51 protein-coding genes and 2 pseudogenes (2 of these 53 cut by a window edge) are annotated in these 55,949 nt (G+C 73.3%); 13 read left to right on the top strand and 40 right to left on the bottom strand.

The window, feature by feature from the left end; genetic code table 11:
* On the bottom strand, positions 1-793 hold the 5' portion of the coding sequence (locus ACTWPW_RS20270) for an SDR family NAD(P)-dependent oxidoreductase (RefSeq protein ID WP_375114418.1). The gene continues 53 nt to the left of window position 1, outside the view; only the first 793 of its 846 coding nucleotides appear in the window; its start codon is at positions 791-793; its stop codon lies off the left edge, out of view.
* A 187-nt stretch (positions 794-980) separates the two neighbouring features.
* On the opposite strand from ACTWPW_RS20270, the gene ACTWPW_RS20275 reads away from it, so the two are divergent.
* Positions 981-1,910: a LysR family transcriptional regulator gene (locus tag ACTWPW_RS20275; protein ID WP_443169582.1), complete on the top strand. Its 930-nt coding sequence runs from the start codon at positions 981-983 to the stop codon at positions 1,908-1,910.
* Positions 1,911-1,949: 39 nt separating this feature from the next.
* Here ACTWPW_RS20275 and ACTWPW_RS20280 read toward each other — a convergent pair whose 3' ends face one another.
* From ACTWPW_RS20280 to ACTWPW_RS20375, 20 genes are all read right to left on the bottom strand, one after another.
* A complete protein-coding gene (locus tag ACTWPW_RS20280) occupies positions 1,950-2,552 on the bottom strand; it encodes a GTP-binding protein (RefSeq protein ID WP_375114416.1) in 603 nt (200 codons plus the stop codon).
* A complete protein-coding gene (locus tag ACTWPW_RS20285; protein WP_364113917.1) occupies positions 2,533-2,883 on the bottom strand; it encodes a DUF742 domain-containing protein in 351 nt (116 codons plus the stop codon). The genes ACTWPW_RS20280 and ACTWPW_RS20285 overlap by 20 nt, the downstream gene beginning before the upstream one ends.
* Positions 2,880-3,305 carry a roadblock/LC7 domain-containing protein gene (locus ACTWPW_RS20290; RefSeq protein ID WP_364113919.1) on the bottom strand — a complete coding sequence of 142 codons (426 nt, stop codon included), beginning with the start codon at positions 3,303-3,305 and terminating at the stop codon, positions 2,880-2,882. The genes ACTWPW_RS20285 and ACTWPW_RS20290 overlap by 4 nt, the downstream gene beginning before the upstream one ends.
* Positions 3,298-5,787, bottom strand: a complete 2,490-nt coding sequence (locus tag ACTWPW_RS20295) for a sensor histidine kinase (RefSeq protein WP_443169583.1) — start codon at positions 5,785-5,787, stop codon at positions 3,298-3,300. Before ACTWPW_RS20295 ends, ACTWPW_RS20290 begins: the two co-directional genes overlap by 8 nt.
* 382 nt (positions 5,788-6,169) lie before the next feature.
* Complete coding sequence (locus ACTWPW_RS20300) at positions 6,170-7,831, bottom strand: hypothetical protein (protein WP_443169584.1); 1,662 nt, start codon at positions 7,829-7,831, stop codon at positions 6,170-6,172.
* The gene (locus ACTWPW_RS20305) at positions 7,831-8,835 is read right to left on the bottom strand and encodes a hypothetical protein (protein ID WP_375114413.1); all 1,005 of its coding nucleotides are present in this window, start codon (positions 8,833-8,835) and stop codon (positions 7,831-7,833) included. The genes ACTWPW_RS20300 and ACTWPW_RS20305 overlap by 1 nt, the downstream gene beginning before the upstream one ends.
* Positions 8,832-9,113 (bottom strand): hypothetical protein, encoded by a 282-nt coding sequence (locus tag ACTWPW_RS20310; RefSeq protein ID WP_443169585.1) that lies wholly within the window; start codon positions 9,111-9,113, stop codon positions 8,832-8,834. Before ACTWPW_RS20310 ends, ACTWPW_RS20305 begins: the two co-directional genes overlap by 4 nt.
* Positions 9,114-9,839 carry a hypothetical protein gene (locus tag ACTWPW_RS20315; RefSeq protein ID WP_443169586.1) on the bottom strand — a complete coding sequence of 242 codons (726 nt, stop codon included), beginning with the start codon at positions 9,837-9,839 and terminating at the stop codon, positions 9,114-9,116.
* Positions 9,829-11,664: a hypothetical protein gene (locus tag ACTWPW_RS20320; RefSeq protein WP_375114411.1), complete on the bottom strand. Its 1,836-nt coding sequence runs from the start codon at positions 11,662-11,664 to the stop codon at positions 9,829-9,831. Before ACTWPW_RS20320 ends, ACTWPW_RS20315 begins: the two co-directional genes overlap by 11 nt.
* Positions 11,665-11,666: 2 nt before the next feature.
* Positions 11,667-14,792 (bottom strand): tubulin-like doman-containing protein, encoded by a 3,126-nt coding sequence (locus tag ACTWPW_RS20325; RefSeq protein ID WP_443169587.1) that lies wholly within the window; start codon positions 14,790-14,792, stop codon positions 11,667-11,669.
* Between the two features lie 7 nt (positions 14,793-14,799).
* The gene (locus tag ACTWPW_RS20330; protein ID WP_443169588.1) at positions 14,800-17,031 is read right to left on the bottom strand and encodes a VWA domain-containing protein; all 2,232 of its coding nucleotides are present in this window, start codon (positions 17,029-17,031) and stop codon (positions 14,800-14,802) included.
* A 425-nt stretch (positions 17,032-17,456) separates the two neighbouring features.
* Positions 17,457-20,114: an MGH1-like glycoside hydrolase domain-containing protein gene (locus ACTWPW_RS20335; protein ID WP_443169589.1), complete on the bottom strand. Its 2,658-nt coding sequence runs from the start codon at positions 20,112-20,114 to the stop codon at positions 17,457-17,459.
* A 68-nt stretch (positions 20,115-20,182) separates the two neighbouring features.
* Entirely contained in the window at positions 20,183-20,815 is a 633-nt protein-coding gene (locus ACTWPW_RS20340; RefSeq protein ID WP_443169590.1) for a YoaK family protein, read from the bottom strand.
* Positions 20,816-20,866: 51 nt separating this feature from the next.
* Positions 20,867-21,637 (bottom strand): SDR family NAD(P)-dependent oxidoreductase, encoded by a 771-nt coding sequence (locus ACTWPW_RS20345; protein ID WP_443169591.1) that lies wholly within the window; start codon positions 21,635-21,637, stop codon positions 20,867-20,869.
* Positions 21,637-22,284 carry a TetR family transcriptional regulator gene (locus ACTWPW_RS20350; protein ID WP_375114405.1) on the bottom strand — a complete coding sequence of 216 codons (648 nt, stop codon included), beginning with the start codon at positions 22,282-22,284 and terminating at the stop codon, positions 21,637-21,639. The genes ACTWPW_RS20345 and ACTWPW_RS20350 overlap by 1 nt, the downstream gene beginning before the upstream one ends.
* A 2-nt stretch (positions 22,285-22,286) precedes the next feature.
* A complete protein-coding gene (locus ACTWPW_RS20355; protein WP_443169592.1) occupies positions 22,287-23,483 on the bottom strand; it encodes a cytochrome P450 in 1,197 nt (398 codons plus the stop codon).
* A gap of 131 nt (positions 23,484-23,614) precedes the next feature.
* The gene (locus ACTWPW_RS20360) at positions 23,615-24,559 is read right to left on the bottom strand and encodes a pectate lyase family protein (protein WP_364113947.1); all 945 of its coding nucleotides are present in this window, start codon (positions 24,557-24,559) and stop codon (positions 23,615-23,617) included.
* Between the two features lie 253 nt (positions 24,560-24,812).
* Positions 24,813-25,007 carry a ferredoxin gene (locus ACTWPW_RS20365; RefSeq protein WP_443169593.1) on the bottom strand — a complete coding sequence of 65 codons (195 nt, stop codon included), beginning with the start codon at positions 25,005-25,007 and terminating at the stop codon, positions 24,813-24,815.
* A gap of 25 nt (positions 25,008-25,032) precedes the next feature.
* Entirely contained in the window at positions 25,033-26,244 is a 1,212-nt protein-coding gene (locus tag ACTWPW_RS20370; RefSeq protein ID WP_375114402.1) for a cytochrome P450, read from the bottom strand.
* A 43-nt stretch (positions 26,245-26,287) separates the two neighbouring features.
* On the bottom strand, positions 26,288-27,469 hold the full coding sequence (locus tag ACTWPW_RS20375) for an NAD(P)/FAD-dependent oxidoreductase (RefSeq protein WP_443169594.1): 1,182 nt from the start codon (positions 27,467-27,469) through the stop codon (positions 26,288-26,290).
* 144 nt (positions 27,470-27,613) lie between these two features.
* On the opposite strand from ACTWPW_RS20375, the gene ACTWPW_RS20380 reads away from it, so the two are divergent.
* Complete coding sequence (locus ACTWPW_RS20380) at positions 27,614-28,252, top strand: TetR/AcrR family transcriptional regulator (RefSeq protein ID WP_443169595.1); 639 nt, start codon at positions 27,614-27,616, stop codon at positions 28,250-28,252.
* A gap of 124 nt (positions 28,253-28,376) precedes the next feature.
* On the opposite strand, the gene ACTWPW_RS20385 is transcribed toward ACTWPW_RS20380, so the two are convergent.
* The gene (locus ACTWPW_RS20385; RefSeq protein WP_443169596.1) at positions 28,377-29,078 is read right to left on the bottom strand and encodes a helix-turn-helix domain-containing protein; all 702 of its coding nucleotides are present in this window, start codon (positions 29,076-29,078) and stop codon (positions 28,377-28,379) included.
* A gap of 70 nt (positions 29,079-29,148) precedes the next feature.
* Positions 29,149-29,985: a hypothetical protein gene (locus ACTWPW_RS20390; protein WP_443169597.1), complete on the bottom strand. Its 837-nt coding sequence runs from the start codon at positions 29,983-29,985 to the stop codon at positions 29,149-29,151.
* 139 nt (positions 29,986-30,124) lie between these two features.
* Here ACTWPW_RS20390 and ACTWPW_RS20395 point away from each other — a divergent pair, with 139 nt between their 5' ends.
* Positions 30,125-31,006, top strand: coding sequence for a hypothetical protein (locus tag ACTWPW_RS20395; RefSeq protein ID WP_443169598.1), 882 nt, complete (start codon positions 30,125-30,127; stop codon positions 31,004-31,006).
* Here ACTWPW_RS20395 and ACTWPW_RS20400 read toward each other — a convergent pair.
* The 3 genes from ACTWPW_RS20400 to ACTWPW_RS20410 form a co-directional block, all read right to left on the bottom strand.
* On the bottom strand, positions 30,927-31,406 hold the full coding sequence (locus ACTWPW_RS20400) for a TIGR03618 family F420-dependent PPOX class oxidoreductase (RefSeq protein WP_443169599.1): 480 nt from the start codon (positions 31,404-31,406) through the stop codon (positions 30,927-30,929). The genes ACTWPW_RS20395 and ACTWPW_RS20400 overlap by 80 nt on opposite strands.
* Before the next feature lie 15 nt (positions 31,407-31,421).
* Positions 31,422-32,867 (bottom strand): DHA2 family efflux MFS transporter permease subunit, encoded by a 1,446-nt coding sequence (locus tag ACTWPW_RS20405; protein WP_443169600.1) that lies wholly within the window; start codon positions 32,865-32,867, stop codon positions 31,422-31,424.
* 75 nt (positions 32,868-32,942) lie between these two features.
* Positions 32,943-33,431: a MarR family winged helix-turn-helix transcriptional regulator gene (locus ACTWPW_RS20410; protein WP_375114394.1), complete on the bottom strand. Its 489-nt coding sequence runs from the start codon at positions 33,429-33,431 to the stop codon at positions 32,943-32,945.
* Positions 33,432-33,632: 201 nt separating this feature from the next.
* Here ACTWPW_RS20410 and aroQ point away from each other — a divergent pair, with 201 nt between their 5' ends.
* On the top strand, positions 33,633-34,313 hold the full coding sequence (gene aroQ / locus ACTWPW_RS20415; RefSeq protein WP_443169601.1) for a gamma subclass chorismate mutase AroQ: 681 nt from the start codon (positions 33,633-33,635) through the stop codon (positions 34,311-34,313).
* Between the two features lie 775 nt (positions 34,314-35,088).
* On the top strand, positions 35,089-35,430 hold the full coding sequence (locus ACTWPW_RS20420; RefSeq protein WP_364113969.1) for a histone-like nucleoid-structuring protein Lsr2: 342 nt from the start codon (positions 35,089-35,091) through the stop codon (positions 35,428-35,430).
* 50 nt (positions 35,431-35,480) lie between these two features.
* Here the strand turns inward: ACTWPW_RS20420 and ACTWPW_RS20425 are convergent, their stop codons facing one another.
* The 4 genes from ACTWPW_RS20425 to ACTWPW_RS20440 all read right to left on the bottom strand — a co-directional run bounded on the left by ACTWPW_RS20425 (position 35,481) and on the right by ACTWPW_RS20440 (position 39,433).
* On the bottom strand, positions 35,481-36,377 hold the full coding sequence (locus ACTWPW_RS20425) for an SDR family NAD(P)-dependent oxidoreductase (protein WP_375114392.1): 897 nt from the start codon (positions 36,375-36,377) through the stop codon (positions 35,481-35,483).
* A gap of 119 nt (positions 36,378-36,496) precedes the next feature.
* Positions 36,497-37,507, bottom strand: coding sequence for an alcohol dehydrogenase catalytic domain-containing protein (locus ACTWPW_RS20430; protein WP_443169602.1), 1,011 nt, complete (start codon positions 37,505-37,507; stop codon positions 36,497-36,499).
* 113 nt (positions 37,508-37,620) lie between these two features.
* Positions 37,621-38,490, bottom strand: a complete 870-nt coding sequence (locus ACTWPW_RS20435) for a helix-turn-helix transcriptional regulator (RefSeq protein ID WP_443169603.1) — start codon at positions 38,488-38,490, stop codon at positions 37,621-37,623.
* Entirely contained in the window at positions 38,477-39,433 is a 957-nt protein-coding gene (locus ACTWPW_RS20440; RefSeq protein ID WP_375114389.1) for a LysR family transcriptional regulator, read from the bottom strand. Before ACTWPW_RS20440 ends, ACTWPW_RS20435 begins: the two co-directional genes overlap by 14 nt.
* Positions 39,434-39,540: 107 nt before the next feature.
* Between ACTWPW_RS20440 and ACTWPW_RS20445 the strand changes: the two genes are divergently transcribed.
* On the top strand, positions 39,541-40,977 hold the full coding sequence (locus ACTWPW_RS20445; RefSeq protein WP_443169604.1) for a GNAT family N-acetyltransferase: 1,437 nt from the start codon (positions 39,541-39,543) through the stop codon (positions 40,975-40,977).
* Positions 40,978-41,020: 43 nt separating this feature from the next.
* On the opposite strand, the gene ACTWPW_RS20450 is transcribed toward ACTWPW_RS20445, so the two are convergent.
* The 4 genes from ACTWPW_RS20450 to ACTWPW_RS20465 all read right to left on the bottom strand — a co-directional run bounded on the left by ACTWPW_RS20450 (position 41,021) and on the right by ACTWPW_RS20465 (position 42,582).
* Positions 41,021-41,713 (bottom strand): CBS domain-containing protein, encoded by a 693-nt coding sequence (locus tag ACTWPW_RS20450; RefSeq protein WP_443169605.1) that lies wholly within the window; start codon positions 41,711-41,713, stop codon positions 41,021-41,023.
* Between the two features lie 71 nt (positions 41,714-41,784).
* Positions 41,785-42,048: a BON domain-containing protein gene (locus tag ACTWPW_RS20455; RefSeq protein WP_443169606.1), complete on the bottom strand. Its 264-nt coding sequence runs from the start codon at positions 42,046-42,048 to the stop codon at positions 41,785-41,787.
* On the bottom strand, positions 42,045-42,218 hold the full coding sequence (locus ACTWPW_RS20460) for a CBS domain-containing protein (RefSeq protein WP_375114385.1): 174 nt from the start codon (positions 42,216-42,218) through the stop codon (positions 42,045-42,047). Before ACTWPW_RS20460 ends, ACTWPW_RS20455 begins: the two co-directional genes overlap by 4 nt.
* A gap of 106 nt (positions 42,219-42,324) precedes the next feature.
* Positions 42,325-42,582 carry a hypothetical protein gene (locus ACTWPW_RS20465; protein ID WP_443169607.1) on the bottom strand — a complete coding sequence of 86 codons (258 nt, stop codon included), beginning with the start codon at positions 42,580-42,582 and terminating at the stop codon, positions 42,325-42,327.
* A 171-nt stretch (positions 42,583-42,753) separates the two neighbouring features.
* Here ACTWPW_RS20465 and ACTWPW_RS20470 point away from each other — a divergent pair.
* Positions 42,754-42,858: pseudogene (locus ACTWPW_RS20470) on the top strand (cation-transporting P-type ATPase); the annotation flags it as partial.
* 195 nt (positions 42,859-43,053) lie between these two features.
* Positions 43,054-45,203: pseudogene (locus ACTWPW_RS20475) on the top strand (cation-translocating P-type ATPase).
* 288 nt (positions 45,204-45,491) lie between these two features.
* Here ACTWPW_RS20475 and ACTWPW_RS20480 read toward each other — a convergent pair.
* The gene (locus ACTWPW_RS20480; protein ID WP_443169608.1) at positions 45,492-46,148 is read right to left on the bottom strand and encodes a helix-turn-helix domain-containing protein; all 657 of its coding nucleotides are present in this window, start codon (positions 46,146-46,148) and stop codon (positions 45,492-45,494) included.
* A 93-nt stretch (positions 46,149-46,241) separates the two neighbouring features.
* The gene (locus ACTWPW_RS20485; protein WP_443169609.1) at positions 46,242-47,096 is read right to left on the bottom strand and encodes an Acg family FMN-binding oxidoreductase; all 855 of its coding nucleotides are present in this window, start codon (positions 47,094-47,096) and stop codon (positions 46,242-46,244) included.
* A 317-nt stretch (positions 47,097-47,413) separates the two neighbouring features.
* On the opposite strand from ACTWPW_RS20485, the gene ACTWPW_RS20490 reads away from it, so the two are divergent.
* The 3 genes from ACTWPW_RS20490 (at position 47,414) to ACTWPW_RS20500 (ending at position 49,384) form a co-directional block, all read left to right on the top strand.
* Positions 47,414-47,941 carry a hypothetical protein gene (locus ACTWPW_RS20490; RefSeq protein ID WP_443169610.1) on the top strand — a complete coding sequence of 176 codons (528 nt, stop codon included), beginning with the start codon at positions 47,414-47,416 and terminating at the stop codon, positions 47,939-47,941.
* 101 nt (positions 47,942-48,042) lie between these two features.
* Positions 48,043-48,870: a universal stress protein gene (locus ACTWPW_RS20495; protein ID WP_443169611.1), complete on the top strand. Its 828-nt coding sequence runs from the start codon at positions 48,043-48,045 to the stop codon at positions 48,868-48,870.
* Positions 48,871-48,976: 106 nt separating this feature from the next.
* The gene (locus tag ACTWPW_RS20500; protein ID WP_443169612.1) at positions 48,977-49,384 is read left to right on the top strand and encodes a pyridoxamine 5'-phosphate oxidase family protein; all 408 of its coding nucleotides are present in this window, start codon (positions 48,977-48,979) and stop codon (positions 49,382-49,384) included.
* A 17-nt stretch (positions 49,385-49,401) separates the two neighbouring features.
* On the opposite strand, the gene ACTWPW_RS20505 is transcribed toward ACTWPW_RS20500, so the two are convergent.
* The 3 genes from ACTWPW_RS20505 to ACTWPW_RS20515 all read right to left on the bottom strand — a co-directional run bounded on the left by ACTWPW_RS20505 (position 49,402) and on the right by ACTWPW_RS20515 (position 51,203).
* Positions 49,402-49,851 carry a PPC domain-containing DNA-binding protein gene (locus ACTWPW_RS20505; RefSeq protein WP_375114377.1) on the bottom strand — a complete coding sequence of 150 codons (450 nt, stop codon included), beginning with the start codon at positions 49,849-49,851 and terminating at the stop codon, positions 49,402-49,404.
* Between the two features lie 99 nt (positions 49,852-49,950).
* Entirely contained in the window at positions 49,951-50,337 is a 387-nt protein-coding gene (locus ACTWPW_RS20510) for a DoxX family protein (protein WP_443169613.1), read from the bottom strand.
* 8 nt (positions 50,338-50,345) lie between these two features.
* Positions 50,346-51,203, bottom strand: a complete 858-nt coding sequence (locus tag ACTWPW_RS20515; protein WP_375114375.1) for an NAD(P)H-binding protein — start codon at positions 51,201-51,203, stop codon at positions 50,346-50,348.
* Between the two features lie 273 nt (positions 51,204-51,476).
* Here ACTWPW_RS20515 and ACTWPW_RS20520 point away from each other — a divergent pair, with 273 nt between their 5' ends.
* Entirely contained in the window at positions 51,477-52,946 is a 1,470-nt protein-coding gene (locus ACTWPW_RS20520) for a BNR repeat-containing protein (RefSeq protein ID WP_443169614.1), read from the top strand.
* A 128-nt stretch (positions 52,947-53,074) separates the two neighbouring features.
* Entirely contained in the window at positions 53,075-54,289 is a 1,215-nt protein-coding gene (locus ACTWPW_RS20525) for a hypothetical protein (RefSeq protein ID WP_443169615.1), read from the top strand.
* Between the two features lie 388 nt (positions 54,290-54,677).
* On the opposite strand, the gene ACTWPW_RS20530 is transcribed toward ACTWPW_RS20525, so the two are convergent.
* On the bottom strand, positions 54,678-55,949 hold the 3' portion of the coding sequence (locus ACTWPW_RS20530) for a fibronectin type III domain-containing protein (protein WP_443169616.1). Its footprint extends 897 nt past the window's final position; only the last 1,272 of its 2,169 coding nucleotides appear in the window; its start codon lies off the right edge, out of view; the stop codon is at positions 54,678-54,680.

Raw genomic sequence — 55,949 nt, forward strand, 5'->3', positions numbered from 1 at the left:
AGTGGGCCGGGTCGACGGGGTTCTGGACGAGGTCGAGGAGGGGTTCGGCGGCCTGGGCGGGGCTGGGGGCGTCGGCGACGTTCCACCACAGGGCCGAGGTCGGTGTGTTGATCATGCCGGGGCAGACGGCGGCGAGCAGGATGCCGCGGCGGGCGTCCGCGGCCCGGCGCTGCCCGGCGAGCGCGCGTACGGCGGCGACCTGGGCGATCTTGGACGGGATGTTGACGAAGCCGGGCCACGCCCCGGCGCGGGCGCTGCCGTCCTTGACGGCGTCGCGCCAGGCCGCCACCTGCTTGTCCACCTCCTCCAGCGACGTCAAGCCGTCGAAGCGGTCATGCAGTACGGGCGCCAGATGGTGCAGCGTGCCCAGCGTGCTGGCGACCACGACGAGCCGCCCGCCATCGCGCACCAGCGGCCCGAAGGCCCGCAGCAGCCGGGTGGTGCCGAAGTTGTTGACCTCGGTGTAGGCGTCCATCAGCGTGCGCGGGTCGTCGTCGGGGCCGATGCGCATCACGGCGTTGCCGAAGACGACGTCCACGCCGCCGTGCCGGTCCTGGAGCAGGCCGGCGAACCGGGCGGCGGCGTCGGGGTCGGCGACGTCGAAGAGCTCGCCCCGTACCCGGGCGCCGGTTCGCGGCATCGCGTCGGCGGCCCGCGCCACGCGGCCGGCGTCACGGCCGGTGAGGTAGACGGTGTCGGCCGGGTTCAGGCGCCGGGCCAGACCCTCGACGAGGGCCAGGCCGAGGCCCTGCGTCGCGCCGGTCACCAGGGCGACTCGGGGTGGGGTTGTCATTCGGGCTCCTTGTGATGGGAAGTGCCACGCGGAGTGCGGCAGCGTCCGGTCCGGGGTGCGATTCGCGCCCCGGGCACGCGGTTCTGCCCGCGGACGCGGGTTCGAGAGCTGGGGTCGCACCCAGGTTAGGCAGGCCGGAGGGGATGCGGCCAGCGAAAGTTTCTCAACCGTGGTATGCGTAATCGTCATGGCCTTCACCGACGCCTCGCTCACCGCCCTGCGGGTCTTCCGGGAGGTGGCCGAGCGCGGGACGCTCACCGCGGCGGCCACCGCACTCGGCTACACGCAGTCCGCCGTCTCCCGCCAGATCGCCTCGCTCGAACGCGCGGCGGGCGCCCCGCTCCTGGAGCGGCGCCACGACGGCGTGCGGCTCACCTCGGCGGGACGGATCGTGCTGCGCCGCGCCGCCGCCGTCGTGGACCAGGTCGACGCGGGTGCGCGGGAGCTCGCCGGGCTCCCCGACGAGCCCAGCACGGTACGCCTCGGCTGGTTCCCCAGCGCGGGCGCCGCCCTGGTGCCCCGCGCGCTGGCCGCCCTGCGCGTCACGCACCCGGCCATCACCGTCGACTCCAGGGAGGGCCGGACGCCGGCCCTGGTCCGCGCCCTGCGCGCCGGTACGGTCGATTTCGCCGTCCTGGCCTCCGTCCCGCCCTTCCGGCCGCCCGACACCGAGACGCCGGCGCTGGAGCTCCAGACCTTGACGGAGCGCAGCCTGCACGTGGCCGTCCCGGCCGGCCACCCCCTCGCCCGCGGCGACTACATCGACGTCGCCGACCTGCACGGGCAGAGCTGGATCGCCGGCCCCGGCAGCGCGGCGGCGGGTGGCGCGGGTGACAGCACGGGGATGGGCGCCTGGCCCGGCCTGGACGAGCGCCCCCGGATCGCCCATTCCGCCCGCGACTGGCTGGCCAAGCTCGGCCTCGTGGCCGCCGGCTGCGGCCTGACGACCGTCCCGGCCTCGCTCGCCCCCGCCGTGCCGCCCGGCGTGCGCGTCCTCCCGGTACGCGGCGGACCCCAGGAACGGCGCCGCCTGCTCCTGGCCCGGCTGCCGGGCCCGCTGCCGGAACCCGTCGCCCGCCTCGCGCAGGTGCTGCGCGAGGCCGCGCTCACCCCGTAGCGACCGGCAGGCGCCGCACACCGCCGTGGCGAGGGGGAGTCACGCGCCCGTCCCGTAGGGCTGGAGGCCCTCCACCGCGTACGTGACGAGCGTGGTCAGCACCTCCTTGACCGACCTCCGCTCACGCACGTCGCACAGCACGATCGGGATGCCCTCGTTCAGCCCGAGCGCCCGCCGTACCTTCGCCGGGTCGTACCGGCGGGCGCCGTCGAAGCAGTTCACCCCGACCACGAACGGGATCCCGCGCTGCTCGAAGTAGTCCACCGCCGGGAAGCAGTCCTGCAGGCGGCGGGTGTCGGCGAGCACGACGGCGCCGAGCGCGCCCAGGGCCAGCTCGTCCCACATGAACCAGAACCGGTCCTGCCCCGGCGTGCCGAACAGGTACAGCCACAGCCCTTCCCGGATGGTGATCCGGCCGAAGTCCAGCGCCACAGTGGTGGTGATCTTGGACTCCACGCCCGAGGTGTCGTCCACCCCGATGCCGCGATCGCTCAGCAACTCCTCCGTGTGCAGCGGCCGGATCTCGCTGATCGTGCCGACCATGGTCGTCTTGCCGACGCCGAAGCCGCCCGCGACCAGGATCTTGATGGCCAAGGCCGAGGCGACCGCGGTCGCCCCCGGCTCAGAGGCTGCGTAGTCCATGCAGCACTTCCCTGTAGATGCGTTCGTCGATCGTCTGCGCCACGGGACGCGGGCGCTCGATGGTGACCAGGCCCTCGCGCCGCAGGTCGCCCAGGATCACCCGGGTGATGTTGAGCGGCAGCCTGAGGTGCGCCGCGACGTCCGCCACCGGCGTGGGCCGGCGGCACAGGGCGAGCACGGCACGGTGCTCGGGGATCAGGTCCACGGGCTCGTGGGTGTCGCCGGCCGTCGTGACGATGGCCACCAGGTCGAACGCCTCGCCCTGCGGCCGCGCCCGGCCCCCGGTCAGCCCGTACAGCCGGATCAGCGGCCCGGGATCCTCTCCGGTCACGGTCTCGCGCCGTTCCAGGCGGGTGCCGGTGCCGCTCCCCTCGGATGCGCGGCGAGGTGCTCGCCGACCCGCTTGACCATCAGGGCCATCTCGTACGTGACCATGCCCAGCTCGGCGTCGGCCGTGGCGATGACGGCCAGCCGGGCGCCCTGACCGGCCGCGGTGACGAACAGGAAGCCCTCGTCCATCTCGATGATCGTCTGCCGTACACCGCCCATGGCGAAGTGCCGCCCCGCCCCCATGGCGAGGCTGTGGCTGCCGGCGGAGATGGCGGACAGGTGCTCCGCGTCCTCCCTGGTCAGCTCGCGGGAGTTGCCCATGGACAGCCCGTCCGCGGACAGCACGATGGCGTGCCGGATGCCCGGGACGCGCTGGATGAGGTCGTCGAGCAGCCAGCTCAGTTCACTTCTGGGGTCAGGCATCGGGTTGGTCGTCCTTTCCGTTCCACATGTCTCGCTCCTGCCTCGCTTGCTGGCGACCCTGCTGCCAGCCGCGTTGCATGGACGACATGAGCTGTGCGAGCTCCTCCGGCGAGCGGGCCGGGGTCGAGCGACGCTCCGCGCGCCCGTCCGTACGGAGCTGGGGAGCCAGGCTGGCCTGCGGGATCCGCATCGGCAGCCCGTCGAGGTCGTCGTCCGCCTCCTGGGCGGGCACCGTGACGCTCCAGCCGGCCGGCGGGCCGGGGGGCGGGCCGGTGGGCACGGTGGGGCCGGCCTCGTACGCCGGGCCGGGCCTCCGCACCGCATCGGGCTCACGAACGGGCTCGGGCGCGGGGCCCGGAGGGCGTACGTGGTCCTGGGTGCGGATCGCGTCCTGGGCGCCTACCGGGTCGGCGGGCCTGCGTGCCGGGCCGGCCTCGAACCAGGTCGCGCGCTCCGGCTCGGGAGCGATGGCCACCCCGCGCGGCCGCACGTCCGGGGCCGCCATGCCGAGCGCCCGCACGGGCCGGGCCACGCGGGTGGCGGCGTCCTGGCCTGGCTGGCCCATGGAGTGGGCGGCGGCCGTGAGGGCCGGGGGTTCGGCGCCGGCGAGCAGCGTGGCGGGCAGGAGCACGATCGCGGTGGTCCCGTCGTACGGCGAGCGGCGCAGCACGATCTTGATCCCGTGCCGGGCCGCCAGCCTGGCCACCACGAACAGCCCGAGCCGGTCGGTGTCGGCCAGGTCGAACTCCGGCAGGTCGGCCAGCCGGGCGTTGAGCTCGTCGAGGGTGGTCTGCGACAGCCCCAGCCCCCGGTCCTCCACCTCCAGGGCCAGGCCGTTGGCCGCCGTCACCCCGCGTACGCTCACGGTCGTGTCGGGCGGGGAGAAGACGGTGGCGTTCTCCACCAGCTCGGCGACCAGGTGGATCACGTCGGTGACGGCGGCGCCGACCAGCAGCGGGGCGTCCGGCATGGGCGCGACGGTGACGCGCGTGTAGTCCTCGACCTCCAGCACCGCCGCGCGTACGACGTCGAACAGCGGCACCGGGTCCCGCCAGCGGCGCGCGGGGGAGGAGTCGGACAGGATGATCAGGTTCTCGGCGTGCCGCCGCATGCGGGTGGTCAGGTGGTCGAGCTTGAACAGGTCCTCCAGGACCTCGGGCTCGTCCGCCCGGCGCTCCATGGTGTCGAGCAGCGCGAGCTGGCGGTGCAGCAGCGCCTGGTTGCGCCGGGCCAGGTTGAGGAAGACCTGCCCGACGCCCTTGCGCAGGGCCGCCTGGCCGACCGCGGCCTCGACCGCCGTGCGGCGTACCGCGGCGAACGCGTCCACCACGCGATCGACCTCGGCCGTGTCGGCCCGGTCGAGCCCGGGGGCCTCGGTGGCCGGGTCCACGTCGTCGCCGCGCCGCAGCCGCTCGACCAGCCGGGGCAGCCGCTCCTCGGCCAGCTCCACCGCCGAGCCCTGCAGCCGCTTGAGCTCGTCGACCAGCGAGCGCCCGAACCGGTACGACAGCGCCACCGACACGACCACCGCGGCCAGCCCCAGGAGCAGGACCATCCCGATCCGCCAGTACGCCCCGCTCTTCAGCGCCTCGGCCTCCGCGGCGGCGCGGGCCAGCTCCGTCTGCGTGTCCCGGTTGATCCCACCGATGATCGCCTCGGCGTCGCGGCGCCACTCGGCGGGGTCCACCGGCGGCGCCCCGTCGGTGTCCCAGGTGAACAGCTCGTCCTCGACCGAGATCAGCCGCCGGTACGGTTCGCTGGCCACCAGCCGGTCGTAGTCGGCGCGCAGCTCGGGCCCGGCGTCGCGCTCGGCGTTGGCGAAGACGAGGCGGCGGCTGGCCATCGCGGCCACGAACGCGCCCCGGTCGGCCGGGGTCATGCGGCGGTTCACGATCGTGGCGGTGAGCACGGCGTGCTCGCGGCCGAGATATTCCGCCGTGGCGCTGAAGGCCGCCATGCCGCGCACCCCGCGGAAGGACGACACGTCGCTCAGCGCGTCGCGGTCGCCGAACTGCCGGTTGGCCACGGCGATCAGGTTGTCGTACGCCTGGATGATCGTCAGCGGCGGCGCCAGCACGCCTCCGTCGGCGGAGGCCCGCAGCGCCTGCAGCCCGTCCAGCGCCTGCACCATCGTGCGCACCTGGGCCGGCGTCCCGCCGCCCGCCGCCTCGACGTCAACGGATCCGATGATCTCGCGCAGGCGCTTGGCCTGCGCGTCGGTGACCTCCCGCTGATCGGCCAGCGGCTTGTACGTCGCGGTGCTGCCCGGCGCCTCCGCCGAGAGCTGCCGCTCCTTCTGTAACTCCACGATCAGCTGTAACACGGGTGCGCCGATGGCCTCCCACCGGTCCTGTGCCTGCGAGACCGTGACGATCTCTTCCACACTGGAATAGGCGATGAACCCCCAGAGGGCAACCATGGAGACCAGCGGAAGCAGGAGGATCCTGAGCAGCTTGGTACGGATCGGCGGGGGCGAGCTCATCCATCTAGTCCAATTCCGCGCGTGGTGGTGCGTTTCTGTGGGCAGTCGTGAACTTGCTACCGGCCCCCGAGGATGCCCAGCCACGACTGGTTACGCCTGTGGTCCGTCCACTATGCCGATGGGGCAGATGTACTTCAAGGTACGGATGCGAAGAAACACCCGGAATGGCGGGTTGACTCTTTGTCAGCACACCGATCGTGACGGTGATCGTTGGCGGCTCACGTACAGTGACGAATTCAGACGAATGCGCTCAGGCCGGTGATCGCGCGCCCAGCTGACCACCTGGCGCATCTGCGTCGTGCGGTACGCCTTGGCCCTGCACGCGGACGCCCAGCTCGACCGGATCGCCACCGCCTTCGCCGCCGCCGGACGCCGCCTGGGCTCATCGGAGGATGAGCGTGACGACCTGGAGGACGATGACGAGCGACAGCGCCACGACGAGGACGAGCCAGCGGTGGTCGAGCCGGCCGGACCGGTCCCGGGTGGCGGGGGCGGCGTCCGGGTCCAGCAGGTCGCGCAGGACCGGGTTGATCTGGCTGTCCGGCAGCACCCGCTCCAGCTCGGGGACCAGGGCCGGCAGCCGGGAGCGCACCTCGGACGGCTGGCGCGTGGCCGCCCAGGCCCGCACGTCCTTCAGGATCTCCTTGACCTCCTTGGCGCTGGTCGCGGCGGCCAGGTCGGCCCGGAACTCCTCGAAGACGTCCCGCATCGCGTAGGTCCGCGCGGCCCCCTCGCCCTGCGCACCGCCCCCGGCCCGCACACCAGGCGCGGCCCCCTCGTCCTGCGCACCGCCCCCGGCCCGCGCGCCCTGGGCGGCCGCCTGCGCGTGCGCGGCCGGCGTGCCGGCGAGCGGCTCCCGGTGCCCCGCCTGCGGCTCCCGCCCGCCGGGCGCACGCCCTCGATCGGCCTGCCCCGCTCCCGCTCCCGCACCCGACTGCGCCGCCGAGGGGGACGGGGCCGCCTGCGCCCGGGCCGCCAGCGTTCGCGCGGCCTGAGTCCGCGGTTCCGGGGGCTGCGGTGGCCCGGGTTGCGACGCCTGGGCCGCCGGATACGGCGAGGCGGAGGCGGCACGCGGGGCCGGGGCGGGCGGCTGCCCGGCCTCGCCCGATGCGCGCGCCGCCGCCGACGGCGGCCCGGCCTGGCCGGACGCGCGGGCCGGCGGGCGCGGGGCCCAGGAATCCTCCGACGGCGCGGCGGCCCAGCCCACGGGCTCGGGCGGGGTGGTCGCGAGGAGCCGGATCCGCTCCTCCGGCGGCGTACCGTCCGTGAACCTCAGCCGCCTGACCAGCTCCACCAGCTCGTCCCGCGCGTACGCGTCCACCACCCGCGCCGCGATCTCCCCGTACTCGTCCTCCTGGTACGGCGCCCGCAGATCCACCCGCGCCCGGTGCGAGGCCCGCGACGACGGCCCCGGCCACTGCTGCAGGAAGACGACCTCCGCCCCCTGCGTCAGGTCGTCGCTCTCGTACGTGGAGAACGTCTCCGGATGCCGCCCCAGCACCAGGTCCAGGATGTCCACCAGCCCCCAGAGCTGCGCGACGGCGTCCCCGTGGGACGCCACGGACAGCTCCTTCCCGGGCCGGCGCAGCGCCTCCGCGACGATCGGCGCGAGCGTCCCGGCCCCGGCCCGCGCCCGCCGGTCGAGGGCCGTGCTGGACCGGGTGTAGGAATCGAGCAGCCGGGCCAGGTCGAGCGGCTGGTCGTCGGCGGGCAGCTGCTCGGCCCAGCCGGGGGCCAGGGCGAGCGCCTGGCGCACGTTCGGCATCGCGGGGGACCGGTCGGCGGAGCCGCCCAGGTACGCCTGGACGCGGATGGTCCGCCTGCTGTCCGAACCCCCGGTCCGGGTCCGCGCGAGCACCACCACCCGCCCGTCCACCAGGAGCCGGCAGACGCTCACCCCCGCCGCCGGCCCGGGGTCGAGCCAGGGCCCGAGCTGGTGGTACCAGCCCCGGGTGTCCTCCAGCGAGGAGCGCACGGGCCCGAGACCGGTGCGCCGCTCGTCCCACTCGAACTGGATCCAGTCGACGCTGGCGTAACGTCCCATCACAGCCCCACCTCCGGATAGCCGCGCAGCACGCCGGTCATGGCGAAGAGCGAGATCAGGGGCGCCAGGACCCGCCGGGGCCGGACACCCCGCCGGAAGCGCCCCTCGGTGGCGGTGGCGCCCGTCGCCGAGACGAAGTGCAGGGTGCACCTGCGGCACTTGTCGTACGGGCTCAGCCACGCCTGCGCGCCCCGCCGGTGCAGGAAGGCGTAGACGTCGCGGCTCTCCTCCAGCACCGCCTCCGGGTCCAGCCGGTCGGGCTCGCCGTACAGCCACGTGTCGACCGGCGCCTGGAAGCGCACCGCGTCGCTCTTGGTGACCGCGATGGCGGCGGGGATGTCCAGCCGCCCGCCGGTCTTGGGCAGCCGGTCGAGCACGGCGCGGAAGGACTCGTCGCCCATCCTGGCCGGCCGGGTGTCGGCGTCGATCACGAAGAGCAGCCCGCCGACGGCCGGCACGAACCTGGTCGCCTCGTGCGTGCTGCTGCGCAGCAGCTCGCCGGCGATGTCGAAGAAGGCCACCGCGGTGGTGTGCCGGCCGTCGTTGACCAGCAGCGCGTCGGCCGGTTCTGCGGTGGCCCGGTGGGTGGTGCGCGACAGGGCGACCCGCTCCACCATCAGCGGATGCACGTACGTGTCGACGTACTCGGCGTGCCGCTCGATGTCCACCGCGTCCGTGGTCAGCCCGTACGGCCGCAGCCCGCCCTGCTCGATGGCCCCGATCATGGCGGCCAGCAGGTGCGTCTTGCCCGTCTCCGGCCCGCCGACCAGGCCGATCACCAGCGGCCGGCCGTGCCGTACGTAGGTGTAGGGCAGGTGGTGCTCCTGGCTCGCGTCGGCCACCGGGGCCGGGCAGCGCACGTGGGCGGCACGCAGGAGGTCCTCGCGGCGGGCCCCGGTCACGTCGTCCAGGGACAGCGGCCGGTACTGGCCGGCCGGGGTGCGCTCGTAGAGCTCGTCCTCGCTCCAGGCGAACTCGTGCAGGCAGATCGGGCAGAGGATCACCGGGTCACCAACCAGAGGACGACGAGCAGGACGAGCAGCACGGCCAGCGGGAGCCAGCGGGCCCACCAGGGGCGCGGCGCCTCCTCCGGCGGCTCGGGCACCGGATGGACCCGGGTCACGGGCTCCTCGGTGGCGGACCCCGCGGAGGACGGCGCGGGGGCCGCCTCGGTCCTGGCCTCCCGCGCCCGGTCGAAGGCGGCGCGCCCCTCCTCCAGCCCGAGGTCCTGCTCGACGGGGACGGCCTGCATCGGGTCCGGTACGCGCAGCCGGGCCAGCACCTACCGCGCCGACGGCGGCTCGCCGGAGAACACGTCGTGGATGGGTTGCAGCGCCGGGGCGGCGGTGAGGTCGGGCAGGTCGGCGATGTCGCGGCCGGTGACCGTACGGTAGATCACCATGCCCGCGCTCCACAGGTCGTCGGCGGTGGCGGCCAGGCCCGTGCCCGCGCGCTGCGCCGGGCAGGCGTAGGGCGCCTCGCCCAGCCGCAGCCGCCGGCTGCCGATCAGCGTGGCCCGGCTGAGGTCGGTGAGCTGCACGTGGGAGCCGTCCCAGCGCACGGTCTCCGGCTCGATGCGCCGGTGCACGATCCCGCAGGCCGACAGGATGCGCACCGCGCGGAAGAGGCTCGCCTGCAGGGCCCGCTGCTCGGCGATCAGCAGCGCGCCGGACCTGCGGGTGACCGGCTCGCCCCGCCGGTCGGACAGCAGCACGAACGGCTCCTCCTCGTCGAGGCTGTAGCCCATCAGCCGGGGCAGCTCGACGGGGTAGGCCCGGCTCAGCCGGGTGAGCAGCCGGGCGCCCATGCGGGCCTCGTTCTCCAGCAGGTCGTAGAGGTATTCGCGGTCGCGGCCCTCGGCGCGGGGGACCCGCCGCTGCACGAGCCTGGTGCCCTGGACGACGAGGGTGAGCCGGCGCTCGAAGGGGTCGTGCCACGGCTCCGCCTCCACCTCCCAGGTCACCGGGTCGCCCTCGGGGGAGGTGAAGGTCAGCGGCTCAGGTTCCATCCCCACTCCAGTTCTCCTCCACCGTTCCGGGGCGAAGCGGCACCAGGCGCAGGGTCCCGGCGTACTGGCCCGACCGGGTCCACACCACGCCGGGCGGGTTGCCCTGTCCCCGTACGGCCCTGGGCGCGAACCGGACCGCGTACGCCTGCCGCAGCAGCACCGACAGGTCCCGGTCGCCGCACAGCTGCAACATCTGCCCGCCCGCCTGGGCGCTCAGAGCCCGCACGACCTGCTGGGACTGCCGCCACACCGCGTCCACGAGCTCCTGGCGGCCGGTGTCGCCGGTGCCGAAGTCGGGCTGTTCCTGCACGCCCCGGTGGGCCAGGTGGTAGCGGTACTGCCGGAGCGTCTCGTCCACCCGGCGTTCCAGCCCCGTCTGGACGTCCCGGTAGCCGCCGTGTTCGAGGGAGACCCAGCCGGGCTCCAGCCAGCCCGTCACCGCGTCGAGCAGGTCGCCGGTGATGACCTCGCGCAGCTGCCCGCCGCGGTCGCGCAGGCGTACGGTGACCTCCTCGTCCAGCGCCGGGGCGGCGGCGGCCTGGCCGGCCTCGGCCCTGCTCCAGTCCCGCAGCGTCCCGGCCACCTGCGCGCAGACCTCGCCCAGCGCGGCCGCCAGCGTGCGGGCCGCGTCGGAGGTGTGCGTGCGCGCCGCGCCGAGCGTCCACTCGCTGGCCGCGACCCGTTCCAGCCGCGCGCGCAGCTCGTCGAGCGCGGTCCTGGCCGGGCCGAGCGAGAGCTGCTCGCGCCACCACGCCCGCGAGCGCCGCCAGAAGACGAAGCGGTCGAGCAGCCCGGGAGGGAACTCGGCGGGCGCGTGCAGCGCGTTGAGCAGCTCGTCGGGGCAGATCCGCCAGAGGTCGCCGACGAAGGCGGCGCTGCCGATGGGCGCGCTGTGGTCGGCCAGCAGGCGCAGCCGCGAGGCCAGCCGCGCCAGGCTCTTGCGCTCGGCCAGGGCCGCCTCGACGTCGGCGCGCAGCTCGCCGACGATCTCGGCGTGCCCCATGAGCGCGGGGGTGGCGAACTTGACCCCGTTCGCGGCCAGCGTCTCGGCGGTGTCCTCGTCGGCGTGGTCGATCTCGGAGAACAGCCGCGCGACGGTGTCGCGGAACTCGGCCAGCGCCTTGCCCGCCGCGATCACCTCGTCGGCGATCGTGTTCCGGACCGGGGCGGCGTGGAAGTAGCCCAGGTCGTCCAGGGCGCGGGCGGCCCGGTCGAGCTGCTCGGCGGCCCGGCGGTGCAGCCGGTCCAGCGGGCCGTCATCGACGAGCGCGTCGAGGAGGTCGGCGGGCAGGTCCACGGTGCCGCTGAGCACCGGCAGCGCGGTGGCCAGCGGCGAGCTGAAGGTGGCGGTGTCCTGCTGGACGGGCCCGTCGAAGCGCTCGGCGACCTCCTGGAAGGCCTGGGCGAGCACCTCGGGGTCGATCCGGCCGGCCACGATGCGCCAGCCGGGCGAGGCGGTGCCGTATGGGATGTCGCCCAGGCTGTTGACCACCTCGTCGAAGACCTCCGGCTGGCTGAGCAGGTCGATCAGGATGGACTCCGAGCTCACCCCCGGCCCGTGCGCGGCCTCGCCGGTGTCGGCGTCCCACAGGATGCCGCAGGGGTCGCCCACCCACAGCACCCTGCGGCTCTCCCCGTCGAGCGCCGGGGGCAGGCGCAGCTCCGGCCCCAGCGCGACCACGAGCACCGACCTGACCAGGCGCGAGCTGAACACCTGCTGCAGGGCCTGCTGCCCGTTCGCCAGGCGCTCCGTGTCGGCGACCACCAGCACCCGGGGGCCGAGCCGGGCCGGCTCACCCTCGCGCAGGTCGAGCACCACGACCATGGTCACTCCCCGACGAGCGCGTCCAGGTCGCGCAGGTTGTAGGCGACCGCCTCGGCGACCCGCTCGAAGGGCAGGTCCAGCGCGGCGGGCAGGGTGTGCGCCCAGAAGGCGACGAGCTGGTCGGCCCGGTTGCGCGCGCCGGAGGGCAGCTTGGGCGCCATGATCTCCAGCAGGCCGAGCTGGTCGGCGGCCATGCCGGTGACCTGGTGGTAGAGCGGGTCCGGCACGCTGAGGGTGCCCGCCAGGCCCGCCGGGGTGGCGTTCATCAGCTGCTCGCTGACCAGGCTGCGGAACTCCTCGTCGCCGCCGATCACCCACTGCTCGTAGGCGCGCAGCATGCTCGGCCACGAGGACGCCTTGCCGTACCCGGTCAGCGGGAGCGTCATCGAGCCGCCCTCGACGTCGATCCGGATCCGCGACGGCGAGCTCGGCTCGCCCTCCACCACGCTGACCCGCCCGTTCCACAGCAGGCAGAGCAGCCGGTGCAGGATGCGGACCCGGTGCTCCTCCGTCGTGGCCAGGTAGCCGAAGTCGTAGCCGAGCCGCTGGCGCCACTTCAGGTGGTCCTGCGGCCGCTCGCCGTGCAGCGCGTCGGCCCAGCTGGCCAGCACCTCGCGCAGCTCGCGGACCTGGGTGACGCTCATCGAGGTGCGCAGCTGCACGACGGTCACCGAGTCCGCGTCGATGTTGCAGAAGTCGGGCACGCCCGGCAGGTCGATCCGGTCCTTCAGGAAGCGCTCCAGGTCGGGGTCCTTGGCCGGCGCCGGGTAGGAGACCAGCACCTTCAGGTCGCCCGTGCCGTCGGGGGTGAAGCCGCCCGGCACCAGGTCGGCCAGCTTGAGCCGGAACTGCCGCACGTGCGGGTCGTCACCCCCGCCCGAGGCGGTCCCGGAGGCAGACTGGGCCAGGATGTCGGCCAGCGAGGGCAGCAGCGGCCGCTCGCCCAGCGCGGCGGCCTCGTCCTGGTCCTTGAAGAGCTTCTTCACCTCCAGCTTGAGCCGCTCCCGCACCCAGTTGAGCGCCTCGGCCGGCTTGCCCGTGCGCCAGGCCAGGTCGTACGCGTGCCGCCAGCCGTCCGGGCCCACCAGCGCGTTGACCACGCCGGCCTCTCCGTCGGTCGGGCGGAGCAGCTGCCGGGCGACGAAGACGTCGACGAAGCGGCGCACGACCGCGTCGTAGAAGGCGTCCGCCCCGGTGGGCGGCAGCAGGTGGTAGACGCCCACGCGGGTCTCGTAGAGCTCGCCCGCCCGGCGCGCGAACCGCTCGGGGTCGGCCTCGGCGTGCTCGGCGAAGACCTGGGTGAACTCGCGCACCTCGCGGATGAGCTGCTTGCGGCGCGGCTCCCAGCGGGGCATCTGGTCGGCCCACGCCTTGTGCCAGAGCGACTGGCTGCGCCACAGGTACCAGGCCTCCTGGTCGGCCAGCGACGCCTGGACGGCGGGGTCGGCCCACTGCACCTTGCGGAACACCCGGTCACGCATCGGCCGGGGCTGCGGGGGAGCCTCGTTCATGTTGTCGTACGGCTTGCGCGGCTGTGCCCTGCGGTGGTCGAGCAGCCCGGCGAAGCCCAGCCGGTCGGCCTCGTGCACGTCGCCCGGCAGGCCGACCACCACCCGCCGCAGCCGGAACGGGTCCACCTGGCCGAGCCCTTCGAGCGCGCCGCGCCGCACGTCCATCTCCTGCGCCATGGCCGGCACGCTGCGGGTGAGCTGGCGCTCCAGCGAGGCGAGGTTGTCCTCCATCGCGCGCATCCGGTTGGCCAGCGACTTCAGGATGTCGGCCGCGCCGGTCGCGGTGCGGGCCTCGGGCAGCGGCAGCGGCTCGCGGGTGTTGAGCGGTTCGAGGTTGGTGGTGGTGAACATGCGCCGGATCTCGTCGACGTTGCTCTCGGCGGCGCCCGGCGGCACGGCTTCGAGCTGCGTCACCGCGCGGGCCAGCAGCCGCGAGCTGACCAGGTCGGCCAGCTCCTCCACGGGCACGGTCATGGACGACACGAACGCCGTCGAGACGCCCCGGTTGCCGATCCCGGAGGCCGCCGCCACCTCGCGCTCCACGGCCCGGTTGATGAAGTCGTCGGCGAACGAGGACTCCCCGCGATCCTCCATGCCGCCGGCCGCCTCGCCCGAGGTGCGCGGCTGGGTGCCGGCCAGCGAGACGATCAGCGAGGCGATCGAGCGGTGCAGGTCGTCCCGCTCGACCCCGGGCGGCATCGTGAACAGGAACGCGGTCTGTACGGTGCCGGTGGCCAGGCGGACCTCGCCCCTGGCCGGGTAGCGCACGCCGAGCTCGCCGACGATGCCCTGCTCGTCGACCTGCGTGCCCGCGGCCGGCGCGTTCTGGTCGTCGACCAGCCGGAACAGGTCGAGCAGGCTGGAGCCGGCGTTCAGCCGGGCGCGGCGGCCGCCGCCCTTGCCCTCGGCGAACGCCGACGGCATGACGACCAGCGGGTAGATCCGCGCCCGGATGCCGTTGCGGGCGAAGGCGTCGCCGATCAGGTGCAGGTAGTCGTAGAAGATGCCGCTGCCGGTGCCGCCCGCCACCGAGAAGGCCACGAAGACGTCGCAGCTGCGCCGCAACCGGCCGCCCAGCGCGGCCAGCTCGCTGCCGGAGTTGCTGATCGCGCCGATGGCGTCGTCGATGCCCTGCACCACCGGCCCGGTGCCGTGGCGCATCCGTTCGAACAGCGCCGCCCTGGCCACCGTGGGCAGCTGCCCCGCGCCCCGCATGAGGGGTGCGACCAGCGGTTCCTGCTCGCGTGGCGGCAGCCAGTCCTTGACGTGGTCGCCCAGCGTGGCCCGCAGGCTGCGGGCCACCTCCGGGTAGGAGTCGAACTTCGGCACCACGTCGTGGATCAGGTGGGCGGTCCGGCTCGCCGCCGGGAACTCCTTCTCCGTCGGCACCACCCGGCGCCGCGTGCGGTTGAGCTCGGCCTCGTTGAGGTCCACGTAGACGAACTGCAGGCAGGAGGGCAGCTCGTACGGCTGGTAGTTCTGCCAGCTGAAGTTCCTGATCAGGTCCATGCCGTCGGGACCGCACAGCTCGTCCCGCAGCCAGCGCTCCAGCTCCACGCCCACGCGGCAACCGGTGCCGCCGAGCCCTACGAACATCATCGGATCGAAGATCCTCATGCGCTCCTCACAACAGGTCGTCGCCCGGCATCGGTCTGTGGGTCCTGCTCTGGTGCGGCTCCCGCCCGCCGTACGCGGGCTGCCCGGCTGCCGAGCCGCGCGCCCGCCCGTCGTCCACGCCGAGGTACAGGCCGCCCGGCAGGGCGATCGGCCGCCCGGGGAGCAGCGGGTCCAGCTCCTGCCCGGACGGGTCGCGGACCAGGACGGCCTGGCCGGCGCCCCGGCGTACGGTGTAGCCGGTGCCGTACGTGCGGACCAGGCGGCCGCCGCTGACCTCGAAGGTGAACTCGGGGCCCTCGCCCAGCGGCGCCTGCAGCCGGCTGATGTACGGCTCGCCCGGCTGGTCGAACAGGTGCAGCGTCAGCTCGCTGGGATCGGCCGCCCGGCGCCGGGCCCGCCTCCTGACCAGCAGGAACGGCAGCGCCACCGCCACGATCGCGAGCAGGATCAGCAGGGCCTGGAGCAGCCGCTGCCACAGCGGGGTGGGCGGCCGCACGTCCACGTCCACGAACTCCTCGGCCACCACCTGCCCGGTCGCGTCCACGACCTGGACCACGCCGCCGATCCGGCCCTCGGGCGCGCCGGCGCCGACCCGGAGCGCGAAGGCGTGCTCGGAGGCCCCCGCCGGCGCCTGCAGCTGCTGGGCCGACAGGCTCACCGTGCCCGGGACGTCGACGAGCCGCAGCCCGAGCTGGGCCGGCCCGGCGTCGTTGGTCACGCGCACGGCGCCGGAGACCTCCGCGCCCGGCTCGACCGTGGCCGCGTCCAGTTGCACCTGGGCGCGGAGCCGGTCGGCGGGCCCGGCGACGCGGGTCGCGTAGGGGCGCTCGTCACCGGCCACGCCGGGCCCGGTCACCCTGCCCAGGAAGGACAGCGCGCCGGTGGCCGAGGCGGGGATGGCGACCTGGCCGGAGAACTCGCCGTCGCCCTCGCCCCGGTCCGCGCCGTCGCCCGTGTCGCTCAGGTCGATCGGGAGCTCCTGGAAGCCCTCGCCGGACATCCTGGCGGTGAAGCGCAGGCCCTCCAGCGCGGCCGGGTCGGTGATCGTGCCCGTCCTGGTCTGGAGCCGCAGCCGCACGGCCACCTGCTCGCCGGGGCGCGGGCGGGGGTTGCTCAGGGAGATCGAGGCGCGCAGCGCGCCCTGCCAGACGACGGTCGCGCTGACGTCCTGGCGCTCGACGCCCGGCGGCGACTTGAGCTGGATGCGCCACTTGCCGGGCAGCGGGTTGCGGATGCGCAGCGACTCCACCGGGCCGGACTCGCCGGCGGCCTGGAAGGTCGAGTCGTTCTGCTCGCCCTGCTTGGGCACCTGCGCGCCGGCCGGGTCGAAGTAGGTGACCTGGATGCGCCGGTCGCGCTTGACCACCACGATCGAGCCGTCGGTCGCGATGATCGGGATGTTGACATGAAGATCGACGGTGGCGCCCGCGTCGAGTGAATCGGTCACCGACTCCTCGATGCCCGCGCACCTGGCGTAGGCGAACGCCTCCAGCAGGGAGCGCTCGACGTCGGCGGAGTTCGCGACGACCCGCGCCCGCGGGGTGGCCGACTCCTGGCCGCCGCAGGGCTGCCGCCAGCCGCCGGCGGCGAAGGCGTCGAGGCTGGTCTTGTCGGCGGAGCCGAAGCCGAGCGGCCAGATCTGCACCCGAGCCCGCTCGGCGTCCTTCAGGCCGCTGCCGATCTGCGCCTGGGCGTTGCGGTTGCGGGCCTGGGCGTCGGCGCCGTACTGCGGGCTGTTCCTGACGTCGAGGACGCCGTCGGTCAGCAGGAACACGATCTTCGCGCGCTGCTGGTCGTCGGGCTTGTTCATGATGTCGAGCGCCTGCTCGAGCGCGGCGGCGTGGTCGGTGTCGTTGCCCTCGTCGGTGCCGCGGCGGTGCAGCCGCTCCACGCACCGGCTCAGCGACTCGCGGTCCTGTGCCGTCTCCACCCCGGTCAGCGGGCAGACGATGTCCACGGCCGACTGGCCGGGACCGTTGGAGCTGCCGAAGCCCACCACGGACACCTGCGACTGCGGCGAGAGCTCGCTGAGGGCGATGAGCTGCGCGGCGGCCCGCTCACGGGCGACGTCCTGCCCGCTCAGGCTGCCCGACTCGTCGACCAGGATGACGACGCGCACGGGCTTGACGTCGGACGGGGCCCGGCGGGGTAGGCCGGCCTGCGCGGCCGTCGGGAAAAGCACCACAGCAGCGGTCACGGTCAGCGCGAAAAGGGACGTGAAGGATGAAGTGACGCGCACATTTCCTCACAGTTGCCGTTTTTCCTAACCGCTGAACGGAGAAAGGCCCCGAGAAGTTTCTGCCGTAGTTATGGACGCAACGACCGCCAATTTGAGCATGTCCGAAATTGGACACGGATGCAATGCATATCGCGATCCTAAAGGGAGACGCGCGGATGTGACGGAGAGAGATGCCTGGATAACAGGCTGGTTGGTAACGGAGGAAAGTTGGCGACCAGATCGCCCGGCTCGGTGCGACCTCATCTGGATCGCGGTGCGCTCCGGGGCCGCCTCCTTACGACGAGGGTGACCAGGCCGGGAACCACCCGCCGAAGCGGTGCCAATGTCGGAAAAAGGCGAATCCGTCGGTGTAAAGGCGGCAGTAAATGTCGTCCGCGGCCCCGGAGGATCGTCCGCCGGGGCCGGGGATGCTCAGCCGGGGATGCTCAGCCGAGGTGCTCGTCGGGCCGGAAGTCGGCGGGGGAGAGCCGGCCGTAGATGATCATGAGGACGGCCACGAGCGCGGTCCACCCGGTCTGGTGCCCGGCGCCCAGACCGGCGCCGTCGTCGCCGTGGAAGTACTCGTGGAACTGGATGAGGTCGCGCCAGTGCGGGTCCTCCTGGAAGATCCGCTGCCCTCCGTACACCGGCCGCCGCCCGTCGGGGCCGCGCAGGAACAGCCGGACGAGCCGGTCGGAGATCTCCTGGCCGACCTCGTACAGCGTCATCCGGTTGCCCGAGCCCGTCGGGCACTCGACGGTGAAGTCGTCGCCGTAGAAGGCGTACAGGTGCAGCAGCGCCCGGATGATCAGCGCGTTGACCGGGAACCACACCGGCCCCCGCCAGTTGGAGTTGCCGCCGAACATCCGGCTGTCGGACTCGGCCGGCAGGTACGCCACGCGGTACTCGCGGCCCGCCACCCGGAACGAGTACGGATGCTCGGCGTGGTGGCGCGACAGCGACCGGATCCCGTACGGGCTCAGGAACTCGTTCTCGTCGAGCATCCGGGCCAGCACCCGCCGCAGCTTCCGCTCGTCCAGCAGCGACAGCATCCGCTGCCCGCCCACCCCCGGCCGGTCGGCGGCCGACATGCCCTCGGCCACCGACGGGTGCCTGCGGGCGAACTCCCTGATCCGGTTGTACAGCCGGGCGTCCCGCTCGTCGGGCCGCGGCGTGAAGACGGTGGTGGCGCACAGCGGCAGCAACCCGACCAGGGAGCGCACCCTGAGCCGGGTGGCCTCGCCGGCCGGCAGCCGCAGCACGTCGTAGAAGAACCCGTCCGCCTCGTCCCACATCTCCTCCTTCACCTCGCCGATCCGGTCGGTCGAGGCGGAGATGCGCAGGAAGTGCTGGGCGAAGCGCACGGCCAGATCCTCGTACGCGGGCGCCCGGTCGGACAGCTCGGCGGCCATCTGCAACATCGTCTGCGTGTAGAACGCCATCCACGCGGTGCCGTCGGCCTGGTCGAGCGACCCGCCGGTGGGCAGCGCGGCGCTGCGGTCGAACACGCCGATGTTGTCCAGGCCGAGGAAGCCGCCCTGGAACACGTTGCGGCCGTCGGGATCCTTGCGGTTGACCCACCAGGTGAAGTTCAGCAGCAGCTTCTGGAACACCCGCTCCAGGAAGTCGGGGTCGCTGTGGCCGTCGAGCCGGCGGTCCATGCTGTTGATGAAGCGCGCCGCCCACGCCTGCACGGGCGGGTTGACGTCGCCGAACGCCCACTCGTACGCCGGCACCTGGCCGCTCGCGTGCAGGTATCTGTCGCCGAGCAGCACCTCGACCTGGTGCTTGGCCAGGTCGACGTCCACCATCGCGAGCGCGACCGCGTGGAAGGCCTGATCCCAGGCGGCGAACCACGGATATTCCCACTTGTCCGGCATGACGAGGATGTCGTCGGCGCTCAGGTCGTACCAGGCGTGGTTGCGCTGCCCGGTGCGGTTCCACGGGTCGGCGCCGTGCTCGGCCAGCCAGGTCTCGACGTCGAAGCAGTAATACTGCTTGCTCCACAGCAGGCCGGACAGCGCCTGCCGGAGCACCAGCGCCGCGTCCTGGCCGGTGTCCCGCGGGGCGAGCGCGGCGTAGAAGGCGTCCGCCTCGGCCCGCCGCGCCGCGATCACCTCGTCGAAGCCGGGCCCGAGCGGGTCCGGCACGTCCCCTGCCGCGAGCCGGACGCGTACGGTCGCCTCCCCGCCGGCCGGCACCGTCAGCGTGTGGTGCGCGGCGGCCTTGGTCCCGGCCAGGTCCGGGTTCACCGCGCCGCCCTCGCCGTTCACGACGTGGCGGCCGATGCCGTCCTTGACGTACGGGGTGGCGTTGCGGCCGCCGAACAGGCGCTCCTTGTTCGTCTCGTTCTCGGTGAACAGCAGCGGGACGTCCGCCGCGCAGTGGAGCCGGTACGTCCCCAGCTCCCGGTGGTCGGCCTGGACCACGCCGGGCCCGGCGGCCCGCATCGCCGGCTTCGCCGTGCCGCCGCCCCACGACCAGGTGTTGCGGAACCACAACGTCGGCAGGACGTGCAGCGTGGCCGCCTCCGGCCCCCGGTTGGCCACGGTGACGAGCATGAGCAGGTCGTCGGGGGCGGCCTTGGCGTACTCGACGAAGACGTCGAAGTAGCGATCGCCCGCGAAGACGCCCGTGTCGAGCAGCTCGTACTCGTAGTCGTGCCCGCCCCTGGCGGCGTTGGTGGCGACCAGGTCGTTGTAGGGGAAGACGGCCTGTGGGTATTTGTAGAGGTATCGCATGTACGAGTGGGTCGGGGTGCTGTCGAGGTAGAAGTAGTAGTCCTTCACGTCCTCGCCGTGGTTGCCCTCCCTGTTTGTGAGCCCGAACGGGCGCTCCTTGAGGATCGGGTCCCGGCCGTTCCACAGCGCCGGCGACAGGCAGAGCCGCTGCTTGTCGTCGCTGACGCCGCCGAGGCCGTCCTCGCCCCACCGGTAGGCCCGCGAGCGGGCGTGGTCGTGCGGGAGGTAGTCCCACGCCTCGCCCGTCACGCTGTAGTCCTCGCGGACCGTCCCCCACTGCCGCTCACTCAGGTACGGCCCCCACCGGCGCCAGGGCGCGTCCGGAGCGGCCGACTGCGCTAGTCGTTCCCGTTCGGCATCCATGGGGGCAGCATGCTCCCCCTTCCCCGCCCGTGCCTGCTCACCGCACGGTGACGTCCGGATGTGGACGCTCACCGGCCTCGGACGAACAGGCTGGAGACCACGGTGACCGCCGCGCCCAGCACCGCCACCAGGGGGGCCGCCACGGGCAGCAGGTGCACGCACAACGCGGCGGCGGCGGCGCCGAGCGCCAGGGTGAGCAGCACGGCCGCCAGCTCGAACAGGTGCGGCGGGCCGGTGCCGGGGGCGAGCTGACGGGAGATGGAGACGGTCAGCGCGCCGGTGATGAACGTGGTCGAGCCGACGAACGTACGCAGCCGGTGGGTCACCGCGCTCTGCCCGCCCATGGCCAGGGCGGCGATCGCGACCAGCGGCAGCTGCGGCCAGGACGCCGCCCAGCCGGTCGCCAGCACGGCCAGCAGGCACAGCTCCGCGCCCACGGCCAGCCTGGTACGGGCGGCCCAGCCCGTGGCCGGGCCGATGAAGCGGAAGGCGACGACCAGGCCGCAGATGAAGGCGACCAGCGCCACCAGCGAGCCCACCGCCTCGGACAGGCGGCCGTGCCCCGCCGACAGGCCGAGCAGGACCAGATTGCCGGTCATGTTGGAGGTGAAGACCTGGCCCAGGGCGAGGAAGGTGAAACCGTCCACGGCGCCCGAGGTCAGCGCCAGGCTGAGGACGGGCAGGCGGGTGCCGGACGACATCCTTCCATGCTCCGCCGCGCCGCCCGCCTCCTGGGGAAGGCGCGCTGGAACTCAGTCGCGCAGGGAGCCCCCGCCGTCGACGGACCAGGTCTGGCCGTTGATCCAGGCGGCGTCGTCGGACAGCAGGAACGCCACCGCCCCCGCCAGGTCGGCCGGCCTGCCCAGCCGCGGGCTGCGGATCGCCCCCAGCACCGCCGCCTTGAACCCCTCGCTCATCGTCTCCAGCCCGGTCTCGCTGAGCACCATGCCGGGGGAGACGCCGTTGCAGCGGATGCCCTCCTTGCCCCAGCGGGAGGCGACGTGCCGGGTCAGGGCGTTGATGCCGGCCTTGGACGCGGCGTAGGCCGGGCGCACCGCCTCGCCGACGTACGCGGCGCCGGACGAGGTGTTGACGATGGCGCCACCGCCGCCCTCCAGCAGCAGCGGGACGGCGGCGCGGCAGGTGTGGGCGTACCCGATGAGGTTGACCTCGAACGTGCGCCGCCAGATCGCCGCGTCCATCTCCGACAGGTCGCCGTCGCGCCCGAGCGTGTCCGGCGACAGGTCGGCGCCCACGTTGAACAGCCCGTCCACCCCGCCGAACTCGGCGACCGCCCGCTCGAACAGCGCCCGCACCGACCCCTCGTCGGCGAGGTCGAACGCGACCGCCACGGCCGTGCCGCCGGCGGCCTTCACGCGCCCGGCGGTGGCCTCGGCGCCCTCGAGGTTGACGTCGCCGATCAGCACCTGGGCACCCTCCTCGGCCAGCCGCTCCGCGGTGGCCGCGCCGATGCCGGTGGCACCGCCGGCCACCACGATCCTCTTGTCCGCCAAGCCGCGCATCAGGTCTCCGATCTCGTGGTGACGGGAGCCAGCCAGAGGCCGGCCAGGGCGTCGATGAGGCCGAGGGCGGTGGCCTCCCAGCTCGTACGCGCCGTGGGGCCGCCCTCCTGCAGGGCCCGCTCGCGCTCGGCCAGGATGTGCACGACCAGCAGGCGGCTCATGTCGCTCCGCTCGGCGTGCACCTCCTCCGGCAGGCCCGGCAGCAGCCGGAACATGCCTTCCAGGGAGCGCCGCATCGAGGGCGTCGCCACGGACTCGTCGATGACGATCTGGCGCAGCGCCGGGACGGTGTTGACCTGGGCCAGGCAGCGGGCCCGCCAGCTCGGCACGCCCAGCGCGTCGAGGTGGTCGGTGGCGGGGCGGACGAGGCAGGAGACCCACGCGCGCAGGTCGGTCGCGTCGCCCATCTCCGCCAGCATGCGCAGCCGCCGCTGCTCGGTCTCGGTGGTGTAGCGGCGCACGATCGCGCGTACCAGATCGGCCTTGGTGCCGAAGTGGTAGCCGACGGCGAAGTTGTTCGCCTGCCCGGCCGCCTCGCCGATCTGCCGGTTGGACACCTCGCCGACCCCGTGCTCGGCGAACAGCCGCTCGGCGGCGTCGAGGATGGCCTCGCGGGTCTCCTGGGCCCGCTCGGTCCGGCCGGCCACCGTCACCACCGCACCGGCACGCGCTCCAGGCCGCCGACGACCAGGCCCTCGCGGCGCCTGAGCTCGGCGACCGGGACGGCCAGCTCCAGCGTGGGCAGCCGGTCGAGCAGCACCTTGAGCACGGTCTGCAGCTCGGTGCGGGCCAGCGACTGCCCGATGCACGAATGCGGGCCCACGCCGAAGGCCACGTGCGGGTTCGGCGAGCGGTCCAGCCGCATCTCGTCGGCCCGCTCGAACTGCCGCTCGTCCCGGTTGGCCGCGGCCATGCTGCAGATCACGGTGGTGCCCTTCGGCAGCGGCTCGCCCGCCACCTCGACCTCCTCGCTGAGGTAGCGCGGCATGCCGAAGCCGGGGTTGGCGTCGTAGCGCAGGACCTCCTCCACCGCCGGGCGGACGAGTTTCGGGTCGGCCAGCAGCGCCTCCCACCGGCCGCGGTCGGCCAGCAGCATGGAGACCATCTTGCCGATCATGTTCGCGGTGGTCTCGTGCCCGGCCACCAGCAGCCCCTTGGCCGTGCCCAGCACCAGCTGCTCGGTCAGCCGCCCGTCCAGCCCCGCCACCATCGACAGCAGCTCGCTGACCAGGTCGTCGCCCGGCCGGGCCTGCTTGGCCTCGGTCAGCGCGACCAGGTACGCGTCGAACTCGGCCTGCGCGGCGTCGATCTCCTCCTGGCCGAACCTCGTCATGCTGAGCATGGTGTCCGACCAGTACGCGAACCTGTCGCGGTCGGAGTCGGGCACCCCGAGCAGGTCGCAGATCGCCCACACCGGCAGCGGGAACCCGACCGCGCTCACCAGGTCGGCCGGCGCTTCCCGGGTGACCATCTCCTCGACCAGGTGCTCGGCCATGGCCTGGATCCTGGGCTGCATCGCGGTGACCCGCTTGGCGGTGAACGCCTTGCCCACGAGCTGCCGCCACGCCCGGTGCTCGTCGCCGCTCATGCTGCTGCCGCCGCTGCCGAACACGCCGCCGGACTCGTTGGCGGTCACCCGCGCGGCGTCCGCGGCGTCGAGCTGGCGGGTGAAGCGCGGGTCGGACAGGACCTGCCGCACGTCGTCGTACCGGGTGAGCAGCAGCGCCTCGTCGCCGCTGGCCAGGCGGATCGTCGCCACCGGGCAGCCCTCACGGAGCTCGGCCCACTCCGGGGGCGGTTCCAGCGCGCTGGGGTTGCGGAAGGGGTACTCGGGTGCCTCGGTCACGATTCGTCTCCCTCTGCGCGGTGGCTGGACGACATTGAAGTCATGTCATCCATTTAAGTCAAGCGACTCAAACAGGGAGAGGGCCGTGAGCGCGGGAGGCGGACCGCGCCCACGGCCTCCGCGGTGCCGCGTCAGATGGAGATGCGGCCCGCTCCGGCGCCGCCGGTCACGATGGACTTGACGCTGGAGGCGCTGTCGAGCGAGTACGAGTACGGGATCGACCGGACGCTGCCGCCCTGGTCACCGCTGCCCGAGTTGACGAAGTGGTTGTTGCGGGCCACCAGGCTGCCGGCCGGGGAGCTGCCCTCGCCGCGGTGGAAGGGGTCCTCGGTGTTCTCGAAGTAGTTGCCCTCGACCAGCACGCCGGCCTCCTGGGTGGAGGCGACGCCGTAGCTGCCCACGTTGCCGTAGAAGTTGTTGTACACGTGCACGGGGTTGCCGAACCGCACGCGCGGGTGGCGCTGGTTGGTGCCGTCGAACCAGTTGTGGTGGTAGGTCACCCGCAGATGGTTGCGGTCCTCGGAGCCGTTGCCGTCGCTGTGGCCGAGCAGCATCGTCTTGTCGTGGCTGGAGAACTTGTTCCAGGAGACGGTGACGTAGTCGCTGGCCCGCTTGATGTCCAGGGCGCCGTCGTAGCCGTTGCTGAAGGAGTTGTGGTCGATCCACACCCGGGTCGAGTACTGGACGTTGATGCCGTCGTCGTTCCAGCCGCGGAACGTGAGGTTGCGGATGATCACGTTCGACGCCTGGGAGACGTTGAAGCCGCAGCCGGAGATGGTCGCGCCCGAGTTGCCGATGACGGTCTTGTTCGAGGCCACCCTGAGCATGCCGGAGCAGGAGATCGTGCCGGAGACCCGGATCACGGCCGCCGAGCCGGACGACAGGGCGCTCGAGAGGGCGGAGGAGGAGCTCACCGTGGTGGTGGGCGCGCTGCCGCCGCCGGTGGTGCCGCCGCCCTGGGTGGCCCAGCCGACCAGCGGGGTGTCGGCCGAGGCGGGCGGTACGGTCACGGTCAGCCCGGCGGCCGCCGCGGCCAGGCCCGTGGCCAGCGTGAGGATACGTCGTGATGTGCGCATGGTGGTGCTCCTCCTTCAGAGGTATCGATGCCGTCCACATATGTGAACGGCTGGCAAGATGGTGAACACGTGTGAATCTAGGAAAGCGCTTTCCAGTCGTCAACAAAGCGCCTGTGATCCGTTCCGGCGGAATCGGCGTCGTCGCCGGTCAGGACATAACAGGCAAGATTTCCGGGAGTGAAACTTTCAGTCGGGACCCCGGACGCGAAAGGGCCGGTGCCGGACATCCGGCACCGGCCCTACGCGGTCGGGACTACTCGCTCACCTCGATGGCGGCGGCCGGGCAGACGGCCGCGGCTTCGCGGACCAGGGCGTGCTGGTCCGCGCCCGGCTCCGCCTCCAGCAGGATGACGATGCCGTCGTCCTCGCGCTGGTCGAACACCTCCGGCGCGAGCAGCACGCACTGACCCGCGCCGCAGCACTTGTCCTCGTCCACGGTCACTTTCATGCTGACTCCTCTCTGTCGGTCCGGGTCACCAGCGGACCGGGACGGTGCGCAGGCCGCCGACGGCCAGGCCCTCCACCCGCTCCAGCTCCGCCAACGGCACGGCCAGCTCCAGGGTGGGCAGCCGGCGCAGCAGCACCTCGAGCACGACCTGCAGCTCGGTGCGGGCCAGCGACTGGCCGAGGCAGGAATGGGCGCCGGCGCCGAAGGCCAGGTGCGCGTTCGGGCTGCGGGTCAGGTCCATCCGGTCGGCGGCCTCGAAGGCGCTGTCGTCGCGGTTGGCGGCGGCCATGCTGCAGATCACGGTGGTGCCCTTGGGCAGCACGGTGTCGGCGATCTCGGCCTCCACGGGCAGGTAGCGCGGCAGGCCGAAGCCGGAGTTGGCGTCGAGGCGCAGCGTCTCCTCCACCGCCGTGCGGATGAGCTTCGGGTCGGCCAGCAGCGCCTCCCAGCGGCTGCGGTCGGCCAGCAGCATGGAGACCATCTTGCCGATCATGTTCGCGGTGGTCTCGTGCCCGGCGACCAGCAGGGCCATGCCGGTGACCAGGATCTGCAGGTCGGTCAGCCCGCCGTCCTCCGGGCCGCCGGCCGCGATCAGCTCGCTGAGCAGGTCCTCGCCCGGCTGCTCCCGCTTGGCGGCGACGTGGTCGGACATGTACTGGAAGAACGCGGCCTGGGCGGCCTCGATCTCCTCCTTGGTGTAGCGGGTGAGGTTGAGCAGCGTGTCCGACCAGTACGAGAACCGGTCCCGGTCCTCGGCCGGCACGCCGAGCATGTCGCAGATCACGTACACCGGCAGCGGGAAGCCCAGGCTCGCCTTGAGGTCGCCCGGCGCGCCCCGCGCCACCATCTCGTCGATGAGGTCGTCGGCGATCTGCGCCATCGTGGGCCGCAGGGCGGCCATGCGCTTGGCGGTGAACCACTTGCCGACCAGGCGCCGCCAGCGCAGGTGCTCCTCCCCGCTGTCGGGGATGATCTGCGCGACGTCGCTGTTGAACACCCCGCCGCCGTCGGCCGACAGCCGGGCCGCGTCGGGGGCGGTGAGCTGGCGGGTGAAGCGCGGGTCGGCCAGCACCTGCTTGACGTCGTCGTAGCGGGTCAGCAGCCGCGCCCGGTCGCCGCTGGGCAGCGTCACGTGGGCCACTGGGCACTTGCCGCGCAGCTCGGCCCACTCCTGGGGCGGGTCCAGCGCCGCGTCGCTGGGGATCGGGTAGCTCAGAACCTCTTCGTTGACGCTCATGCGCATCTCCTCTTCGTGGATGGTTGCTCGCCTGGGCGCAGCGTCACGCGGGCGCGAGCGGCTGGTTGCCGAGGGCCTGTTGCCGCAGGAGGCGGGCCTGTTTGGGCATGTTCCAGCCGAGCACGCCGGTGACCCGCCCGCCCTCGCGGTAGAGGGCGGCGAAGCGGCCCTGCGCCGGGTCGCCCTCGGCGATGCCGACCTCGGCCGCGGGTGACGGCAGGCCGTGGGCCTGGATCTTGATGTCGTACTGGTCTGTCCAGAAATAGGGGATCGGCGTGTACGGGCGGTCGGCGCCGAGCAGGTTGGCCGCCACGACCTGGGCCTGCTCGGTGGCGTTGGTCCGGTTCTCCAGCCGCAGCCGCCTGCCCAGCCCCTCGTGCTGCCACGACGCGACGTCCCCGACGGCGTAGACGCCCTCGGCGGCGCGGCAGCGCGAGTCGCACTCCACCCCGTCGCCCAGGGTGAGCCCGCTGCCCGCCAGCCAGCCGGTGGCCGGCCGGGAGCCGATGGCCACCACGACGGCGTCGGCGGGCAGGAGCTCGCCGGTGGCCAGGCGTACCCCCGTGACGCGTCCGCCTGCTCCGGTCAGCCCGTCGACCGCGACGCCGAGCCGCAGCCGCACGCCGCGCTCGCCGTGCACGCTGCCGAGCAGGGCGCCGACCACCACGCCGAGCTGGTCGCCCAGCAGGGTGTGGCCCATCCCGGCGAGCGTGACGTCCAGGCCCATGACCCGGGCGGTGGCGGCGATCTCCGCGCCCAGCACACCCTCGCCCACGACCACGAGCCGCTCGGCGGCGGTGAGGTGGGTGTGCAGGGTGAGCGCGTCGTCCAGGCCGCGCAGCACGTGCACCCCGGCCAGCCCGTCCTGCCCGGGGAGCGTCCTGGGCTCCAGGCCGGTGGCGATGACGACGGCGTCGGCCCGCAGGACGCGGCCGGAGGCGGTGGTGACGGCACGGGCCGCGGCGTCCAGGGAGGCGGCGGGCTCGCACAGCACGAAGTCGGCGTTCAGCGCCTCCAGCTGCGCCTGCGTACGGAGCCGGGTCCGCGCCGGCTCCCAGGCGCCGGCCAGGACCTGCTTCGACAGCGGCGGCCGGTCGTAGGGCAGATGCGGCCCGGCGTCCAGGAGCGTCAGCCGGCCCTCGTAGCCGTGCCGGCGCAGCGCCTCCGCGGTGCTCAGCCCGGCGGCCGAAGCCCCGGCGATCACGATGCTCCCGGGCGAGGTCACGGGGCGTCGCTCCGGCGAAGGGCGGCGGCGGCCCTGCCTGCGCATATCCGCATGTGACGTGGTCCTTTCGTCGTCGCGTGGGATCAGATTACCCTACAGATGTAGGAAAACCTGCACATGTAGAGTGACGGTAGGGTGAAAGGCGTGGGCACCACGAAAAGCAGCAATCTCCCCTCCGGCGACCGGCGGGTGCGCCGGACCCAGGCGTCCCTGGCCCGCGCGCTGCTCAAGCTCGTCGAGGAGCAGGACCTGTCCCGGGTCAGCGTGGCGGACGTCGCCGAGCACGCCGGCGTGAGCCGCTCGACCTTCTACGACCACTACCGCGATGTCCACGAGCTGGCCGAGGCGGCCTGCACCGCGATGATCGACAACCTGATGGCGTCCCTGCCCGGCCCCGGCCCCGACTCCCCGGACCCGGGGCCGGAGGCGACCCGGTCACTGGAGGACTTCTTCGCCAGCCTCGCCGAGCACGCCGGCCTCTACCGCGCCCTCCTCGGGCCGCAGGGCAGCGCCCGCGTGGCCGACCACATCCGCCGCCGCAGCACCGTGGCCATCCACGACCGCGTGCACCATGGCGTCGTCGGCGGCGAGCTCCCGGAGCGCGCCGGGGCGCCGCTGGACATCCCGCACGACGTGCCCTCCGCGTTCATGGCGGGGGCGCTCATCGGGGTGGCGGCGGACTGGCTCCAGCGCGGCTGCCCGCGCACCCCGGCCGAGATGGCGGCCCTGACCTGGCCGCTGCTGGACGCCCTGCGTCCCGACGTCATCCGCCCGCTCACCTGAGATCCGCACGGTTCTCCGGCTCGCTCGCCGCGCCCGCCGGCTGAGGCGGGGGATCCCGTTCGGACATGCGAAAGGCGACCAGGCGGGCGACGTCCCGCTGATCACGTGCCTGGCGGGCCGGCGCTCAGGTCTTGTACAGCAGCGACAGCGGCATCGGCGCCGCCCGGTCGCCGAGCTGCGTGGCGGTCCGGCCGACGAAACGGGTCAGCGACCGCGCCAGGTGCGGCTGGTCGAAGTAGCCGAGCCGGTGGATCACGTCGTGGACCGGCACGCCCTCCTGGATCAGCACCGCCGCCTGCCTGGCCCGGTCGATCTGCCGGATGGCGCCCTGGGTGAGGCCGGTCGCGGCCAGGAAGCGCCGCTGCACGGTGCGCTCGGACACGTCAGGGGGCGCCTCGCCCAGCACCGCGGCCACGATCGGGTCGCGGACCAGCACCTCCTCCCGCGCCATCCGCCGGACGAACGCCTCCGCGTCGTCGTAGCCGGGCACGTCCCAGGACGAGCCCTTCAGCCAGAACGATCTCCGCGTCGCGTCGGGGATCTCCGCCGTGTCGTTCACGAGCCGGCTGACGGGGAGGTGCGGCATCGTGGTGCCGAGCGAGAAGGTGATCCCGAAGAACGTGGCGTCCTCGGGGACCGGGGCCGTGGCGGCCTTCGTCTCCGGCCCGTGGACGGCCACGCTCACCTGGCCGCGATGCTCCCAGAAGACCAGGTCCCAGCCGGCGGCGGCGATCGACGTCATCTGGTCGACGTGCTCGCTGCGGCTGCGCCACACCCGCTCGACGTACGGAGAATCCGACGGCCGGCTCTCGACCTCCAGGCCCATCCCCGTCACTCCTTCCCGACCGCCGGGCGCCCTGGCGCCGCACCCAGACCCTACGCCAGGGCCCCTTCCGCTAGTTCCAGATCCCGGGGACCTGGGCGGGCACGTCGTCGGCGACCCGCGTCCGGTCGATCACGTCGCCGCGCAGCGGCAGCAGGACGGTGACCTCGCGGCCCCAGTCCGAGAACCGGGTGGTCGACTCGATCCTGACGGAACCCTTGTCCACGGGCAGCACGCCCTTGGCGGACACCCGCTCGACCAGGCCCTTGGCGCCGAACCAGAGGGTGTAGGAGATCGTGCCGTCGTGGCCCTTCTTGTACCGCGTGCCGTAGCGCGCGGCGAACGCGGGCGACGCGGCCGCGAGCTTGGAGGCCTTGACGGACCCCTTGAGCACCCCGTCGCGCCAGGAGGAGCGGCCGGCCAGGAGCGTCTTGAGGGTGGCCGGCTCCAGCGTCTCCACCAGCAGATTGCTCGCCGGCAGGGTCACGCCGCCGTAGCGCACCCAGCTCGTGCCCTGCGGCAGGGCGTCGTCGACCACCGGACCGGAGACGTAGCTCGACGTGCCCGAGGAGATCATCCGGATGGGCCCCTCCAGCAGGTCCTCGGTCTCCTTCGGGCGGGAGCGCATCATGCCGCGGAGCAGGGCCTCGCTGTACGTCAGCGTCTGGCCCACGTCGGACGCGACCGCGCCCCGGGGGCCGAACCCGATGGTGCCGTCCAGCTCGGAGCCGGCGACCTGGTCACGCGAGTACGCCACCTTCGCCGTGGACTGAACGTTGACGGCCCTGCCGCGCGCTAACTCCGACTGGAGCGCCTTGACCGGGTCGCTTGCGAGTGCCGCCTGCGCGGGGGTGGCGGTGAGCTGCACCACGCCCGCGACCACGGCGACACCGACGATGGTTCGCTTCATGAGGATTCCTAGGGAACGGTCCGAAAAGTCGCGAATAATCTGGTGCATCTAAGATCGCCAGTCAAGCCGAATCGGGGATGCCACGGCCGGTGAACCCAGGTTCGCCGGCACACGTCCCGTTCTTACGATGAGAAAAGCGATGTGCGCGGTTCTCCTCCTGGTCGCCGCCCAGCTGGTGCTCACCGGGGAAACCGTGATCAGGTATCGGGACCCGTCGGCAGTGGTCCAGGAGTGGGCGCCGTTCCGGGAAGGCCGGGCGCCTCGTCCGATCCTGCTGGTGCAGACGCTTCCGGCGGTGGCCGTGAAGCCGGCCGGCGGGCGCGTCGCACGCGTGAGACCCGGCACGCCCCTGGACGCACCGGCGCCGGCGGCCACGGCGGTGTCGTTGCCCGACGGGGTGGCCCGGCTGCCGCGGATCTCCGCTTCGGAGGCGTTCGACGGCCTGGCCCGGCAGCTGGCCCGGCTGGGGGCGCCAGGGCCGGAGGACACGGTGGTCGGGGCGCAGCACACCGTGCACGCCTTCCAGTCCGACCGCGGCCCCGTACGGCTTCCGGCCTGGAGTTTCCGCCTGTCCCGGGGCGGGGTGCTGGTGTGGCCGGCGCTGCCGTCCCGGCTCTTCTGGCGGCTCGGGTCGCTCTCCCGGTCGTCCGCCATCACGTGGGCGAGCGCGAGCCCGGCGCGGCGCGAGGTCACCGTCTGGATGGACCCCGGCCGCACGTGCGGGGGCGGGGACCGGCCGGCTCCGCACGTGCGGATCACGGAGACCCCGGATGTCGTCGTGATCGGCGTCGTCGAGACGCTCGAACCCCAGGGGGCGCCCGAGCGGTGTGTCGTGCCCGCCGACTTCCGCGCCAGGCCCTTCACCTACCGGCTGAGCAGCCCCCTGGGTGCCAGAGGGCTGCTCGACGCGAGGGGCGGCGTCACCGTCGTGGGAGCGCCGCTCAGCCCTCCGGGGCGAGGTCCAGGGCCACCCCGTACATCCGCGACACCTTCAGCCGGATCACCAGCCGCCGGCCCCTGACCATCTCCTCGAGGAACGCCGCCTCGTCCGCCGGGTCCGCGAAGCCCCCCGACATCTCCAGCAGCTCGCGGCCGGTCGCGTCGCCGGGCACCGTCGTCACCTCCGACACCTCCGCCTCGCCCTCGGCCACGGCGTAGGACAGGACGCTGTCACCTTGCAGGTGCACGGTCGCCCGCGGGTCGTGGCGCAGATGGCCTACCTTGACGCGGCCCTCCGCCGACGAGATCCGGATGACCCGCTCCCCGGCGTTCCAGTTGACGACCATGGAGGCCAGGTGCGGCCGGCCGTCGCGCTTGAGCGTGGCCAGGACGCCGAAGGGCTGCTTGCCCAGGATCTCCAGCAGTTCGTCCTCGGTGAGCGGGCGCGCGCCCGGTCCTTGCCCAGGTCCGTATTCGGACATCTCGATGGCTCCTGTTCAGACGGTGGTCGGGTGCTGGATCTGCGGCCGGGCCGGGGATCCGCCCGGCCCGGGCTTCGGCCGGCGCAGCACGATCAGGGCGACCGCGAAGGCCGCGACGAGCAGCCCGGCGGAGGTGGCGAAGGCGAGGTGGTACCCGCCGGTCAGCGCGGCCGCGTCGGACGCGCCGCCGGCCCGCAGCGCCTCGGTACGGGAGGCCGCCAGCGTGGACAGGACGGCGACGCCCAGGGCCATGCCGATCTGCTGGGTGGTGTTGAACAGGCCGGAGGCCAGCCCGGCGTCGTCCTCCCGGGCGCCGGACATGCCGAGCGCGGTCAGCGTCGGGAGCACCAGGCCGCCGCCCGCGATCAGCACCATCACCGGGAGCAGGTCGGTGACGTAGCTCGCCTGCACCGGGATCCGGGTCAGCCAGGCCATCGCGGCGAACAGCAGCACGAGCCCGCCCAGCAGCACGGCGCGGGCGCCGAAGCGGGCGCTCAGCCGGGCCGAGACGAAGAGCGAGATCGTGCCGATCGCCACCGCCGCCGGGAGCATCGCCAGCCCGGTGTCCAGGGCGCCGTAGCCGAGGACCTTCTGCATGTAGAGGGCGACGATGATCTGGAAGGAGAACATCGCCGACAGCGCGAGGACCTGGACCGCGTTCGCCCCGGCGACGCTGCGGGAGCGCAGCACGCGCAGGGGCATCAGCGGGTTCTTCGCGGTGGCCTGGCGGACGACGAACGCGGCGAGCAGCGCCAGCGACACCGCGCCGAGCCCCAGGGTGTGCGCCGCCAGCCACCCGTGCTCCTCCACCTTGACCACGGTGTAGATGCCCAGCATCAGGCCCGCCGTGACGAGCAGCGCACCGGCCACGTCGGCCCCGGCGCGGAGCCCGAGCCCGCGGTCGGCCGGCAGCGCCGGCAGGGCCACCGCGATCGTGGCCAGGCCGATCGGCAGGTTGATGAAGAAGATCCAGTGCCAGTCGAGCACATCGGTCAGCACGCCGCCGACGACCTGCCCGATCGACGCCCCCGCTGCGCCGGTGAAGCTGAACACCGCGATCGCCTTGGCGCGCTCGCGTGGCTCGGTGAAGAGGGTCACCAGGATGCCGAGCACGACGGCCGAGGCCATCGCGCTGCCCACACCCTGCAGGAACCGGGCGGCGATCAGCATCTCCTGGCTGCCCGCCGCCCCGGCCAGCAGGGACGCGGCGGTGAACACCGCGTTCCCGGCCAGGAACATGGCCTTGCGCCCCAGGAGGTCGCCGAGCCGGCCGGCCAGCAGCAGCAACCCGCCGAACGCGATCAGGTAGGCGTTGACCACCCAGCTCAGACCGGCGGGAGAGAAGCCCAGGTCACGCTGGATGGCGGGCATCGCGACCGTGACGATGCTGCCGTCCAGGATGGTCATCAACGCGGAGGTCGACAGCACGACGAGCGCCGTGCGACGTGATGTGAACGACATGGTCCACTCCTGTCTCAAGGGATCAACAGGAGAGACCGTAGCAGATAGTTCCGTTGCAGACGATCCCTATCGGACCTACTTTGTGCGCTCCCGGGCCCGCCGGACCGCCTGCGGCGCCTCGGGCAGGGTGGCCAGGTGGCCGGTGACGAGCCGGTTCATAGCACGCAGCAGGACCTCCCGCTCGTCGTCCGGCAGGGAGCCCAGCGCCGCCGCGTGCACGCCGTCCACGATCTCCTGGCTCCGCCGCGCGACCTCGGCGCCCTTCTCGGTCACCGCCACGATGCGGGCCCGCCGGTCCGTGCTGGACGGGCGCCGCTCCGCCAGGCCGGCCTTCTCCAGGGCGTCCATGGTCACCACCATCGTGGTCTTGTCCATGTCGCCGAGCTCGGCGAGCTGGATCTGGGTGCGCTCCTCCTCCAGCGCGTGGACCAGCACGCAGTGCATGCGGGCGGTCAGCCCGATCTCGGCCAGGGCCGCCGCCATCTGGGAGCGCAGCACATGGCTGGTGCGGTCGAGCAGGAAGGACAGGTCGGGCTCGGTGCGCGAGGGTGCCATAGCAGTCATGCCCCCAGGCTACCAACTCGTCCCGTAATGGATTATCTGGCGAAGTCCAAAGCTGGACGCGCCGCGGTCCTTTGCGCCTGCGGCCCGGATCAGTGACGCTCCGAACGCGGAAGGTGACGAACGCGCTACGGTGAGCACGTCTCTGGCGGGCGACGTGGCCGTTGCCCGCTCGTCGCCGGTAGCACGCATCGGAGCAGGCACATGACCCATCAGGCCCGGCCCGCGGCGCGCCATGCCGCGGCCACCGCCGCCGTCCTGCTCGCCGTCGCCGCCGCCGCCATCGTCGTCGCCGCCCCGGCCCTTCCCGACCGGCCCCGGCCACCCACCGCTCCACGCATCGCCACCACTCCACCCGACACCGTCCGCGCGGCACCTCCGGCCGGGCCGTCGGGCCTGCCGGCGCTGGCGGAGGTGGCCGCTCGCCGGCTGCTCCTGGCCGATGCCGTGGCGGCGGCGAAGTTCGGGGGCGCGGGTCCCATCACCGATCCCGTGCGGGAGCGGGAGCTGCTGGCGTCGGTCGCCGCGACGTCGGCGGAGATCGGCCTGCCCCCGGACACCGGCGTACGGTTCTTCCGGGCCCAGATCGAGGCGGCCAAGCTGGTGCAGCGCGGACTGCACGCGCGCTGGCGGGCGTACCCGGAGCTGTGCCCGCGCGAGCGGCCCGACCTGGCCACCGGGGTGCGCCCGAAGCTCGACCGGCTCACTCCCCGCCTGCTGGAGCTGCTGAAGGCGACCGGGCCCGTCCGCGCGATCCCGGACCGGTGCCAGGAGACCCTCGCCATCGCCCGCCGCGCCGCCGGGACGCGCACCCGCCTCGACCCGCTGCACCGAGCCGCCCTGAGGGTGGCCCTGACCCCCGTCTGCCGGATCCGCGACAGATAACGAGAACGTCCTCCGGAGCATGCGAGCGGAATTTACCGGCGATCAGCTCAAAACCCGGCGGTGTGCGTTTCCAGAACCCAACCCTTGGGGCCGCCCGATCCGTCGTTCCCAATGCCGCCGGGGCTTTGCGCCGTAACGCGCCCGGGGAAGCCGGAACGGTTCAGAACCTCGTGTGCGTCGGGGACGCCGCACACCATGTCACCGAAGGATCTTGCTTCTAATCGCACCGGTCGGACGCTCTCGGTCAATGACCGGATGCGACGGGCCATACTTTGAATTGAACTTCAACATGGCGAATCATAGCTATTGACACCAGGGACGGGCGCCCGCGCGGCGGCAATGCCGGGAGCGCCAGGTGAGCCGGTGGATCGGCGCCGGTGAGGGCTGATTGGGGCACGTTCACAGGGGTGCGCCGTGGGGCTGGAGATACGGCGACCTCCCACGCCGCTCCAGGGGTGCCGGTTCCATGGTGCGGTCGCCGTGTGTCGATGGCTTATCACTGGTAGGAAGGGGGGCGGGTATCTCGTGCGGCCCCGGACGCGCGCCTCGGCCCCGCCCGGGCGGCCGGGATGTCCACCGCCAGGTCAGGGGCTGAGCCGCCGTCGATGAATGCCGGGCCCGAGAACCACGAGAACTGCGCCACATGGGCGAAAGACCGCGTTGTTCAAGGTTGGCCCGAGCCGTTCCTTTGAGCTGGAACGGCACCCCCTGGAGATGCATAATGTGCTGAAGAAGGCTACAGTACCTGCAACCGTTACGTAATTGGAGCACCCTTATGGCGAAGCGTATTGTTGAGTCCTTTATCGATGACATCGACGGCAGTGACGCCGAGGGGACCACACGGTTCGCGCTCGACGGCACGAGCTACGAGATCGATCTGTCGGGCTCGAACAGGGAGAAGTTGGAGAAGGCCCTCGCGCCCTTTATCACCAAGGCTCGCGCGGTCCGTGCCGACAGGGGGCCTCGCGGCAGGCGCGCGGGCGCCGGTTCCACCCGGGCAGTCAGCCGTGAGAAGTCCACTGAGATCAGGCGCTGGGCCAAGGCCCAGGGTCTGCCGGTGAGCGAGCGCGGCCGCATCGCCGCCACCGTCGTGGAGCAGTACGAAGCCGCTCACTGAGCGGAGCGGGCGTGCCGTCCCGGAGGCTCGCCGCCTCCCCCTGAAGGGGGTCAGGCGGCGGAGTGCGGCGTGAGCAGGTCGGCGAGCCCGATGCGGGTCAGGAAACGGGTGCGGATGCGGTCGGCGACCTCGCTGACCTCCGCCGAGCCGTCGTCGGCCGGGTCGACGTGCACCCGGAAGGGGCGCTGCCCGTGCGGGGCGCCGACGACCTGGACGATGGCGTCGGCCACCAGGGACACGTCGGCATCGGGCGGCTGCAGGGCGGCCAGGCGCTTGGCGACCTGCTCCATCAGCGCGCCGTACCGCTCGTCGTAGGCCGGGAGCACGCTCCGCTCGGCCGGGTGACCGGCGTTGGCGAAGTGGTTGGTGCCCGAGGTGAAGGCGCCGGGGACGACGATGGTCGTCTCGATGCCGAAGCGGGCCAGCTCGGCGGCGTACGACACGGCCAGCGCGTCGGCCGCCGCCTTGGCGGCGAAATACGGGGCGAGGTACGGCGGTGTGCCGCCCCTGGTGGAGCTGGAGCCGACCCACAGCAGCAGACCGCGCTCCCGGCGGCGCATGTGCGGCAGGACCGCCCGGTTGAGCCGCTGGCTGCCGAGCACGTTCGTGTCGTAGACGGCGGCGAGCTCCTCGGGCGTGAACGCCTCGGCCGGCCCGAGCACCATGTGCCCGGCGTTGTGCACGACCACGTCGATGGCGTCCGCCTCGGCCACGACGGCCGCGACCGCCGCGTCGACGGACTCCTGCGACAGCACGTCCAGCTCGACGACCCGCAGGTCCACGTCGTGCTCCTCGGCGTAGTCGCGCACCTCGGCGACGCGGGCGGCGTTGCGGCCGTCGGTGGCGCGCATGGCCGCGTACACGGTGTGGCCGGCGCGGGCCAGGGCGCGGGCGGAGAGGGCGCCGAAGCCGGAGCTCGCGCCGGTGATGAGGATGGTCTCGCTCATGAGGTACTCCCGGAGATCAGGATGACAGGCGGCGGGAAGCCGGGCGGAGCCCGCGGGCCGCGGCCGGTCAGTGGAAGGCGACGACCCGGCCGGTCACTGGAAGGCGATGACCCGGCTGGTCAGTGGAAGGTGATGACGCGGCGGCCGCCACCGGAGCCGGCGGCCATGGCCTCCAGCGTCTCCGGGGCCTGGTCGAGCGTGATCGGGGTGACCGCGGGCAGGATGCCGTGCTGCGCCGAGAAGGCCAGCGTGTCGCGCAGGTCGTGCGGCGAGCCGGACGGCGAGGCCATGACCCGCAGCCGGTTGAGCACCATCGGCTGGGCCTGCAGGGTGAGCGGCGTGTTGTCGTAGCCGCAGAGCACCAGCGTCCCGTCGGGGGCGAGCCCGCCGAGGGTCGCGGCGGCGGCCGCGTTGGACGGGGCGGCGTTCAGGATGACGTTCGCGCCGCCGTCCCACGCCTTGAGCGCCGCGGCCGGGTCGGTGTCGCGGGTGGCCACGTACAGCTCGGCGCCGAGCTCCTTGGCGGCGGCCGCGCCGTCGGCGGACCTGCCGATCATCGCGACCCGCGCGCCCATGGCCAGGGCGTACCGGATGGCGAGCGCGCCGATGCCGCCGCTGCCGATGACCGCCACCCTGGAGCTCGGGGTGGCGCCGGCCTGCCGCAGGCCGTTGAACGCGGTCAGCCCCGCGCACATCAGCGGCGCCGCGGCCACCGGATCGAGCCCGGCCGGCAGCGGGGTCACGTAGCCGCCCTTGAACAGGCCGTACTCGGCGTACCCGCCATCGGCCACGATGCCGGTGATGCGCTTGGACGGGCAGAGAATCTGGTCGCCGGACACGCAGTAGTCGCAGTGGCCGCACGAGTCGTACAGGAACTGGGCCCCGACCGGGTCGCCCACGGACAGGCCGGACACGCCGCTGCCGAGCGCGGCGACCGTGCCGGTGATCTCGTGGCCGGGTACGACCGGGAAGCGGGCGAACGGGTAGTGCCCGCGCACGAGGTTCAGGTCGGTGAAGCACACGCCGCAGGCGGTGATCTTGATCAGGACCTCGCCCGGACCCGGCTCCGGGACCTCGCGCTCGGTAAGGGAAAGCGGGGCGTTCACCCCGGTGGCCAGTGCGACTCGCATGACGGTCTCCTCGTTGGCTGAGCTCGTACGGAGGCTCGGAGAGTGCCCCCGCACCGCCTCCTTCCAGCCTGCCCCCCGACCGCCCGGCGGGAAAAGTGTGCAGCCTGGGGTGATCAACCCCAGCTTGCGAAGAGGCCGAAGGCCGGGCCCGGGGTGTCGCGCCAGACGCCGGCGGGGTCGAGGGTGCGCAGCGCCGGCATGACCGCGGGGTCGTCGGGGACGAACCAGAGCAGCCGCTGGGCGGCGTCGGCCGTGACGATGCTGTTGCAGGTGACCTTGAGGATGCCGAGCGCCGGGTTGACGATCCGCTTGTACTCCTCGTGGCGCACCTTGACCTCCTGCGCCCGCCACAGCTCGGCGAACTCGCCGCCGGCGGCCAGCAGGTGGGCGACGAGGTCGGCGCCGGCCCGGTCGCCGGGGCCGCGGCGGGCGACCGCGGCGCGCAGGTCGGAGACGAGCAGCCGGGAGTGGTAGTCGTGGTCCTCGGCCGGGTAGAGGTCGCGGGTGGCCGGGACGGTGAACCAGTGGTGGAGGAAGCTGGCCCGGACGCCGGTCAGCCCCGCCTGCGGCCCGACGAGGACCTGCGCGGCGTGGTTCTGCATGACCACCTCGTGCATGTCGGTGATCACCATGGCGGGCGTGTCCTGCAGGCGGTCCATGAGCTGGCGCAGCGCGGACTGCATCTGGAGGGGCTCCGCGCCGAACGGCGCCGGCCGGCCCGCCAGGAGGAACAGGTGGACGGTCTCGTCCGGGTCCAGGCGCAGGGCGCCGGCCAGCCCGCGCAGGACCGGCTCCGAGGGGGACTGCCCGCGGCCCTGCTCCAGCTCGGTGTAGTAGTCGGCGGACACGCAGGCCAGCTGCGCCACCTCGTCGCGGCGCAGCCCGGGCACCCGCCGCCGGGTGCCGGGCGGCAGGCCGACCGCCTCCGGGCGCAGCCGGTCTCTGCGGGACTTCAGGAACGATCCGAGCTCACGCAGGTCCACCTTGCCCTCTCCTCTCGTCTCCTTCCGACTCTAGGTCGGCCCGCCGACCGCTCATGCCGGTGCCCGGGCTCCTGAGCAGGGCGAGCACGGCGTTGATCGCCGGGGTCTCGGTGCGGAGCAGCGCGTGCGTGGTGCGGGTGATCTCGATCGTGGAGATCGGGCGGAGCACGACGCCGTCGGGTACGCCGACCACCGTGGCCACCAGCTCGGGCACCAGGCTGGCGCCCAGTCCCTCGCGGACCATACGCAGGACGAGCGCGTAGTCGTCGGCGGTGTGCACGACGTTCGGGCGGAAGCCCGCCAGCGCGCAGGCGCGGTCGAGCATCTCGTGGTCGGCGGTGCCCCAGGAGCCCGCTATCCACGGCTCCCCGCGCAGCGAGCGCAGGTCCACCTCGTCGGCGGCGGCCGGGTGGCCGGCGGGCAGGGCGATCAGGAGGGGCTCGACGCCCAGGCGCCGCCGGGTGACCCCGGGGGGCGGGTCCTCGGGGATGAGGCTGTAGGTGAAGGCGATCCCGAGGTCGCAGCGGCCCTCGCGGAGCGCCTCGATCGCCTCGCGGGGCTCGAGCTCGTACATGATGACGTGGAGGTCGGGGTGCCGGGTTCGGACGGTGGCCATCGCGGGCAGCAGGCGGTGGACCGCGGCGGTGGCGAAGCAGGCCACGCGTACGGGACCGCGCGGGGTCGAGGCCGAGCGGAGATCCTCCTCGGCGGCGTCCAGGGCGTTCAGGACATTGTGCGCGTGGCCGACGAGGCGCCGCCCCTCCGCCGTCAGCCGGACCCGGCGCCCGGCCCGCTCGAACAGCCGGACCCCGGCCTCGCGCTCCAGGGTGGCGAGCTGCTGCGAGACGGCGGAGGAGGTCAGGCCGCAGACCTCGGCCACGGCCGTCATCGTGCCGTGCTCGGCGAACTCGCGCAGCAGGCGCAGCCTCGTGGGATCCAACATCAAGGAAACCTTATAGATCGGCTCATGAATACTAAGTGGACGTTGCCGATTGGACCACGCCACACTGTCGCCCGGCCACCAGAAAACCCCAGGTGAAGGAGGGCAGTATGCGGACTGTCGTCGAAATCCCGCAATGGCAGGGGTCGCTGTCGCCCACGGCGCCCAGGCTGGTCGAAGGCGCGGCCCGGCTGGCCGCGATGGTTCCCGGAGCGCGGCACGTACGGGTGGAGACCGGCGACACCCTCGCCGAGACCGCCGAGCGGGTCCGGCGGGCGCTGCCGGAGGACGGCTTCGTCGTCACGGTCGGCGGCGACTGCGGCGTGGAGCTCGAACCGGTCGCGGCCGCGCTGCGCCGGCACGGCGATCGCCTCAACCTCGTGTGGTTCGACGCCCACGGCGACCTGAACTCCCCGGCCACGTCACCGTCCGGGGCCTTCCACGGCATGATCCTGCGCGCCCTCCTGGGCGAGGGCCCGCCAGGACTGACGCCCTCGCCCGCGCTGCGCCCGGATCAGGTGGCCATGGTCGGAACGCGCTCGCTGGACCCCGGGGAGGCGGCGTACATCGAGCGGACGGGCATCGGCGGCCTCTCCACCCTCGACGAGGGCGCGATCCTCTACATCCACGTGGACCTCGACGTCCTGGACGGCATCAGGTCGGTCGGCTACCCCGAGCCCGACGGCCTGCCGGCGCGGGCCCTGACCGAGGCGGTCGCCGCCCTGGCGGCCCGGCACGAGATCGCCGGCCTGGGCATCACCGAGTACGCGCCCTCCGACCCCCGGGACGAGGAGATGCTCAGGAGCCTGGTCCCCGAGCTCGTCCGGCTGTGCGCCGCGTCGCGTCCGTGGCAGGTCGAACGGCGCGCGGCCGGCGCCTGGCCCGCCCTGCACGTTGAGGAACGCGACGGCTGGCTCCTGCGCCACACGCCGGGCGTGCACCGCAGGCGCTCCAACTCGGCACTCCCGCTGCCCGGCGTGGCCGTCCCGTCCGTCCAGGCGGTGGAGGACTTCTGCTCGGCACGGGGGATCCCCGCGACCGTCCAGGTGAGCCCCGCGGAACACCACGGGGAGCTCGACGCGCTCCTGGCGGCCCGCGGCTACACGACGGCGGGCAGGACACTGGTCATGACCGCCGGCACCGCGACCGTCCTGGCCGCGGCGGGCGACCCCGCCGGGGCCGGGCCGGTGCACGACCGGGCCCGCTGGCCCGAGCTGTTCCAGGCGGTGAACGGTGATGCCGGCGACATGGCGGTCATCGAGCGCATCCGGCCCGAGGCGGTGCTGCTCGCCAAGGACACGAGCGGTGTGGCCCTGGCGGTCACGGAGGACGGCTGGACGGGGGTCTTCTGCATGGCCACCCATCCCGACCACCGGCGCAAGGGAGTGGCGAGGGCCCTCCTGGCGGCGCTCGCCCGCTGGTCGGAGGAGCGGGGCGCGGACCGTCTCTACCTCCAGGTCGAGGCGGACAACGGCGCGGCCCGCGCGCTCTACGAGGGCCTGGGCTTCACCGCGTCGCACGGCTACCACTACCGCTCGCGGGCGTAGCGGCGGGGCCGGGGCCCGGCGCGTCGAGGCCGACCCGCTCATGTCATGCTCCGCCCCACATGGGCAGATCGGCGATGTCGTCGTGCTTCCACGCGAGGTCGTCGTGGACGGCGACGACGCCGTCGATGTTCTCCGCCAGGCGGACGGCGGTGACGGCCTGGCTGTGCTCGGGCAGGGTCCCGGACAGGGTGACCACGCCGTCGGCGACGGTGACCACGAGTCCGTGGTCGTCGGCCCGCACGGCGTCGCGCACGTACGTCTCGATGTCCTTGTCGAGGCGCAGGAAGACCTTGATCAGGTCGCGGCGGCTGACGATGCCGGTCAGGCGGCCGTCGGCGTCGACCACGGGCAGGCGCTTGACGCCGTGGCGGTCCATCAGCCGCGCGGCCGACACGATCGGCGTGTCGGGCGTGGTGACGTGGGCGGGCGCGGTCATCAGCTCGCCGGCGGTCTCGCCGAGCGACTTGCGGTAGCCGCTGCCCTCGCTGCCGGTGGTGTGACGGATGCGGGCGCGCAGCGGCGGGCGGTAGCCGTCGCCGTAGTAGCGCTCCTTGAACTCCTCCTTGGCCAGCAGGTCGGCCTCGGAGACGACGCCCAGCACGCGGTTGTCGTCATCGAGCACCGGCACGCCGCTGACGCCCCTGGTGATGAGCAGCTCGGCCACGGTGTGGAAGGAGGCGTTGCGGCCGACGGCGGCGACGTCGGTGGTCATCACGTTCTCGACGATGGTTCTCATGGTGTTCTCCTGGTGTGTCCGGCCCGGCCGGCGCCGGGTGCGGTGCTGGCGATCAGGGCTGTCGGGGATGGTCACTTGGCGTCCCACGTGGAGTCGTCCTGCTTCCAGGTCAGCCTGTCGATCACGTCGACCACCCCGTTGACCCGGCGCGTCATGCGTACGGCGATGCCCGTCTCGGTGCGGCGCCCCATCCAGCCGGACAGCGTCACGACGCCCTGGTCCACCGTCACCTGCACGCCCTCGGTGTTCACCCACAGCGCGCGGTCGAGGATGTCGTCGCGGGCGGCCTCGACCGCCGGCGCGTCGGGGGAGACGGAGACGGCGGGGCTGGTCATGAGCTCGCCGGCGGTGTCGCCGGCGGCCTTCTGCCGGCCCCGTCGTCGTCCACCACCGGCACGGCGCTGATGCCGCCGGTGATGAGCGTCTCGGCGATGTCCTTGAAGGCGGTGGTGGCGGTGACGGAGACGACCTTGCTCGTCATCACGTCCGTGACGGTCATGCGCATGGCGGGTCAGCTCTTTCGGCATTCCTCTGGATTTGTCTTCTTTCATGACAACTCGGAGCCGGATCGCGATGTAGGGCCGGAAGTCCCGACCGGCGGCGGTCATTGGTCAGCGGTCAGAGCGGGTGCCGGAGCCGGACGGCCCTGTGGGCGGGTCCCGGTCCTGGATCACCGCGTCGGTGGCGAACTCCTCGTCCAGGCCGTAAGGGGGGGACGCGGCGGCGGTCGCCGATGATGCGGCCGCGGCCGTCGCGTCGAACCCAGCCGGCGTCGAGGATCCCGCGCCGCCGCTCCTCGGGGAGCAGCGCCGGGACCCGCCCGCGCCACGGGCCTTCGTCCCCTCGCGCTCGTCCGAAGCCGCCGGCATTCTCGCCGCCCGGATGTCCGGCCACACCGGTCCAAGGGCGGACGACTCGTCGGCGGGAAAGGCCGGCTCGCGGGAGGACGGGTGAAGCGCGGGCCGAAGGTCCTTCGCAGCGAGGGCCTTCGGCTCCGGCGCGCCCGGGGCCGGGGGTGATCCAGTGGTGCCATGGACGCCATGACGCATGCCCGGGACGGGCTCGCCGAGGACGAGGCAGCCCGGCTGCTGTCCGAGCACGGGCGGAACGAGCTGCCCGAGCCGAAGCGCCGCTCCCTGCTCTCGCGGGCCGCGCGCCAGCTCGCCGACCCGCTGTCGATCCTGTTGCTGATCGCGGGGGTGGTCACGCTCGCGGTGCTGGGCGAGGTGCCCGAGGGGGCGGCGATCCTGGCCATCCTGGCGGTCAACATGGTCATCGGGGTCGGCCAGGAGGCCAAGGCCGAGCAGGCCGTGCGCGCCCTGCGGACGATGACCGCGCCGATGGCCAAGGTACGCCGCGACGGGAGCGTACGGCGCATCCCGGCGGCCGAGGTGGTGCCCGGCGACGTCATCGAGGTCGCGGCGGGCGACCGCGTGCCGGCCGACGCGCGGGTCGTCGAGGCCGTCTCGCTCGCGGCCAACGAGTCGATGCTCACGGGGGAGTCGCGCTCGGCGGGCAAGCGGGCCGGCGGGCTGCTGGAGGGGTCGCTGGGCGACCGCGACGGCGAGCTGTTCTCCGGCACCATGATCGTACGCGGCTCCGGGTCGCGGTCGCCACCTCGACCGGGGCCGGCACCCAGATGGGCCGCATCGCCTCGGCCCTGCACGGCCAGGTGAAGGGGCCCCTGGAGGTGGAGCTGGCGCGCGTCTCCAAGCGCATCGGCGTGCTGGCCGTGGCCGCCGGCCTGGTCATGGTGGCGCTCGGCTTCACCAGGGGCGGGATCGCGCCGTTCGACCTGGTGCTGGCCGGGGTGGCGCTGGCCATCGCGGCGGTGCCGGAGAGCATGGCGGCGGCCGTCACCACCGCCCTGGCGCTCGGCTCGCAGCGGATGGCCCGGCTCGGCGTGATCGTGCGGCGGCTGTCGGCGATCCAGGCGCTGGGCGCGACGACCGTGATCGCCTCCGACAAGACCGGCACCCTCACCACCGGCCGCCTGGCCGTGGCCGACCGGGTCACGGTGCCCGGCGCCGATCTGTGGCGGGCCGCCGTACGATGCAACGACGCCCGCGACGGGCTCGGCGACGCGGTCGACGTCGCCCTGCTGTCCGGCGCCGCCCACCACGGCGTACGGCCGGAGCCCGGCGACACCAGGCTGGCCGCCAGGCCGTTCGACGCCGACACCCGCTCGATGGCGGTGGTCACCGACGGGCCGGTGCTGACCGTGAAGGGCGCTCCCGAGGTGGTGCTCGCCCGCTGCGCGCCAGGCGGGGAGACCGACCGGCTGGCCGCCGCCGTACCCGATCTGGCCAGGAGAGGGCTGCGGGTGCTGGCGCTGGCCGAGGGCGACACCGCCGACCTGGACGCGACCGGGCTGCGGCCGGTCGGGCTGGTCGCGCTGAGCGACGAGATCCGCGCCTCGGCCCGGCAGGCGGTGGCCGACTCCCGGGCCGGCGGCATCCGGGTGATCATGGTGACCGGCGACCACGCCGACACCGCCCGCGCCGTCGCCGAGGAGGTCGGTATCGAGCCGGATCCGGTGGTGACCGGGGCGGGGCTGGACGGCGCGGACCGGGCGGACCGGCTGCGCGAGGCCGGGGTGCTGGCCCGGGTCGACCCGGAGAGCAAGCTGGACCTCGTACGGGCCCTGCGCGACGGCGGCGAGGTCGTCGCGATGACCGGCGACGGGGTCAACGACGCCCCGGCGCTGCGGCACGCGGACGTGGGCGTGGCGATGGCGGGGGAGGAGGGCACCGACGTCGCCCGCGAGGCCGCCGCCGTGGTCGTCACCAACGGCGAGCTCGGCACCATCGTGACCGGCGTGCGCGAGGGCCGCCGCCTGCACCACAACGTCGTCTCCATGATCGGCTACCTGCTCGCCGGGAACCTGGCCGAGATCTTCCTCGTGCTCGTCGGACTGTTCCTGTGGCCCGACCTGGTCATCCCGCTGCTGCCGGTCCAACTGCTCTGGATCAACCTGGTGCTCGACGGCATCCCCGCCATCGCCCTGGGCGTCGACCGCGCGCCCGGCGACCCGCTGGCCACCCGGCCCGGCCGCGACGGGCTGCTGTCCCGGCGGGTGCTGGGCCGCATCGCGATCCGCTCGCTCATCGTCGGGGTGCTGGTCGTCGCCGCCGTCGAGGCCGCCCGCCGCCTCGGCTGGGACGACACCCAGGTCAGGACCCAGGCCGTGCTCACCCTCGTCTTCGCCCGGCTCACCCTCGCCTACGTGGCCAGGGCCCGCCGGTGGACCTTCGAGCACGGCTGGTGGCGCGGCCGGGCCGTGCTGCTCGCGGTCCTCGGGACGGCCGCCCTGCAGGCCCTGGTCACGCTCGTGCCGCCGCTGGGCGCGCTGCTCGCCCTGGCACCCGTCCCGCCGCTGGGCTGGGGCATGGCGCTGGGCGCGGCCCTGCTCACCCCGCCGCTGTGCGACCTGGTGCGGCGGGTGGGAATCCGCCACAGGTCCCGGACGAGCCGGGACCAACGACCCTAGGCGGGGGCGGGACGTACCACGAGGATGAGATCAGACACCCGCCGAGGTGCGAGAGAGGTCCCCATCCCCCGCGGCGGCTCCGCCCGGCAGCGGATCGCCGGCAGCGGCCGGCAGTCACAGTCGCCACGTCGGCGAGCCCCGCCGGGCGGAACCGCTCACTCGCCCGGCGGGTGTCTTTCGCACATGAGGGCCCCGTAAAGGGTGGAGCAGCTGCGGGGTGCGGGCGTGCGGGTCTGGTGCCGGTGGGCCGCCGCGCGGGCGCATGGTCGCGAGGCGGTCCTCGGTCGCTCAGAGGGCATGGATGCGGCGGCCGGTGATGTGGTGCGGCACGACGCGGATGTACAGGTGCCGCCGGCCGCCCGCCCAAGGGGTGACGTCGGCCTCGCCCATCCCGGCCGCCTCGGACTCCGGCACGTGGTGGGCGGCGCCCTGGACGAGGACGCTCCAGCCCTCGTGCCGCGCCTCGTCGATCCGGTCCACCTGGAACCCGATCATGATGTCCACGCCCTCGAGCCCCGTCCGCAGATCCCGGTCCATGGGGCCGCCGTGCGCGGTGCGGAAGACGATGGCGCCGTCGTGCAGGCGGTAGTTGACCGGCAGCACCGTCGGCCCGTGCGAGCCCGTGAAAGCGACCCGGCCGATGCCTCCCGGCCCGATCAGGCGCAGGCACTCCTCCGGCTCCAGCCCCTCCAGGACGGAGCCGGCCGGTCCGGGACCGGCGCCCGGCGGGTGGTCCTGCCCCCCGCCCAGCAGGTCCTCGACCGTGGTCTCCAGCGCCTTGGCCAGCCGGGTCACCGTGCCCATGTCGGGGGTGCCCAGGTGGGTCTCCAAATACTGGACGTACCCGGGCGACATGTCCGCGCGGTCGGCGACCTCCTCCAGCGTGAGGTCAAGCTTGGTGCGGTGAAAGGTGATGCGACGCCCGAAGTCGCCGTTGCCTGTCATGAGCGTGCCCTCCGTGGTGATGGTCCGACTCGTGGGACGCTACCCAGCCACCCTCACACCGGACAGGGTCCTTCGGCCCGATCTTCGCGCGGATCAGCCGGCCTCGAGTTCGGCCGCGGGCCGGCGCGGGCTGCGTGCCTCGTGCGGGCCGTAGCCGAACCTGATGATCATCTGGGGGTGCCCGCGCCGGTGGTGCGGGTCCCGGCGGTGGCGCATGTCCCGCAGGTCGAGCGGCTGGTTCAGGAACGACGCCGACAGGCCGTGCCGGGCGGCGACCAGCAGCACCCGCTGCAGGGCCTGCCCGGCGCGCAGCAAGTCGAGCGGCCGATCGCCCATGGTGGTCAGCACCGCGAGCTGCGGCCTGCCCTCGAAGCGCGCCTCGCCTTCCCGCCGGCCGAAGTCCCTGACCGGGGACGGGTCCTTCAGGGCGTGCGGCCCGTGGGCGTAGCCGGGCATGCCGTCGTGGTGCGCGCCCGGCATCGTCCACGCGGCCACCTCGGCGCGGTACTCGTGGTCGTGCGCGAGCTCCTCCTCGGCGATGGCGGCGTGGTCGAGCATGTCGATCGTGCCGTGCCGGTCGAGCGGGACGAGGCCCGCGCCCTCCCGGGAGGCCGCCGTCCGCAACTCGGCCAGCACCGCGCGGGGCAGGCGGCGGTCGTCGAAGGGCCGGCGGCTGGTGCGGCGCACCGGGATGAGGTCGTACAGCTCCCGCTGCTCCTCCGGTACGCGCAGCGTCCCGGTCATGCGCACGGCCGCCAGCAGGTCGGGCTCCTCCTCCGGCGACGGCAGCAGCCACACCATCGGCCGCTGCCCGGCCGTACGCACCGCCAGGCGCAGGTTGAACAGCGCCGCGCCGCAGCTCACGTACTGGTTGCGGCCGCGCGGATCGAGGACCCGCAACCGCCGGTCCGGGTCGGCGAGCAGCTCGACGAACTCGCGGCGGACCACGCGGAAGCGTCACGGCTGGGTGTTGAGCACCGACGGCGCCTGCCCGGCCGCCACCAGCAGCCTGCGGACACCGAGTTCGGTAGCGAGTGAAGAGGACATCGCACACCTCCTGAGCCCGACGCTTCCGCACCGGCCGGCCCGTGGTGAGTGCCGGACGGCCCCGCCCCCGGCGCCGAACGTCCCTTCCCGGCGGGAGCGGGCGGAGAGGACCAAGGTCCTTCCGCCGCAGGCCGTACGGCACTGATCAGCGGCGGCCGGAAACGGTGTGATGAGGGTGCGACAAGGAAGACACGACAGAACAGAGAGGAAGGCCCGCCATGGCCACCACCGTCAGCAGGCCCGTGATGGACGCCCGCGTCGCCAAGGCGGCACACGCCCCCGTCGACTACGTCTGGGCGGCGGCCCGGATCTCGATCGGCTGGGTCTTCCTGTGGGCGTTCCTGGACAAGACCTTCGGCTGGGGGCTCGCGACGCCGGCCGGCCGCGCCTGGATCGAGGGCGGCAGCCCGACCACCGGCTTCCTCAAGGGCACCGGCGAGAACGCGCTCGGCGGCTTCTTCTTGGGCCTGGCGGGCCTGGCGTGGGTGGACTGGCTGTTCATGGCCGGCCTGCTCGGCATCGGCCTGGCGCTGGTCCTGGGCATCGGCACCCGGATCGCCGCCGTAGCCGGCACGCTGATGCTGGCCCTCATGTGGGCCGCCGAGCTGCCCCTGGCCAACAACCCCTTCATGGACGAGCACATCATCTACGCGATCGTCCTCATCGGCCTGGCCCTCACCGGCGCGGGCGGCACCCTCGGACTCGGCAACCTGCCCGTCGTCCGCCGCAACAACTGGCTCAAGTAACCGGCCCGGCGACCCCGCCCACCCCCCGCCACGGGGGTGGGCGCTCGTCGTTCGCGTGGGCGATCACCAGCGCTGCGCTGGCGGAAGGTGGAGGAGGAGACATGATGCTCGTCGGAGTGGACGGCTCGCGGGCCGGGCTGGACGCCGTCGGCTGGGCGGCGCGGGAGGCGGGCCTGCGCGGGGTGCCATTGACGGTGGCGCACGCCATGCCGCGGTGGGCGTACGAGACGGAGACCGGCCGCCTGGCCGAGGTGGCCGGATGGATGCGCGAAGGCGGCCGGACCGTGCTGGCGGCGGCCGAGGAGCGGGCGCGCAGGGAGCGGCCGGACGTCGACCTGAAGACCGCCTTCCTGCCCGACGATCCGCGCACGGCCCTGATCGACGCGGCGGCGGACGCCGAGCTGCTGGTCGTGGGCGGCCACGGCGTCGGCGGGGTGCGCGGGATGCTGGTCGGGTCGGTGGCGTACGGGGTGGCCGGGCACGCCCCGTGCGACGTCGTCGTGGTACGCCGGCCGCCCTCGCCCCCTTCGGGGGAGATCGTCGCGGGAGTCGACGGGTCACCGGCGTCGCCGCGGGTGCTGGAGTTCGCCCTCGCGGAGGCCCGGCTGCGGGGAGCCCGGCTGCACGCCGTGCACGCCAGTGACCGTGCGCGGCCCGGCGGATTCGACCCGGAGGGCTCCGACGGGCCGCGCGTGCTCCGGGAGACGCTCGCGGCGCTTCGCGCGGACCATCCGGACGTCCCGATCGTCGAGGAGGTCGTGCCCGGCCACCCCGCCGAGGTGCTGCGCCAGGCCGCGAGCGGCGCCGACCTGCTGGTGGTGGGCTCGCACGGGTACGGGACGCTCGCCGGGATGATCCTCGGCTCGATCAGCCACGAGCTGGTCCACCGCGCGCCGGGCCCGCTGGCCGTGGTCGGGAGCCCGCGATGACCCCCGCCGGCCGGCGCGGCAGAAAGGGACCCGGGGCCCTGCCGCCGGTCCCGCCGGTGGGTCACGCTGTCGCGACGACGCACGTACGACAGGTGGCCGGATCTGCATGACCGGCCGCGATCTCATGGAACTCAGCGAGGCGGAGTCCCTCCGGAGGCTGGCCGGCGTGTCCCTCGGACGGGTCGTGTTCACCCGCCACGCGCTCCCGGCCGTGCGCCCGGTGAACCACCTCGTCCTCGACGGGCGGATCGTCATCCGCTCCAGCCCCGGCACCATCCTGAGCTCGGAGATCGCCGCCCGCGAAACCGTGGTGGCCTACGAGGTGGACGACTTCGACGTCCACCGGCGCCTGGGCTGGAGCGTGGTGGTCACCGGCGTGGCCCGGCTGGTGGAGGCACCTGAGGAGGTGGCCCGCCTCAAGGAGCTCCTGCACCCGTGGGTGGCGGGTGAGAGGGAACAGGTGATCGACATCCGCCCGGAGATCGTGACCGGTTTCGAGCTGGTCCCGATCTGAGAGCCGGCCGGCGACGGTCAGGCGCCCGCGTCCAGGTCTATGAGGGCCAGGCCGGTGCGGGGGTCGTGGCGGCGGCGCAGGTACCGGGGCGACTGGGTGACGATCACCTCCAGGGTGGGGAACACCTCGCCGCTGATCAGGTGCCCGCCGCGCGCCGCCCCGTCCGGCAGCCCGACCACCACGTGGGCGTGCAGCTGAGGGGCCTGACCGTTCTCGGCCATCGCGAAATCGCCGATCAGGGCGAGCACCTCGGTCTGCTGATCGAGCGGGATGCGGCGGTAGTCCTGGGCCTCCGGGTCGAAGAAGCCCAGCGTGACCCTGCGGAACCCGCCGATGCCGGTCAGGCGGGCGGACCGGATGCCGGTTCGCGCCGCCCACTCGGTGAGGCCGTCCACCACCTGCTCGCCCTGGTCGAACACGACCACGTACGTCTGTTCCACATCGAACGCAAGCTGCTTCGCACGCATGCCGCCCCCCTGCCCCGACGGCCCGACCCGAACCCGGCCGCCGGCCGCCCGACCCGAACCCGGCCGCCGGCCGCACGTGGCGCTCGCGGCCGGACGCGCTCACCGGGTCAGGTCCAGCGACAGGGCCGGGTCGAGCGCCAGCGTGGCCACCGCCAGACCGAGGAACACGTTCGCCAGCCCGAACGTCGGCGAGTAGTCGCTGACGCGCGCGTGGGTGTAGAGGGCGCAGGTGAAGTAGAGCACGAGGCCCGCGGCGGCCGCCGTGCCGATGACCGGCACGCCGAGCAGGCCAAGGGTCAGGCCCAGCGCGCCGAGCGCCTTGAGGGCGCCGATCGGCCACACCAGCCAGCGTTCGGGCACGCCGGCGTTGGCGAGCGCGGGCCCGAGCACCCGCATGATGGGCTCGAGCCGGGTCATGGCCGCGAACCCCGAGAACGTGTTCGCGGCGATGGTCACCAGGGCGGTGACGACGTAGGCGGCTGACATGGACGTGATCAGTCCTGGAACGCGCGGGCGTGGTCGGCCGCCCAGTCGGCGAAGGTACGCGCGGGGCGGCCGAGGACCTTCTCCACGTCGCCCGTCGCGAGGTGCTGCGGCCGCTCGGCGTAGGCGGTGTACCTGGCCATCAGGGCCCGTACGAACGGCTCGGGCAGCCCGATCCCGGTCAGGTGCGCGATGAGGTGGTCCGGCGAGACCTCCTCGAAGCGCAACGGCCGGCCGAGGACCTCGCCGAGGACGGTCACCGCCTCCCGGTGCGTGAGCGAGTGCGGCCCGGTGACCTCCAGCCTGCGGCCCGCCTGCTCGTCGGTGAGCAGCGCGCGGGCCGCGACCTCGGCCAGGTCCCGCTCGTCGAGCAGCGCCTCCTGGAACCCCGCGTAGACGTACCGGACCACGTCGCCGGTCCGGATCTGGGGGCCCCACGCCTGGAGCAGGTTGCCGCAGAAGGAGCTGGCCCGCAGGCTCGTCCAGGACAGGCCGCTGGCCACGGCCGCCTCCTCGGCCTCCTTGTTCCGGTCGCCCCGCTGACGGGAGGGCTGCAGCTCGTACGGGTCGTCGATGTTCATCGCCGACAGGGCGACCACCCGCTCCGCGCCCCGCTCCCGGGCCAGGGCGAGCAGGGCGTCCGCCGACTCGCCGAAGGTACGCGGGTGCAGGAAGACGGCCCGGACGCCGTCGAGATGGCCGGCGAGGCTCTCGGGCCGTGCCGGGTCACCCTCGACGACCTCCACGCCCGCCGGGAGGCCGGCGGCTCCGGGCGTACGGCTGACGGCACGCACCTTCGCGCCCTGGCCGACGAGCCGTTCCACGATCAGGCGCCCGACGGCGCCGGTGGCTCCGGTGATCAGAATCATCGTGTTCACCTTGCTTCAGTGAGCTTTTGTTCGGACGGAACCTGAGAGGCCCCCGGCGGCCGGAGTGTGACATCACCCGCTGAAACTTTCACGACTAACCCCGGCCCGCTGACCGGCCGAGAATCCGTCTCTGCCCTGCTGGCAGCCGGAACGGTCCGGAACAGGGCGCCGCCGAGCCCTCGCCCGGATCACCCGCACTGGGAACAGAGTGAGGCGAATGACCGTGAGCCGGGAAAGACCCACCAAGTCACGCAAAACCACGCGGAGGCGGGAATGGCCGATTCCGAGCTGAGCAGGAGGCGCCTGCTGACGGCGAGCGGCGGAGCCGCGGCAGCAGCCCTCGTCCCGACGACCCCGGAGACCACCCAGGCCACGCAGGCCACGCAGGCCACCCCGGCCATCCCGGCCGCCCCGGTCGCCGCGGCCGGGCCCACGCTGACCCGGCTGGGCGACACCGTGCTCGACCAGGCAGCCCTGTATTTCGTCTCCTACGACGGACTGGTCAACGTCGAGTCGTTCCAGCTCAACGGCATCATGACGCACGCCGGGCACCAGTACGCCGCCTGGTACACCGCCACCCGCGACGTCCGGATCGCGCGCCGCACCCTCCCGGGCGGGGCATGGCAGGCGATCACGCTGCCGCACCGGCTCAGCGTGAACGACTCGCACAACGTCATCTGCCTGGGCATCTCACCTGCCGACGGCCGGCTGCACGTGGCCATGGACACCCACAACAGCACGATCTACTACACGAAGTCGGACGCGGATCTCGCGGCGGGCGGCACCTGGTCGGCCGCCCGCTTCGGCCCGGTGCAACGCAGCCTCGACGGAGTCTCCCTGGGCGCCATCACGTATCCGCAGTTCGTCGTGGCGCCATCGGGCCGGCTGCAGCTGTTCTACCGTACGGGCGGCTCCGGCAACGGCACGAACGAGCTGGCCGAGTACACGCCGAGTGGCTGGACGAAACTGGGCAAGTGGTCGTCGGCCACCGGCTCCCACACCCACAACGGCGCCACCAGCACGACCCGCAACATGTACGTGCACGGCCTGACCTACCACGGCAACCGCCTGCACGTGGCCTTCACCTGGCGCGAGGGCAACACCGCCGTCCTGTGCAACGCGGGCGGGCTGGCCAACCACGACACGTGTTACGTCTACAGCGACGACCAGGGCCGCACCTGGCGCAACGGCGCGGGCACCCAGGTGGGCACGACCGGCGGGACCCTCGTGTCGATCACCTCACCGGGCCTGATCGCCGACCCGCTCACCGTCGACCACGGCCTGATGAACCAGGAGAGCCAGGCCGTCGACTCCACCGGCCGCCCGCACGTGATCATCAGTTACGTACCGGGCCGCTTCACCCAGTGCGTCTCGTCGTACGCCGCCCAACGCCGCACGTACGGCCGGGTCTTCCATGTCCGGCGGGACTCCGCCGGCGCCTGGCACAAGCGCGAGCTCCCGGTGCCCCCGAACTCCACGGGCCGCTCCCGCCTGGTCTTCGACACCGCCGACAACGCGTACGTGGTGCTGCCGTTCGGCCGGGTGGCGGCGGCGAGCGCCGCCTCCGGCTGGACGGACTGGAGCCTGCTCTTCGACGCGGCCGGCCTGAACGCCTTCGGCGAGGTCACCATCGACTACCCGCGCGCGACCACCGAACGCATCCTCTCGATCATGTACCAACAGACCTCCACCGCCCCGACCCCCTCGCCCCTGCGCGTCCTCGACCTCCGCCTGGGCCCATAGCCCGACGCCCCCACCAGGCAGGATCGAAGACCCTGTCTAGTACGTACCACCACGACCCCCCGGTTCACTCTTATGCCAGCTGACGGGGTATCCGGGGTAACCGCGATAAGCCATCCCACAATGGGGCAATGGCATACCCTCCACAGCCCCACCACCCGCAGGACCCGTGGGGCCCGCAGGCGCAGGAACCGTCCCAGGAACCGTCCCAGGAGCACGGCCGGTCCGGATACGGCCGGCCGTCGTCCGGCCAGGCGGGCCCGCCACCCGGCTACGGACCGCCGGGCACCGGCCGCCCCCAGAACCCCGGCCGCCCGGGACCCGGCCCACAACCGCGGCAGGGAGGCCCGCCACCACCCCCCAACCCCCTGGACTGGCCGACCCAGTACGGCAAGGGCGACCCCTACGGCCTACCCACCGACCGCCACGGCCTCCCGCAGGACCCCTACGGCTTCCCCACTGACCGCAACGGCATCCCCCAGGATCCCTACGGTCAACCCCAGGATCCCTACGGTCTCCCCCAGGACCTCTACGACTACGGCCGGCCCCGCAGACGCAACAGCGCCCTGATCATCGCGTTGTCCGTCGGCCTGGGGGTCCTCCTGCTCGGCGGCGGCACGATCGGCGCGGTGACCTACGTCAAGTCCTCCGCCCCCGAGCGCGTCACCGCCCTGCCCAGCGGCGCGACCTCGTTACCCACCACGGCCCCCTGGCAGTCCGACTCCCCGGCGGCCGACCCGACCGCCGATCCAGGCGACTCGACCGCCGATCCAGGTGATCCGACCGCCGATCCGGGTGACCCGACCGGCGATCCGGCCGAGCCGGGCACCGAGCCCACCGGCAGCCCGCCCACCTCGTCACGGGCCCAGCCGGGATCGCCCATCGCGCACACCGAGTTCGACGACTGGAAGTTCGCCCTGAGTGGCGTCAAGTTCGACGCCAACAAGGTCGCCGGCTGGACCTACGACACCTGCGACCCGGTGGACGCCCAGGGCGTGCTGGCCAAGAACAAGTGCGAGCGCGCCGTCCAGGTCGCCTACTCCGCCTACCGGGGGCACCTCAAGGCGGTGCAGGTGATGATGGCGTTCCCGACGGACAAGGCCGCCAGGACCGCCGCCACGCGCCTGGCCAAGGTCCCCGCGGACTCGGTGAACATCCGCAGGGACATGGCCCTCGCCAACTTCTCGTACGGGAAGATCCGCACCAACGTGTCGAAGAAGTACGTGGTCGTCACGATCGTCACCGCGGACAAGACGGCCCGGTCCAAGGCCGACAAGTTCCACCTCTACATGCAGGCCGACGCCGTCAGCTATTTCCTGCTGCGCGACCTCACCATCACCAGCTGACCGCGCCACCCGCCCGGCGTGCGATCGATCGGTGGGCCGGCCGCCCGCACCGGATGCCGTCCGCGCCGGATCCGGTCCGCAGCGGATCCCGTCCGCGCCGGATCCCGTCCGCGCCGGATCCTGCCCGCGCCGGATCCTGCCCGCGCCGGATCCCGTCCGCGCTGGATCCTGCCCGCACCGGATCTTGCCCGCGCCGGATCCTGCCCGCGCCGGATCCCGTCCGCGCTGGATCCTGCCCGCACCGGATCTTGCCCGCGCCGGATCCTGCCCGCGCCGGATCCTGCCCGCACCCCGGTACGGCAGCCAACGAGACGCCGGAAAACAGAGCCCGACGGCGGCCCCGGCTCGGAGGGATGGGCCGGGGTCGCCGTCGGGGGAGTGCCGGCCGTCAGGCGCAGGTGTATCCGGACGGCAGTGCGGTGCTGCCGTTCGGGCGGGTCGCCTGGAAGCCGACGCTGGTGGTGGCCGCCCCGGGCGCGAGGGTGCCGTTGTGCCCGGTGTTCGTGATGGTCACGGTCTGCCCGGTGACCGTGGTGGTGCCGTTCCACGAGCCGGTCAGCGTGTGCCCGGCCGGCAGCGTGAAGGTGACGGTCCATCCGGTGATCGCCGAGGTGCCGGTGTTGGTGACGGTCAGCGGCTGGATGACGTACCCGGTGGCCCACTGGGTCTGTACGGTCGGGACGGCCGTGCAGCCTCCGGTGGACGAGCCGGGCTGGGTGGTGACCTCGGCGGTGTTCGAGACGGGGGAGAGGTTGCCCGCCGCGTCCCGGGCCCTGACCTGGTAGCGGTAGGCGGTGCTCGGGGTCAGGCCCGTGTCCGCGTACGTGGTCGTGGCCGAGGTGCCGACCTGGCTGAACGCGCCCGCGCCCGCGGCGCGCAGGATGTCGTAGCCGGTGACGCCGTTGTCGTCCGTCGAGGCCGTCCAGCTCAGGCTCGTGCCCGTGGACGTGGTGCCGGAGGCCGCCAGGCCGGCCGGGGCGGTCGGCGGCGAGGTGTCGCCGCCGGTGGTGGTCGTGGTGAACGTGACGGGCTGGGAGTCGCCGGACAGGTTGCCCGCGCCGTCACGCGCCCGTACGTACACCTGATACCGGGTGTTCGCGGTCAGCCCGGTGAGGGTGATCGAGCTGGTGGTGGACTGGCCGAGTTGCGGGTCGGTGGCGCCCTGCTCGCGGTAGACGTTGTAACCGGCCAGCCCGGAACCGCCCTGGTCGGTGGAGGCCGCCCAGGTCAGCGTGGCACTGGTGGCGGTGACGCCGGACGCGGCGGGGGTGCCCGGGGTGCTCGGCGTGGTGGTGTCGCCGGAGTCGCCGAGGGCCGGGGTCGTCCAGTTGCGCCACTCGGCCAGGTTGCCGCTCGCCCTGGACGAGATCCTCATCGCGCCGGGCGCGCTGCCGGTCTTCAGGAGGTGCTTCTGGATGTTCTGCTGCAGCGGGGTCCGCCATTCGGCCCTGCTGGCGCAGTGGCTGCCGTCCTGGACGTCGGACCAGTACGTGATGTTCTCGCCCGCGCCGAGCGCCTTGTAGACCTCCGCTCCGCCCAGGGCCGCCACGCTCGCCGATCGGGGGCCCAGGTTGGCGATGTGCGGGTTGTCCATGATGAACAGCCCGCGCGGCGCCACCATGGCCACGATCTCGTGCGTGTCCACCGGCAGCCTGGCCGG

The organism is Nonomuraea sp. KM90, from assembly GCF_052246675.1.
Lineage (GTDB): Bacteria > Actinomycetota > Actinomycetes > Streptosporangiales > Streptosporangiaceae > Nonomuraea.

Bases quoted from the DNA above. Each gene is read 5' to 3' on its own strand.
- ACTWPW_RS20430 (WP_443169602.1), bottom strand. From the start codon at position 37,507: ATGCGAGTCGCACTGGCCACCGGGGTGAACGCCCCGCTTTCCCTTACC.
- ACTWPW_RS20290 (WP_364113919.1), bottom strand. From the start codon at position 3,305: ATGCCTGACCCCAGAAGTGAACTGAGCTGGCTGCTCGACGACCTCATC.
- ACTWPW_RS20320 (WP_375114411.1), bottom strand. From the start codon at position 11,664: ATGGTCGTGGTGCTCGACCTGCGCGAGGGTGAGCCGGCCCGGCTCGGC.
- ACTWPW_RS20510 (WP_443169613.1), bottom strand. From the start codon at position 50,337: ATGTCAGCCGCCTACGTCGTCACCGCCCTGGTGACCATCGCCGCGAAC.
- ACTWPW_RS20395 (WP_443169598.1), top strand. From the start codon at position 30,125: ATGTGCGCGGTTCTCCTCCTGGTCGCCGCCCAGCTGGTGCTCACCGGG.
- ACTWPW_RS20295 (WP_443169583.1), bottom strand. From the start codon at position 5,787: ATGAGCTCGCCCCCGCCGATCCGTACCAAGCTGCTCAGGATCCTCCTG.
- ACTWPW_RS20515 (WP_375114375.1), bottom strand. From the start codon at position 51,203: ATGATTCTGATCACCGGAGCCACCGGCGCCGTCGGGCGCCTGATCGTG.
- ACTWPW_RS20505 (WP_375114377.1), bottom strand. From the start codon at position 49,851: ATGCGTGCGAAGCAGCTTGCGTTCGATGTGGAACAGACGTACGTGGTC.
- ACTWPW_RS20405 (WP_443169600.1), bottom strand. From the start codon at position 32,867: ATGTCGTTCACATCACGTCGCACGGCGCTCGTCGTGCTGTCGACCTCC.
- ACTWPW_RS20400 (WP_443169599.1), bottom strand. From the start codon at position 31,406: ATGTCCGAATACGGACCTGGGCAAGGACCGGGCGCGCGCCCGCTCACC.
- ACTWPW_RS20490 (WP_443169610.1), top strand. From the start codon at position 47,414: ATGGCCACCACCGTCAGCAGGCCCGTGATGGACGCCCGCGTCGCCAAG.
- ACTWPW_RS20495 (WP_443169611.1), top strand. From the start codon at position 48,043: ATGATGCTCGTCGGAGTGGACGGCTCGCGGGCCGGGCTGGACGCCGTC.
- ACTWPW_RS20325 (WP_443169587.1), bottom strand. From the start codon at position 14,792: ATGAGGATCTTCGATCCGATGATGTTCGTAGGGCTCGGCGGCACCGGT.
- ACTWPW_RS20455 (WP_443169606.1), bottom strand. From the start codon at position 42,048: ATGACCAGCCCCGCCGTCTCCGTCTCCCCCGACGCGCCGGCGGTCGAG.
- ACTWPW_RS20500 (WP_443169612.1), top strand. From the start codon at position 48,977: ATGACCGGCCGCGATCTCATGGAACTCAGCGAGGCGGAGTCCCTCCGG.
- ACTWPW_RS20340 (WP_443169590.1), bottom strand. From the start codon at position 20,815: ATGTCGTCCGGCACCCGCCTGCCCGTCCTCAGCCTGGCGCTGACCTCG.
- ACTWPW_RS20465 (WP_443169607.1), bottom strand. From the start codon at position 42,582: ATGCCGGCGGCTTCGGACGAGCGCGAGGGGACGAAGGCCCGTGGCGCG.
- ACTWPW_RS20335 (WP_443169589.1), bottom strand. From the start codon at position 20,114: ATGGATGCCGAACGGGAACGACTAGCGCAGTCGGCCGCTCCGGACGCG.
- ACTWPW_RS20365 (WP_443169593.1), bottom strand. From the start codon at position 25,007: ATGAAAGTGACCGTGGACGAGGACAAGTGCTGCGGCGCGGGTCAGTGC.
- ACTWPW_RS20445 (WP_443169604.1), top strand. From the start codon at position 39,541: ATGCGGACTGTCGTCGAAATCCCGCAATGGCAGGGGTCGCTGTCGCCC.
- ACTWPW_RS20450 (WP_443169605.1), bottom strand. From the start codon at position 41,713: ATGAGAACCATCGTCGAGAACGTGATGACCACCGACGTCGCCGCCGTC.
- ACTWPW_RS20420 (WP_364113969.1), top strand. From the start codon at position 35,089: ATGGCGAAGCGTATTGTTGAGTCCTTTATCGATGACATCGACGGCAGT.
- ACTWPW_RS20360 (WP_364113947.1), bottom strand. From the start codon at position 24,559: ATGCGCACATCACGACGTATCCTCACGCTGGCCACGGGCCTGGCCGCG.
- aroQ (WP_443169601.1), top strand. From the start codon at position 33,633: ATGACCCATCAGGCCCGGCCCGCGGCGCGCCATGCCGCGGCCACCGCC.
- ACTWPW_RS20300 (WP_443169584.1), bottom strand. From the start codon at position 7,831: ATGGGACGTTACGCCAGCGTCGACTGGATCCAGTTCGAGTGGGACGAG.
- ACTWPW_RS20440 (WP_375114389.1), bottom strand. From the start codon at position 39,433: ATGTTGGATCCCACGAGGCTGCGCCTGCTGCGCGAGTTCGCCGAGCAC.
- ACTWPW_RS20460 (WP_375114385.1), bottom strand. From the start codon at position 42,218: ATGCGCATGACCGTCACGGACGTGATGACGAGCAAGGTCGTCTCCGTC.
- ACTWPW_RS20345 (WP_443169591.1), bottom strand. From the start codon at position 21,637: ATGCGCGGCTTGGCGGACAAGAGGATCGTGGTGGCCGGCGGTGCCACC.
- ACTWPW_RS20410 (WP_375114394.1), bottom strand. From the start codon at position 33,431: ATGACTGCTATGGCACCCTCGCGCACCGAGCCCGACCTGTCCTTCCTG.
- ACTWPW_RS20390 (WP_443169597.1), bottom strand. From the start codon at position 29,985: ATGAAGCGAACCATCGTCGGTGTCGCCGTGGTCGCGGGCGTGGTGCAG.
- ACTWPW_RS20315 (WP_443169586.1), bottom strand. From the start codon at position 9,839: ATGGAACCTGAGCCGCTGACCTTCACCTCCCCCGAGGGCGACCCGGTG.
- ACTWPW_RS20520 (WP_443169614.1), top strand. From the start codon at position 51,477: ATGGCCGATTCCGAGCTGAGCAGGAGGCGCCTGCTGACGGCGAGCGGC.
- ACTWPW_RS20370 (WP_375114402.1), bottom strand. From the start codon at position 26,244: ATGAGCGTCAACGAAGAGGTTCTGAGCTACCCGATCCCCAGCGACGCG.
- ACTWPW_RS20525 (WP_443169615.1), top strand. From the start codon at position 53,075: ATGGCATACCCTCCACAGCCCCACCACCCGCAGGACCCGTGGGGCCCG.
- ACTWPW_RS20385 (WP_443169596.1), bottom strand. From the start codon at position 29,078: ATGGGCCTGGAGGTCGAGAGCCGGCCGTCGGATTCTCCGTACGTCGAG.
- ACTWPW_RS20425 (WP_375114392.1), bottom strand. From the start codon at position 36,377: ATGAGCGAGACCATCCTCATCACCGGCGCGAGCTCCGGCTTCGGCGCC.
- ACTWPW_RS20280 (WP_375114416.1), bottom strand. From the start codon at position 2,552: ATGGACTACGCAGCCTCTGAGCCGGGGGCGACCGCGGTCGCCTCGGCC.
- ACTWPW_RS20480 (WP_443169608.1), bottom strand. From the start codon at position 46,148: ATGACAGGCAACGGCGACTTCGGGCGTCGCATCACCTTTCACCGCACC.
- ACTWPW_RS20275 (WP_443169582.1), top strand. From the start codon at position 981: ATGGCCTTCACCGACGCCTCGCTCACCGCCCTGCGGGTCTTCCGGGAG.